Genomic DNA, 41,878 nt, shown 5'->3' with positions numbered 1-41,878 from the left:
ACGTAAGTCCAGAACTCATCAACCTCTAAGCGTTCATAGTAGCGCTTCTTAGGCGTAATCTTATATACGGATGAGCCTATAGTATTGAGCACTTTACCTATACTAACCTTGGCTATAACGGCTATGTCTCTAACGCCGCAACCATGAACCGTCATTAGCCGTATCTTGTCTTCTATTTGAGAATGGCAGCCCTTATAAGTTAAGGCATGGTCACCAATGAATTGACGTTTGCAGTCCTTACACTGGTAGTTTTGCTTACCATAGCTTTTTATGCCGTTTTTCTTTAAACTGGGACTGTGACAGTCGGGGCAACTGATATCTATTTGTGTCTTCATAACCTCAAATATATCATCTTGCTTTGGCTGTCACCCTCCTTTTATCTCCTCAGCATACTTTCTGATACACCACCCTAAAATGATTAGTATGGGTATGAAGCTTTCGACAGTAAATATTAAGTAAAGCGCAAACGGAAAGCTACCAATTATTAAAATAGAAGCAACTATAGTGACAATACGTATTAAACCAGATCGGGCATAAGAAAAATCTGTTTCATAAACCCAACCCTTTTCAACAGATTGTGTATGATTAGCAAACTGTATGGTCTCATACTCTCTTTTCTTTGAGTGTCTTGTAGTGTTTCCTTGAGAATGGTTCACGGCTTGTCTCTGGTTTTTATTATGACGCTTTTGACGCTTTTTTTGTTTATACTTTTTCATTATTCTTATTCTTTTTGGGTCGAATATTTTTAACTATATTAACTGTGACAGCTCCATCCACCATCTCTAGCTTCATCCTTTATTAGCATTCGGTTAGCAAACATGGAAATTCTCTATTGTCCTAGCTTGAGCTCAATGTACTTTACCCTTCCCCCGCCGACACTTCTCCGAACAATAAATCACCTGCTCCCAGTCTTTCTCCCACTTCTTGCGCCACGTAAACGGGCGTTGGCAGACGGGGCAGGTCTTTTGCGGTAAGTTTACTTTTTTATGTGCCATGAGCTTCCGTACGTCACTTTGTAGTATGAATTGCTGGGTTAAAAATCCGCCTACAACTTTTTCAAAATGGTGCGCGGGGCGCACCCTACCTTGTTGTCATATATCTTTAGTTAACTATTAACGCCTATTTATCTTCTTTTTGATGATCCACCAACCCTTCATACTTTTTCACACGGCGACATTGGTCGGAGCAATAGACCATGCTCTCCCAGTTTTTATCCAACTTTTTAGTCCAGCTAAACTCACGTTTGCAGACGGGACATTCTTTTTTGCGGACATTTTTCTTTTTATGCGCCATGATGTTCCTGTTATTTTATACAAATCGGTGCGCGGGGCGCACCCTACTCGCTTTACTTGTGCGCCATAGTTTTCTCAGTGGTTTATTTCATACATCGATAGTTTACCTCTATTACCAGCACCCTAGTCATAATCATCAAATATTTTATTCAGTCGATTGAGGCTATTGACGATCAGCTTACCTGATTGATCGGTACTGCTATCGATTGCCAGCTTTTCATCCATGCGCATATTGAGTGGCGTAAGTGCCTCTTTGAGCGCGTTTGCCATTAGCGTGGTTTGCTCAGTGATATCAGACACATCAATAGCTGGCGTTTGATTCTCATCATTCTTAAGCAGGCTTTGCGTTAAGCTATGAGACAAACTATCAGCCATCTTATGCGATAGCTGCTCGACGGCATCGACCAATTGCACCATCAGCGCTTTTTGCATCTCTTGGCTTTGCTTGAGCTGCTCACCTTCCGCCTTTTCAGCATTGTGATCATGCTTATAAATTTGCATCAGCTGATTCATACTTTTTTCAAAGCCATTGTCGATGCTGTCGCTAACCACTTTGGCGTTATCTACAAAACCCGTGATAAAGCTATCGGCGAGGATTTTTAGTGCCTTTGATTGAGCCTCTAGTTGCGCATCGATTTGCACTTGTTGTCCCGCTTCTCGCAAGCGCGCAATTTCCTCAGGGTTGTTTTGGGTGAGGTATTTATCAAACTGGCTACTAATAGCGTTAAAACCGCTAGCTAAATCCACTAACTGAGCGACGATACGCGCACCGACGTCGCCATCTTCTCCGCCCATGGCTTTGTTGCGTAAGAAGTCAGCTTTGATTTGCGCCCAACGCTGTGCTTCTTGCTCGGTCAGCGCCCCGCGCATCTCGCTAAGTTTGAGCAGGTTGCTTTCTGCGCCTGTGGTCAAGAGTTGCGACTCGCCCAAATAATGATCATCTATCAGCTGGTTAAGCTCGCTGTCATTCATAATCGCCGATAGTTTTTCGGTCATTTTGTTCATATTGCGGTAACTGCCTTGCAGCTTAAATATCGGTTCAACACGATATTTATCATCTTGCGAGGCAGAAGCAATATAGGCTTGGTTAACATCAAGAATGACTTTTTGCACGGTAAACATATGGCGCAAAATAGCCATAATCTCGTTAATCTCCGAGCTGCTATAGGGATAGGTTAGCTCGCTACTTTGTGCTTGGGCGAGGTTTGCATTATCCGCTTTCGCCATTTTAATGAGGCGATGCACATCTGCTAGGTCGCGATTGGCAAGTGGTGCTAATACGGCATTTGAGGTTAGCGAGTTTTCGATATAGCTGAGGGCGAATATCTCTTCCATGCCGCTCATAATATCGCCTAGGTTATAGATATCGGCACGGTTGGCGAGCATATCAGGCACTTTAAAGGCCTCACCGCTTTCGGTGTAAGGGTTACCTGCCATGACCACGCAGAATTTTTTGCCACGCATGTCATAGGTTTTGGTTTTATCTTGCCAAACGCCATCGATACGGCGTGTGCCATCGCCGAGTGAGATAAATTTTTGCAAAAACTCAGCATGGGTATGCTGAATATCATCGAGATAGAGCATGACGTTATTGCCCATCTCAAAGGCCAAGTTAATTTTATTGAGCTCTTCTCTTGCGGTGGCATTAGGCGCTTTTTCAGGGTCTAACGAGGTAACGTCATGACCGAGTGAAGGACAATTAATCTTCATAAAGATTAGCCCCAAACGGTTGGCGACGTATTCCATCAAGGTGGTTTTACCGTAACCTGGTGGCGATATCATCATCAGGATACCCATCAAGTCGGTACGCTTATCCTCGCCAACCGTACCCATTTGCTTAGCAAGGTTATCACCGATTAATGGCAGATAGCTCTCATTAATCAGACGGTTGCGCACAAATGATGACAATGGACGCGGCATAAACTCATCAAGTCGCAACGCCTCTTTTGCATCGCGCAAAATTTCTGAGCGCAGAGCCAGATAGCGTCGATAGGCAGGAATAACCTGCGTATCATGATGGTGCAAACGATTTAAGAAATCATCGACGGCAAAGGTTAGAGTTTGCTGCTGGATACGCTCATGCTCGCCCAACAGATGCTTGACTTGTATTTCAAGCGATACTTTACCCGTACTGCGCTCAAAGCTGGCGACTTGATTGAGTGGGTTATTGCTACTGGTTAATGCTGGGGTTGATGCAAATGATAATGGTGATGAGGTTGCATTTGCCGCTTTATTAAAGCTGGCGCCTGCATCAACCAAACGTTGTATTAACGCTTCACGCTGGCTGTCGTTTAATTGGGTAAGCAAGATAGCAATCGCTTCCGACACATAATGACGACCACTTTCTAGCTGTTGTTTGCGTAAAGTTTCTTTTTCTTTACGCTCAGCAAGCTGCTGTTCACTAAGCTCACCTTCTTCATTATTAGCTTGCTCACCAGCTATTTCGCTACTATCCTCAGCGTAAATCTTATCAAGTAAGGCGTGAAACCATGTTGCTAGTAGCTCATACGCAGATTTGGGCTGAAAGCCAAGCTTACCGATTGAAGACTGTAGTTGCTCAAAGCCTGCGCTATTTGGCGCGGTGCCTGATGAGCTATTCAAAGTTTGGCTCAATTGCTCGCATAACTGCTGCGCTTGTTGGCTGGTTTGCCATTCTATATCGCCATTGGGCGTATTGGCTTGACCCATGACGTTGACTAAATATTCACTGGCAAGCTGGACATAGCTTTGCTGAAAGATAGTATCGTTATTAACAACAGTCTCTTTATGAATATCACTATTGTCTAAATCTGACTTTGATTCTGCCTGCTTACTAGCACCGTTATCAACGCCAACGCTGTCGTCACTATAAGCGGCGACAAAATATTGCATCACTTGGGTGATATCATCAACCAGTAATGCTTTGGCGGTATCACTGCCCAAGCTACGGCGCAATTGCTCGGCGGTGATGGCTCTATCCATCCAGTTATCCACGCGCGTAAGCGTTGATTCATCCAGCCAAGCGTCATAGCCAAATTGATGCAAAACCTCTAAACCAAGCGCTTGTACTAGATTTAGCTGCCAATAAAACAACTGCGCCAATGCACGAACTTGCGGCGTGTATATCAGCAAACCCGCTTCACGCAGCGTGGGTAATATTTGCATCAATAACAACGTGGCATCATGGTCATGAATACCTTTGTCATAACCGAGCTGATAACGAGGAGTGGCGTACGCCTTAACCAGTTTAGCCAGCGCGCTATCATTATAAATATCACTGTTGCTATCAAGCGTGCTAGCACTAATAGTACTGGCGGTCTCGTCGTACGCTTGATATAGGCGCGCTTCGGTCAAACCATCTTGGCTGTTTTTGGCGCTCTCAATGATGCTATACGCCAAATATTCTGCGCGGTAGACAGTATCAGACTCGGAGGCGATATTCATATCCCAATATGGGCGTAAAGCACTCAGTTCAGCATTATTGAGCACTTCATAATAGTCGGTGCCTGTTAGGTGCAAATTGAGAATGCGCGCACCATCTGACTGTTGACGACTGAGCAAGGTTAAGTCTAACGGCTGGGTATTGACCGAAAAGCGGTGCTTGCCCAACTTGATAATCTGACCGCCATCTTCGAATAAGTCAGATTTATCTTTGAGACTCTTATAGCTTTCGATTTGGATGGCTTTTAGGCGCGCGTCGATGTCGTCTGCCTTGACGCTAAAGCCCATCGCTTGCAGTTCTTTGGCGATGTTACGAACTTTTTGTACCAAGCCATCTGAAGCAAAATAGGTGTTTAACGCTTCTTCTTCTTTAAAGCCGGTGACACCCGTACTTTGGGTACGTTTTTTGATACTCTCGAGCATCCGCAGCGCACCATCACCTAAATTTTGGGCTTTGCGATTACGCGTATCAAGCAGTTGCTGCTTATGGTTTTCAAAGGTTTCGTAAATCTCTTCACGTTTGCTAATAATGTCTGTTAAAAACTGATCGCCACCATTAGTCTCTGGGTCAGCAAACTGGCTTTCTAATTCTTCTAACTGCACCAGCAATTTTGCCATTTGCTCATCTGATTTCTCAGGTGTATTGGCAATGGACAAGGCATTGGCAATCGACTGACCAAACAGCTTAAACTGCGCGCCAAATTGCGCAACGGCTTCGGCTGAACCCAAGTTTTTGCGCTTATGGTTGAGCTTGGCTTTACTTTGATTGAGGCTCGAATAAATGGTCGATATATCATCGATAATTTGGGTACGTACGGTGGCATCGGCAACATCCAACGTGCCCAGCAGCTCGGTTAATAAATCTAAGCCTTGTGCGGTTTCATCGATTTTGTCTAGGACAGGCTTTAATTCAGCATTGGTTTCAGCGGTATTTAAACGCTCACTGACGTCGGCTAAAACTGCTTCGTAGCTCGAAAGCGCCTGGTCTTCGCTTAAAAATAATACGGTCTTTTCGGCGAGCTCGCTTTCTGCTTCTTCTAGTTGAGCCTGCAACGCTTCAAGCTTATCGCCATCTAAATAACGCAAATCCTCTAGGCTAACCAGACGACCCTTTTGTTGTCTTAACGCCGACAGCTGCTCCACGTAATCACTGGCAGACTCAAAAGTAGTGACGCGTATCTGCCGCAATATCTCACCTTGCTGAGCGTCGGCATCGCTCAAAGCGGTTTGGGTTTGCTTTTGAATACTTTGTACTTTGGCAAACTCATCAATGACCAACTCAGCGGTAGCCGTTACTTGTTTAATACTACCTGCAACCTCGTTCAGCTCAGGTTCAGACAGCCAATAATAACTATCAAAGAGACGACTGGTATTATCCGCCAACTCCTCGTAGAGCTTTTGTGAGACACTTTGGTTATCGATTAGGCGGGTGATGCTATAAAGGTCTGAGATACCGCGTACCAATTCTTTATTGCCGATTTTGCCGTAAAAACTGCTGCTTTCCGGCAGCTCACTAACATACTCAGGTGAGGCATAGGGCGTATGCCATATCTGCATCGGGTGAATGCGCGACGGCTCACTTTGGGCGCTAAACAGCACCAAGCGACCACTGTCCGCCAACGCCATACCGTTGCAATAAATAGGGTTTGCCAGTTGTTTTTTGATTAGATTATAAGGAAATAATCCTGTGACACCATAAGCGACATCATAGAATAAGAAGAGAACGTCTTCGCCGTTTGGTGAGACGATTTTGCGTTTGAACTGTAGGTTTGTAGCATCAACGTTTTGAGCATCAAATAACTTGTTTTCGCCCGTTTGCAGATAATAACCACCTGGAAATATAATGCCGTGATCTTCCGGCAGCTGGACACACGACTGACCAATGGCGTCTAGACGCAGCACCGTTTCGGTCAAGGTGTTATAAACAAAATAACGATAACTGTCCTCGCGATAAGGCAGTATCTTCAGCAGGATTAAACTACCCACTTTGGCATAAGCAATCTCGGCATCGGTCAGCGACTGAGTGCGATCACTCACAGGCTCGCTATAAATACCCTGCCCTGACTGCGTATTATCCTCAATCTTGATGGTTAAATCGCCGCCAATCGTTTCTACAAATATCGTATCTAAGATATTCATATGCGGGTACTTACCATTGATCATCTGATCACGCGTGGTTTCTACCCAGTCAAAATCATAGGCAGGAGGCAGTTCAATATCGCGCTCGCCTCTATTATCCACATAGGCGACTTGGGCAGATTCTGGGGTGCCTTGGCTAAAATCTAAGGCAAAACGAAAAACACGTATATCGGTGATACGCTCACCAATCTGAAACGCTAATAGCAGTTTACTGTCTTTAACGGTTAGCTGAATCAAGCGGGTCTGCTTGTAATAGCGATATAACTCGTTAAAATCTTGGACAAATGCCTCTTGATCTAAGAAGGTATTTGTTATATCCACTTCTTCAAGCTGATACTCTTGGTCAGTGCTGTCATTTTTGTGGTCTTTGTCATTTATTTCATCACTGCTATCATGACTATTATCATTACTACGACTTTTATCAGTCGGGTCTATCAGGCGATATAGTGATAGTACATCCTTAATATTACTCGCTCTTTTAAGCCCCATAAAAACATTGTAGCCAAATAACAGATAGTCGCCCACTTGCACCATATCTTGCGCCACGCAGTTATATTCAGTGCGAATACGTGTGCGGGCAACGATTTGCATTTGCGTACTACCAAACTCTTCCAAGCGAGCGTTATTGAGGTTCGCCGTTTGTGTTTCTAGGCGGCTGCCTTGCTCAGTCAGACGCTTTTTAATAAGCTCATAAGCATTGCCTGAGGCAACTGCTTGGTCAGTTTGATTATCGTTGTCGTTTTTATCAAAATTGGTTGGGTTTTGCGTGTCCGCCATCGTTGCTCGTCCATTTTTATTTTTAGGCAATAGGAAAAATAAGATAAAGCTAAATAGTTTGGTTTTTTATAAATTTTTTATTAAAGCAGCACTTGGCTACTCTAAAAAAACGAATGCTCATGACTCATTTTTTTAGAGTAGCCAGCTCATTGTTAGCGTTACACTTGAGTTGGCAAAAGCAAGTGGCGACCTAAACCACCACTGGCTTTAATAAAATTACTGATTGACGATTACCTTCAAAAATAAACCGTTAGCCAAAGATGAAGCGTTAGATTAAGCAGGTTTGTTATCAGACTCATCGTTCGCTTTATTGGTTTTATTCATTACTTGATTGGCCATCATGGTATTGATAATGCCGCCCAAAGTATCTGACTTGCCAGCGAGACCATCGATGGCTTTACCAATCGATAGCGACTTAGCAAAGTTATCAAAGAAGTGCGCTTCACCGCCAACGATATCGATTTTGGCTTTTTGTAGCGCGACCGCCAATACTTCAGCGTTTTCTTTGGCAATCTCTTTACCAGCATCAATCGACGCCATCGCTTCTTGCAAGGCAGTCTCAAGACCCATACGGAACTCTTCGTGCTCGCGAGCTTCTTTGCTCATGCTACCCATGGCATTGAACTTCTCGACCAGACCATCTGCTTCTGCTTGGAAATGCGCACGAGTCACTTCGGCTTTGGCCAGCCCAACTTCGCGCTCTGCCTTGGCGTTTGACTCACCGCGAGCGGCGATAACCTGAGCATCTGCCAGTCCGATATCATGCTCGGCTTTGGCATTAGATGCACCGCGAGCCGCGATAACTTCAGCATCAGCCATGCCTTTTTCACGCTCTGATTGCGCTTCGGCTTGACCTGTCGCTTTGATAATATTGGCTTTGGCCAGACCTTCTTTTTCTAAAGAGGCAGCTTTTACCTCTTGAATCGCGGCTTCAGCAAAGCCATGTGCGGACTCTTCGGCTTTGATACCTTCGGCCATTTTAATTTTGGCCTCTGAATCTTTGGCTGAGGCTTCAAGGTTGGCATTGGCAAGCGTGGTAATCTCGACTGCTTTGTGCTTGGCAGACAACTCTTCTGCTTCTGCTTTTTTGACTTGACGCACTTTGATTTCTTCAGCGTCAGCTTCGGCTGCCAGTACGCGTGTTTGCTTAGCTCGCTCAGCTTCGCTGACTTCGCGAACTTCTTTGATGCGCTCTTCTTCTTGAGCGACGGTTTTGTCTACCGCGATACGCTCACGAATGACGTTAGCAATTTCTTTTTTCTCAAGCTCAATCGCACGCTCGGCTTCGATACGTTGCAAGTCAACTTCACGCTCGCGCGAGACAATTTCTAAATCACGAGCTCGGGTGACCTTCTCTTCTTCAATAACCACCGCACGCAGACGATTTTGTCCCGCCACTTCAACTTCACGTTGTTGGTTTTCGCGCTGAATCGCTAAATCCTGCTCAACCATAATAATCGCGGTTTCAGACTTTTTACGTTCTTCTTCTTCAATCTTACGCGTCTCAGCCGTCTCACGGGCAATCACTGAGGATATTTCGCGTTTCTGTTTGGCTTCAGCATCTGCTTGTTGACGCTCAAGCTCAAGCATCGCTTCGACCGTTTCAACGTTTTTCTTTTTAACCGCCAACTCTTCATCACGCTCAAGCTCGTTGGTCATGACGTTTTGAAAGGCTGTTAATTGAGTAATCTTTTTGATACCCTCAGAATCTAAGATATTACTCGAATCCAAGGACACTTTCGGGGTTTGCTCTAAGTAATCAATCGCCACATCTTCTAAGACATAGCCGTTTAGATCATTGCCAATCTCTTTAACGATACTGTCACGAAACTCACTGCGATTCTCAAACAATTTGACGAAATCAATTTGCTTACCAACCGTTTTTAAGGCTTCCGAGAACTTAGCATTAAACAGCTCATTAACGGCCACTTTGTCTGAGGCTCTCTCAGCGCCAAGAGATTTAGCAACCTTAAGCACGTCTTCTTCAGTCTCATTGACCCGCAAATAAAACGCCACCGTGATATCAGCACGCATGTTATCCGCACAAATCAGTCCTTCTTTACCGCGTCTATCCACCTCTAGGGTGATTAGCGAGATTCTCATTAACTCCTTTTTGTTAATGACTGGCCACACAAAACCGCCATCGAAACGTACGGCGATTTTGTTGACCCCGTTAATGATCAACGCCTTACCCTGCTCTACCTTAAAGTAGAAGGCTTTTAGCATCAAAAGCGCAGCCATAATGAAAACAAACGCCAGCACCACAACCACGCCGACGATAATGAGTATGTCCATATTCCTTCCTTTAATTAAAACATTCCAACCAAATTTAAAACCGTTAATATCTTTCTTATCAATAGCTGATCTTTCTTCTACACTTACTCAGCCGCTATCGATTAACTGCGATTACCTATTTATTTTTAACTCTTAATCCAATCTATCGCTAAAGCCTATAACCAAAGCCCTATTGGTTAAATCATTGACGATGGTTCTTTATCTTTGGCCAGAGCGACTCGGTAGGCATTAATCTCATCCAAATACTCTACCAATACCACTTTGTCACCTTGCTTGAGCAGATGATCATTATCGTTGATATCGGGACGAATTCTAAGTATCAATCCGGCACCGCCATCACTTAATTCCGCCTCGCCGTGTTTGTCGGTCACACTAAGCGTGCGCACAATTGCCGTTTTTCCGAGATTACTCGAGGCATTACGCTTTGGAATTTTGGTGATATTTTTGCGAATAGGTGAAATGATAATACCGGTCAGCCACATGGAGACCACCAATACAAAAATCAGAGCCCCAGTACCAAATAGATAGTATAAAAGTCCAGAGTCAAAATATTGATGTAAGAAGCTGCTATATAAATAGCTTAATAACCACCCGATTAAGCTAATTAAGCTGAGTATGATGATTAAAGGCACACCGTAAAGCCCAAATTTGAGCATAAGACCCGTAAAAAACCCTGCTGATGATAAGTTGGAAGCATCTACATCGCCGCCTGAATCACCTAAATCTACGCTATCCATATCTGCCATACCGAGTAAAGAGACCACCCAATACAAAGTAACGAACATCACAAGCCCCGTAAAAATAAACGTGGGGTATAAACTGATTTTAGTGATAAATACTAAAAAAGATTCTTGCATTGCCCGTTTTCTCCTTTTAGCCACCCACTGTAATATCTTGATGGCTCGATTTAATACGATACGTTTTGATTTTATATAGCCAGGTCAATATAAAAGAGATACAGCGGGGCTGGGATACATTTTTTGTAGCCTCTGTCGGCGTAGGCACAGCAAGCAAGAAAAATTTGTACCAGTCACGCTGTATAGTGCTGTGTATCTATTTTATTCAGTATCGACTATATGTTGAATAACAAGGTCGGGCTACGATGACTTTGTTAGGTTTGAGGAAGTTAAGTGGATAATAAATAACCTCTAAAATCCAGACTTTTATAATCGACTTATGTTTCTTTATTGGTGATTATATAGACATCTCATTACTTAATATAGAGCTTTCACTATTAACGTCCCCAAATCGGTGAGCGTACCATGCCACCCTCTTTGTCATTAATGGCGTAGCTGGTATTACCCGACAATGAGTGTATGACCAGACCGCCTCCACTTTTACCATCGACTTGCCCGCCTAAATTTGAGTGACGCATTGGATAAATGGCATATTGCCCAGACGGTGATAATCGGGCAGGCTCATCAAGACCCGTCTCTGCCAGATTAATCACTTTTCCTGTGCCGAGTGTCATCACCGCCGCTTTGCGACCATTAAGGTATGCCAAGCGCTGACCATCTATACTAAGCTGTGGACTGGCGGCATAGCCTCCCGTCGATATCAATGCTGCGTGACCCGTGGCAAAATAATAACGATAAATACTTGGACGTCCAGCACGTACTTTATCACTGGTATAAACGAAGCTCTTGCCATCGCTTGCATAGCTTGGCTGTACCTCAGTACTCGGTAAAGTGGTGAGTTGTTTGATACTGCCATCGCTGAGGCGCATCTCATAGATATCAGCATTGCCACCGACAGTCGAGCTATAGAGGATTTTTTGCCCATCAGGTGAGAATGACGGTGATAAATTACTGCCCTCGGCGTTTACGACTAGATTTTTGCTATTACTCTTAACATTATAAATATAAATCTTCGGATGCTGGCGCGGCGCTTGTTTGCTATAAGCAAGCATTTGACCGTCCGTTGACCACACCGGCGCATAGATATAGCCATTTAGCTGGTCAATCATTTGGCGATTGCTGCCATCCGGCCTGATACGATATAGCGTAGAGACTTTAGCAACACCGACGCCTTGTTCTTCGACATAAGCAATATAGCCTTGCTGATCTATCGCTGGCATTTTTGCAGTGAGCGGATTACTCGTGTTCAGCTTCTTATTGATAATCATACTGGCAGGTGCTTTAGGCGCAGTATCTAGTATGGTTTGACACCCTGTTAGTACAGTGAGCATTGGGATAGCCAGTATGGGAAGCGCAGCCGTGCAGTTCATCTTGTACCTACTTATATTGCATCTATCAAAGGATTGTTTGGACACAGTAGCTTTTAACATAAGATATTGCCCTAATATGTTGATTTACTTTAAAACCGATACAAGTGTTACTGGAGTGAGTCTTTTGCAGCCTCTGTCACGCTGGCGAACAGCAAGCAAGAAAAAAATGTTCAACACACCCTATTTCGACACACTTTATATGGATATGAGAAATCTCCACGCCAGAACCAAGCGATAGAGCCAGTGTAACCTAGATTAGACACTTATTTTAGATCAAAAAAATGCCCCACTAATAAGTGAGGCACGTTTTAATCTACAGCGACAGTATATTTAAGCCAAATGAATAATCGGCTAAATCACTGGATTATTTAGAAATTGCTTTGAAGTGAGCAACTTGCTTATCATTGGTGATGGTCAAAATAGGGGTTTTATTGGCATTCTCATTGATGCTATATTTACCTTGTACAGTCGCCATAGTTGCTGTATCAAAGCTTGCTTGTGGCTCAGGGCAGGCCATCATAGTAGATAAAACGTTACCTAATACGACATTGCCATTCTCAACACTATAGTTAGCGCCCATGTTATTGCAGGTGTTCACAAATGTAACGCGGTCATTGCCATTATCTTTAAAGAATTTCAATGTTAATGGCTTAGCCGGATCGAAGAACAGCTGGCTTACTTTGTCGCCATTGGTACGCTTGGCATCAACAAGCTGCCAATCATACGCTTGTAAAGCCTTAGCCGTAATTGGTTGCGCAACTGGTGCGGTAACGCTAGGCGTGGTTTGGCAACCAGCAGCTAGTGTACCTACAGCCAAAGTAGCCGCCATCATCATTTTAGTCATGTTTTTCATATAAACTCCTATAAAATCAAATATAAATCAAGTATTGTTCATTATGTTAAGGTGCGCCCTCATTTTGAAAATATTGGGCACACACCCTAAGCATTTGTACTTGCTGTGATTAATTTATTGTTGTAATCATCAATCGTAGCAACGCGGCTATTATGCATAATCGTCACCCATTTGTCATGATAGATTAAGTGTATAATTACAACCATATTTGTTTACTCTATAGGGTTTTTGCTAACATACCTTGCTAAGCGACCTATTAGCTGTTAGCGCCTGCTCACTCTTTAAATCTAGCTTCTCTAAAGCTGTCCTCCCTAAAACCTCACGACCTAAACCTTCATTACCTGTGCTCATTTTTACCCATTTAGTTGCTTTTTAGTTGCTTTCATTCAGATTGATAGTTGCTTTCATTCAGATTGATAGTTGCTTTTTGATAGTTGCTTTCGTTCAGATCGACGACAGGCCCTAGTTTGTATTGGACATTTTCTGTTGCTGCACAGCGGCATACCCTGCCAACCGTTTGCGCTCCGCATCATTAAACAGTTGTTGCTCTATTTGATTGATTTGATTTTGAGCCTGTGCTTTATCGTTAGTTTGGCTCAAAAGGCGCTGCTTTTGCGCTTGATATTGATTAAATCGCTGATCAAAATTAGCGTCTTCTTGATCCAGTTGGGCAAGCCTTGCTGCTGCTGGCGCGCCGACTAACTCCCGACGCATACTATATAACTCTTCAACCGTTGCGCCTCTGTCTCTCATCTGTTCTGTGCGGCTCATCAACTCATTTAGGTTGGCTTGTTGAGTAAGATTGGCTTTGGTCGTGTTGTCTGGCATGCGGCTTATATAGTCTTGCTTTGCGGCTTGTTTTTGCGCATCAGATAGCTGTTGGTTTTGATTGATTTTCACCATCTCGATGCTGTAATCATCGTATTCATCTTCTGCTCCAAAGAACGCCGTGATTGTCGCCTTTTCAAAATGCTGCTGACGTAGTTTAGCCACATCTTGCTTTTGTTGTGCGACAACGTTTAAATCTAGCTCGCCGTTTTCTGTTGCTTGCAACTGCAAGTTTCCATAACGATTTTCTATATCAGGAATTGCTTTAAGATAAGCTACATACTGATCAAATATGGTCATAGCTTGGCTGGCAGCAGGTTCTGGCGTGTGATTGCGAATATAGCTTTGCACACGAGTATAGATAATGGCCTCGTCTTCCTCACCAAGTGCCGATAAAAAATAATCAAACAAGCGCCGTAAGCCTTCGGTGACTACCAGCTGTTTATTTTCGTCAATGATAATCTCACCATCGACATCGGTGCCTTGTAGTGAGCGCGGCAGATTCTCCAGTCCTGTTCTAAAACCAGCGTTATCTTGATTTGATGAAGTACTAACACTGTTGTTTGACCCAGCCATATTTGTCAAGTCAAGCTCACCGTCGTTACTGTTTGCGGTAGTAGTCATGGGTAAAGCGTCAACACCGCTATCATTAGGCTTAAACCATAAAATAACCGCTATTGTTATAGCGATAATCACAGCAATAATAACGATGGGCAACAACGGGAAATGGCGATTATTGGACATAACGAAAACATCTTATTTAATCAATCAGTTTATATATAGTCAGTTCGATGTAAAAAAAGATACCATGCGACTGGTATTATTTTTTGCAGCCTCTGTCAGCGTAGACACAGCAAGCAAGAAAAATTAATACCAGTCACGCGTCAAAAAAACTTATCTTAATTTAGCATCGACCATACATCTTTGATATAAAAAAACAGGGCCAACACTGTGGACCCTGTTTCTATACAATCTAGGCAGACTCAAGGTAATAATAAGCTTGTGCCAATTTTATCAACACCCTTTATAGACTGGCTTTTTTCAGGCGGTTCACTTGGTCGCGGTATAGGGTTTTAGGATCAGGCTGCCCCCATGCGGTCAGACCCAAGACTTGATTGGCGGAATCTAAATGATTCATCCGATAATCATCACGCACCACGTAACCGAGGCGGCTCGAACAAGCAGATACCAAGCCATCGTTTGGATCACCATTAAACGTCGACCCTGTCAGAGCCAGCATATAATCACTGGGGTCGAGGCCATTGGTTATCTGCCCAATGCCGCTGAATGAATAATACTTAATCCCATTAACTTCAGTATTGGCGGGCTGACCACAGTAGCTGGTCGGCATCGCTGCTGGAAACTTAGCGTTAAATTTGGCGGCGTAATCAGTAGATAGGGCTTGAACTGCATTCCAGCCATCTTGCTCTTGTAACTCCTTAAAGCTAATGCCGGCGCTGATATCCATAAAGCCACCGACGAACTTAAAGAAACCTAGGGCAATCTGTGAGCCAACATTAAACTCGCCTTCTCCATAGCCATCATTGGCACTGCCTTCAACAACTTGTTTGATGACCCAATCGCCCATTTTTGAGCCTTGCTCCGGACTTGAGATTGCGGTTACCGAAGCCACATACTCTGGTGCAACACCAGCGACATAACGAATATCGATACCGCCTTGACTGTGACCAAGTAAATTGACTTTGGGACTGCCTGAGATGGCGCTGATGGTTTTAACTTGTTGCAGTAATTGCTCACCGCGGAACTCACTATTATTCACTGATGATGTCTTGGTGGTATAGACCTGACTGCCTCCTTTCATAAGCGTTTCAGGAATACCATAAAAATAGTCAACCAATCCAAATGCCTTGGTAAACCCACCCAGACCATGCGCCATGACGACAGGATATTTGGTATCAGTGTGCTTTGATGTCCAATGTTTACTACTGACCAATTTACAACCCGTAGGATTGGCACAGTTATAGTACTGACCCGCTGCTTGGGCAGAGGTCGTTTGCAAGGTCAGCATTAGAACACCAGCGCCAATGGCACAGAGTGACGGCAAAAATGCGCTTGGCGTGAGAAAAACACGGGCACGCGGGGGAAGTTTCTGAGTCATAACAACATCCTTGTTATCGTTAAACTTGTTATCGTTAAAGTTTTGTAGTTTTTATAAAGAATCTTATCTATTGCATCCAGCGCAAAAGCGCTAAAAACCACTGCCAATCCATTTGGCAACTAAAATTACAATACTTCTATAATTTGTAATATTCAATTGATTTTTTAAATATATACAATATTTCGATGACTATACAGTCAAATTATGCCATATATTAACCACAAAACATCTAATCAATAGACAGAGCCATTGTTAAGGCTAGCAAAACCACCACTAATGCATTTATGCTATAATTTAAACACATAAACTCCATAACTATAAGTAAGACAATGATGACTAAAAAATCTCTTATCCAGTCCCCCGAAGCCATAGAAAAAATGCGCGTGGCCGGCAAGCTTGCTAGCGAATTATTGGTCATGCTCGATGAGCATGTCAAAGTTGGGGTCAGCACCGAAGCATTAAACCAAATTGCTCATGATTATATCGTTAATGTGCAGAAGGCTATTCCTGCTCCGCTTAACTATAACGGCTTTCCTAAATCCATCTGTACCTCGGTCAACCACGTGGTTTGTCACGGTATCCCTACCGAAAACAAACTGCTAAAAGATGGCGATATCATCAATATCGATGTGACCGTCATCAAGGATGGTTATTATGGTGATACCTCTAAAATGTGGATCATTGGCGATGGCTCCATCATGGCGCAGCGTATCTGCAAGGTGGCGCAAGATGCACTCTATGCTGGCATGAGCGTGGTCAAAGATGGCGTTCGTCTCGGTGATATCGGTGCCGCTATCCAAGAAGTGGTCGAGCCTGAGCGTTTCAGTATCGTGCGCGAGTTCTGTGGTCATGGCATTAGCGATGAATTCCACCATGAGCCGCAAGTGATGCACTATGGTAAAAAAGGCACCGGCTTTGAGCTAAAAACCGGCATGACCTTTACCATCGAGCCGATGATTAACCAAGGTACTTGGCAGACCAAAATTTTGCCAGACGAATGGACTGCCATTACCAAAGACCGTAAGCTATCCGCGCAGTGGGAGCACACCATGGTCGTGACTGATAATGGCTGTGAAGTATTCACCACTCGACCCGAAGAAGACTTAAGTTTTTTAACCCAATAACCCCATAAAAGATCGCCTAGGCGGTCTTTTTTTTGGATTATAATTAGGGCGTGTTCTCAATTCAATCGATGAACACCTAAGTGAACTAAAAATAACTCCGTTTTATTTGGTTTTAACACGCCTTAGCGCTTTATTTTTAAATTTTTAATTGGATAACACTCATGTTTAATTGTGATGTCGCCACCATTGATTTGACGCCGATGCCTATATTATCAAACAACCTCAAGACAGCCGCCTCCTTGCCAGCCGCCTCCTTGCTAGTCGATAACCAGCTAGTCAGTACCCTGCCAGCGAATAACGTCCAAACAAATAATGACATAACAGAAAAATCGCTATTCGGCATTCCTGAATGGTTACTCCAAATCAATGACGATATCAGCCGCGCACTGGAACGAGGCGTCAGTATCCGGCAACTGGTCGAGGCACGCGCCTGCGCTATCGATGGACTGCTCATCGCTTTGTTTGATTGGTTTGAGTTAGACAAGACGGATTTAGCATTATTTGCAATAGGCGGCTATGGTCGCGGTGAGCTGTCGCTGTATTCAGATGTCGATATTTTATTGCTCTCCCCCGACGAAATTGATACCGACACCAGCGGTAAAATCGACAATTTGGTCGCCCTGCTGTGGGATATTGGGCTTGAGCCTGCGCTATCAGTACGTAGCGTCGATGACGGGTTAGAAGCGGCACTCGATCATACCATTGCCAGTGCGCTGTTAGAGGCGCGGCTGCTCGTGGGTAACGAGGCTTTGCAAGAAGTGCCTCTGCAAATCGTCAATAAACAGTGGTCGCCGCGTGCGTTCTTTGAGGTGAAAATCAATGAAGCAAAAGCGCGCTACTTGCAGCACAATGCCACAGAATACAATCTTGAGCCCAATATCAAAACCGCCCCTGGTGGTTTACGTGATATCCATATTATCGGTTGGGTAAGCAAACGCTACTTTCGTGTTGGCAAACTTTATGACTTGGTACAACAAAACTTTTTAACAGAAAAAGAATTTGATGAGCTGAGCTTTGCGGAAAGCTATCTATGGCAAATACGTCACTATCTACATATATTAACCGGTCGCAACGAGAATAGGCTGTTGTTTGACTATCAGCGTGAAGTTGCGCAATTGATGGGCTATGAGACCCAGCCAGATGATCAGCCTAATGCCGCTGTTGAGCGTTTTATGCGCGATTATTATCGCTGCGCCATGCAGATATCGACGCTGTCTGAGATGCTGATCAATCATTATTATGAGACGATTATAGAGCCGCAGCTACCTGACAATGAACGTCCAAAAAAACAGCCAATTAACGCGCGCTTTAATAAAGTCGGCGAACAAATTGCCATGGCGCACCACAGGGTTTTTGCTCAGCATCCTGAAGCCATACTAGAGATGTTTTTACTCATGGGTCAGTACGGTATCAAAAACGTCCGCACTCATACGCTGCGTGCGCTAAAAATTGCCGCACGCGGTATCGATCAGGTTTATAGAGACAACCCCACTCACCAAGCGCTTTTTTTAGCCAATTTAAAAGAGCAGAACTATTTGTTTCATCGCCTGCGTGCCATGAATCGCTATGGGGTTTTGGGTAATTATATTCCTGCTTTTGCCCAAGTCACTGGTATGATGCAATACGACTTATTTCATCGCTATACCGTAGATGCGCATACTTTATTTTTGATTCGCATCTTGCACCGCTTTACCGATCCGCGTTTTTATGAAGACTTTCCACTGGTTAGCTCTATTTTTCAGCGTATCGAGCGCAAAGAGATCTTGGTACTGGCAGCGATGTTCCATGATATCGCCAAAGGACGCGGCGGCAACCATAGCGAGCTTGGGCAAACGGAATCGATTGAGTTTTGCCTAGCCCATGGCATGAGTGTGGCAGATGCCAACTTAGTCGGCTGGCTTACTCGCTATCATTTACTGATGTCGATGACTGCGCAGAAAAAGGACATCTCAGACCCAGAAATCGTCAGTATTTTTGCGGACTTAGTCGGCAATGTCACCCATCTCAATCATCTCTATGTGCTGACTGTCGCTGATATGAATGCGACCAATCCACAGTTATGGAATAGCTGGCGGGCCACGCTTATGAAGCAGCTATACTCACAAACACGGCGTATCCTGCGCGCTGATATCGATGCACCGACCAATCGGCAGGATATGATCACTGCCACGCGCAAGCAAGCGGCGGCCATGCTCGATAATGTCGATAATATGCACATGAATCATAATGAGGTATTGCGGCTATGGGATGACCTAGGGGATGAGTATTTCCTACGAGAAATCCCTGAAGATATCTTATGGCATACCGAAGCGATTTTGAGTCATCCGCCCATTGGTCGTGCCTCTGATACCGATAGTGCACCGTTGGTGGTGTTACGCGAACATCGTGAGCTGGCACTTGATGCAGTACAGGTGTTTATTTATACCCAAAATCAGACCAATTTATTTGCGGTCACCATGGCGGTGTTTGATCAGATGAATCTCGATGTTTTAGATGCGCGCATCATTACTGCCACCCGCGATTTTGCCTTGGACTCTTATGTATTGTTAGACCCTAGTGGCACGCTACTGGTCGACGATGACAGCCAGCAAGAGCTCAAGCAGCGACTGATTGCGGCCTTTAAAAACCCATCAGTACCAAAACTGACTCATAAACGTATCCCGCGCCAGCTCAGACACTTTGAAGTGACGACAAAAATTAATTTTGAGTTCAATGAGGCATCAGATCAGCATATTATGAGCCTAGAAACCTTAGATCAACCTGGGTTATTGGCACGAGTCGGACAGGTTTTTTTGCAACAGAAGATTGAAGTTCATGCGGCGCGCATTACCACCTTAGGTGAGCGTGCAGAAGACATGTTTTATATCAGTGATCAAAAAGATAAGCCGTTATCTACTGATAGATTACAAGCATTAAAAACCGCATTGATAGCCAGTTTTAATGTACAAAAAGACACCAATCTTGTCTAAAACGGGCGTGGTTGAGCAGGGTTTTACGATAATTGATAGCACCTTTTATAAGGTATTATCAATTATAAGGTGCTTTTACATATCATCTCACTAGCATGTTCATTGAGCTCATCATCAGCGAGCACGGGGGGCAAAACTTCTATATCTAGCTGCTGTTGGCTCAATATTAAACGACCAGCATCAACCTCTTTTTGTAATAAGCACTCTAAGCTTGCTAAATGGAACTCGCCGTCAAGATGATCGTATAACTCTCTCAAAGAGATAGGCGACTTGGCGTGTACATCGGGGTAAAGGCTGTCTTCTGCCAAAACAACCATCTCACTAAGTGCTTGTTCGCGTAACAACTCTTCTTGTTCAATGTTACGTTGCAAACGATTGCCCAGTCGACCTTTGGCAGCAAAGGTAACCAGAAAAATAACCGTTTGTAATATAAATAACGCTGCGTATTGCCATAAAGGTAATGATACATCCAACATATTGCTAAGCAACATTACTACGATAGCCACGACGACATAGCCAACCAACTGCCATAATAACCACATGATTAAGCTGTTTTCACCAAACCAAAATATTTTATTTTCTTTGTGCTCAATTAAGTGCTGACGCGTTTGCCACCAGCATTGTTCCCGCTCTTTTAGCAGCTCGTATACTTCAGTACTTTGCACACGGTTATCAAAATTTTCATTAGTGATATCTTTAGCATTGAAATCATTCGTTTTTGAAATACTAGACATATCAAGTTATCCTTACCATAAGCGCTCATTGAAGCTGGCAGTCATGTCCTGCATTGTTATAAGTTATAAAACCTAAAGAGAAGTGCTACACTGCTCTAATGTAATTTTTCTTTATAACTTTATTATTAATTGTCTATTATAGTTACTCTACTTATGAATCACAACTTGACATACCTGCATCCTTACCCTTTCGCAAAAATGGCAACATTGCTTGCTGATAGCTCTCCAGCCCTTCACTATAGTGAAATTAAGCTGGGTATTGGTGAACCAAAACATGCGCCACCAGCATTTGTTTTGGACGTTCTACGAGAAAACTTGGACACAATAAGCCGTTATCCAACCACCAATGGTCTATTTGAGCTGCGCCAAACCATCGCCCATTGGTTGGAAAAGCGATTTTTCCTCACTCATGTCGACCCAAATAAGCAAGTATTACCAGTCATGGGGACACGCGAGGCAATTTTTAGCTTGGTGCAAGCGGTTGTCGATCATAAACCCATCGATAAAGAAAGCCGGTCACTACCTGCATCTCATCAGCCCTCACCTGTTTCTGCTACTGTTGTTCCTATATCTGCTCTTTCTCCTATAGCTTTTTCTCCGATAATAGTCATGCCCAATCCGTTTTATCAGATATACGAAGGTGCGGCGATACTGGCACAAGCAGAGCCTTATTTTGTGCCTTGCTCATTGGATAATGACTTTAAGGGCAATTATCGCTCGGTCCCCAAAGATGTTTGGGCACGCACGCAGCTATTGTTCGTCTGTAACCCAAACAATCCAACCGGCTCGGTTATGACTATGGATGATTGGGAATACCTGATTCGGCTGTCCGATCAATACGGCTTTATCATTGCCAGTGACGAGTGTTATAGCGAGCTATATTTTGACACGGCACCAATTGGCTTGTTACAAGCCTGTGCTACCCTTGGTCGTCATGATTTTAAAAACTGTATCGTCTTTCATTCTTTATCCAAACGCTCAAACCTGCCGGGTCTGCGTTCAGGATTTGTCGCCGGTGATGCCAATATTTTGCAGAGCTATTTACAATACCGTACCTATCAAGGCTGTGCGATGCCGATACCGCATCAGCTCGCCTCTATCGCTGCTTGGCAAGATGAAAAACACGTGGCACACAATCGTGCTCTGTATCAAGAGAAGTTCGCCTTATGGATGTCTGAATTGGGTCATCTATTAGAGTTGCGGATGCCTGAAGCTGGATTTTACTTTTGGGTAAAAGTCCCTGAGCAGTTTAATGGTGATGACGAAGTATTCGTGAAAGCACTATACGAGCAAGCCAACATTCACGCCTTAGCAGGACGCTATCTGTCGCGTGAGGTCAATGGCAACAACCCTGGACAAGGTTATGTGCGTATCGCGCTCGTCGCTAGCGTTGAGGAAAGCCGTGAAGCGATTGAGCGCATTCGTCAGCTGCTAGCGGCATAACGCAAATCAAACGAAATCTCTAACAATGCTATAGTAAAGTTACTTTTATAATAAACTGTCTTTTCACAACCCTGTCTTTTCACAACGATGCCATCAAGGATGATGCCATGCCCCATCTTGATTTTACCCAGCCACCCTTTGATGTATTGAGTTTAGCTGAACGTCAAAGTATCAGAAAAAACACCCAAATCCGTTACCTTGCCAAAGATGAGTTTTTGTCTGCCGCAGAGCTACAGTGCCTTTATGTGGTCATAAAAGGCCAGATTGAGCAATTACTCGACGATGAGTTTGTCGCTTCTTATCTAGGTAGCAACCACTCTGACGACCTCAATAATAACGACTGGTTCGATAGCCGTCGCCTACCTGAATCTCACAATAACAAAAGCATACCAGACAGTGTTGAAGCTGGCTTGACCACACCCTACCAATACCAAGCTGTTGAGGATACCTTGCTGCTGCAAGTATCGGGTGCTACCCTCGATAAAATCAGCGCCCAAAACCATCTAGTCCGCCAAATGCTATCAGAAAAGCTGCCAGAACGATTAAAGGCGTTACAACAACGACGCAGCAAATCCATAAATACGACCAGCTATAATGACCAACAAGAAGTACAGCAAATTATGCTGCAACCAGTCATTGATGTCAGTTTATTGCCTGTCCATATCGTCGATGCCAGTAATAGCCTATATGACGCTGCCCATATTATGACCAAAGCTGGGCTAAAACACGTACTGGTACGACCATTAAATCACCTAGAGAACATTGAATACATTGAAAATGAGCAATATGGTACAGGTCATTTATTAGGGATTTTAACCGATACCGATATCTGCCGTGCTATCAGCGATCGGCAAGATCCTGCTACGACTACTTGCCAGCGTTATGCCAATTTTAATCTGCGCACCATCAAAGCCGACGATGAGATTGGTGATGCACTATTGACCATGACCCGCTATCGCATCCATCGGCTACCAGTGATTGACCAAAACCGCGACGTGGCAGGTATACTTGGGCAAAGCGACATGCTCGCGCATATTGGTCACCATTCACAGCTCATCAGTATGCAGATTGAGCAGGCAAAAGACTTATCCAGTCTCGATACGGCGGTTGAGCTTATCGGGCGCTATATTCGTGTGCAGCATCAAAATGGCGTCAAAATTGGTAATATCAGTCGCATGGTACAAACCCTCAACGCGCAAGTTTTTACCAAACTTTGGCAACTTATCGTGCCTGATGAGGTCGTGGCAAATACCTGTCTTATCGTCATGGGTTCAGAAGGACGCGGTGAGCAAATCATGCGTACCGACCAAGACAATGCACTCATTATGCGTGATGGCTATAACCATCCTGATTTGGCACAGTTCGCCGATACCTTTAACCATCATTTAGCAGACCTTGGTTATCCACTTTGCGATGGCAATATTATGATGACCAATCCTGTGTGGCGACAGCCATTAAAGCAATTTAACGCCCAGATTGGTTTGTGGTTTAAAAATACCGACCCGATGCATGGTATTTATTTGTCCGCTATACTCGATGGCGAATACGTCTGCGGTGATGAGTCGCTACTGACACAGGTACGTCAACACTTAAAGACAGCCCATCGCCAGTCAGATCCGATGTTTGTACGGCAGTTCGCACGCGCCGCACTACAGTTTGGTGATATCAATCAGTGGTGGCAAAAATATCTACCTTTACTGGGCGGTAAATCGTCCTCGCAAGATATCGACCTAAAAAAAGCGGGTATTTTCCCACTGGTCCATGGTATCCGTACCTTGGCATTAGAAAATGACATCTTGGCAGTACCTAGCAGCAAAGATCGCCTCAAGGCTTTGGTACAAGCCCAACACTTGACCCAAGAGCGCGCCGATACTTTATTAGAAGCTTTGGAGTTTTTTATGGCGCAGCGTTTGTCAGTTGCCCTCTCGACTGACGACAAGCATGCACGGCAAGTGAATCCGATCACTCTCACAGCGCTTGAGCGTGACCTACTTAAGGAATGTCTGGCAGTAGTCAAAAGCTTTAAAAATCAGCTGCGTCAGCACTATCAATTAGAAATATCATAGTCATATTGTTTTGCCAGATGCCAAACCTCCATCTAGTAGAGGCCTTAAAGGAAAAGATGCCAAAAACTATATATAAGGAACACAGGCTGATGAATAAAACACCTGAGTATTGCTTTTTTTGCTTACCTGACGACATTAATATAGATGATTATAGTGAAATATTACAATGGGGATATGATCATTCAGAAGCTGCTACTGTTTTATCTCTTACTCAAGAACAATTAGATTATTATCACAAAATAGGTCTATGGGATTTGATGTCAGATCATACAGACTATATGATAGGACCGTCTGATAGTAATGTTGTTTTTGTTGAAGAAATCCAAAACATACGCAACGCTATAGTAAAAGAAGTTGCATTAAAGGATATGAATATCATGAAAATGATTGAAATTTTGGACTATGCCATGCTACATGAAAAAACTGTGATAATGAATTTTGGATAATGAGTTTAGATACCGCTTTTTTTGCCTACCCAACGACATTAATATAGATGATTACGTTGAAACGATAGATTGGGGAAACAATAATCTACAAGCAAATACTGTCTTACCTCTCACAGTGAAAAATGTCGAATATTATCAAGAAATTAACTTATAGCATATAATTTCAGAGCAGACGAACAATTATCTCTTAGGGCCTAGTGAAGACGACTCTATACATGATATTGAAACGATTGAGAAGGTATATGATGCTTTTTTAAATATGGACATACCGAAGGATAAAAATATTGACAAGATGATTTATATCTTAAAATATGCAATTGACCATAATAGAGATCTATTTATACATATTTGATGCTTGCATACAGTTTGAAAAGCGCGGTAGCAAACATGAACTACTACTTAAACCAGTTGAGATGGATTATTTATGTAGACTCTGAGATAGTCAAAAAAACTTAGAACTATTATAGTGCTATTGGAATGAGTTTTTCGCAGCCTCTGCGTATGTGCAACACACCAGAAAATTTTATATCAGTAGCATACTAATACAGCTGTACTAATGCATGTCATCAACTATAACTATAAAATCAAAAATACAACAACATAAATGGATGAGCGACGGATATGAATTGGCTAAAACAGTTGTCCTCTAGCTTGCAAAAAAGGCAGCTACAGCGACCAGAGTTGGCAGCGATGTTTAGTAAACCTTTGGCTAAACAATGGGTAGCGATTGATTGTGAAATGACAGGGCTTAATCCCAAAAAGCATCATTTATTGTCTGTCGCCGCGATACATATCAATGACAATACCATCGATACAGGTAATGGCATGCATCTAGTATGCAAGCCGCCTGTGATGCCCGATCGCGATACCATTGTGATTCATGGTCTGCGTACTGCTGATGTGGAGCATGGCATGAGCTACGATGACATGCTGGCGCTGTTGCTGCCGTTTATAGGCAATCGACCAATCGTGGGCTTCTGCACCCAAATAGACACCGCGTTTTTGAATCCTTTGGTCAAGCGTTATATGGGCACGGCGCTGCCAAACGAAATCATAGATTTGCGCCATTTATACAGTCGGCGCATGAGTGGTCAAACCCAAGGGCTCTCCAGTCAAGCGCAGCATCTCACCAATATATTGGCGCATTATAATATCCCTGAGCTGGGCGCCCACGACGCTTATAACGATGCGCTGATGACAGCGATGGCGTTTTTGCATGTACGCTAATGTTGATTATTATTTATAAAATGACGTTTTTAAAACACCGCTTTCAATAACAAGCCATCTACGCGAAAACAGCAACTCATGTTACCATAGGCTGTTTTTACCACCTGATGAAAGATGCTCATGCGACCCACCTCAAAACACTGCAACCCTCCCGCCCTTACTGCCAAACTATCACCGCTTCGTAGCCATTTTCGACCCTTTAGTCAGTCTGGTAAATGCTTACCTATGCTGGCACTATTGGCAACCGTAATGGCATCACCGTTCCATGCGCAAGCAGCACTACCGCAAGCCATCGAAGCGGCCTTATCGCGCGCTGATTTAACCACCGCTGATATTAGTATTGTCATTACCCCTGTCGGTGATAAAAATGCCAGTCACTTGCCCGCGCCAATTCAGGTCGTTGATAGTAGCAGCTTAGACGGTGATTCTAATACGGACGGTAAGCACCAACAAACTACCCCTAATAATAACAATAACAATAACAGTGATAAAAAGCCCCTTACCAAACCAAGCGCACTGGTTACTATTGAACAGCAAACGATTAAAAAGCATGAGCAAGAGCTACATGCTTATACCGATGACCCTTACACCTACCAAAGCTTAGAAAGTATCCCCACGATACTGGATGATCATTCAAAACCGATAGTGGTGAATGGTGCAGGTGATAATAAAAATGGCAACGCCCGCACTGATAAATCCTCTATAAAAATCTCATTCTCACCATTACTCAATCATCAAGCTGATATCGCGCGCACACCTGCCAGTACCATGAAACTCGTTCCCAGCTTTATCGCTTTGGATACCATGGGTGCTGATTTTGTCTGGCACACTCGCGTCTATCACACGGGCATTATTATCGGCGACCGGCTGCACGGCGACTTGATTATTCAAGGCAGTGGCGACCCAAAGATGACCCATGAGCGATTGCAGCAATTACTCTATAAAGTGCAAGGATCAGGCATCCATCATATCGATGGTGATATTGTTGTGGATAGCTCGATTTTTAAAAATATCAGTAAAGACCCTGCCGCTTTTGACAACGCACCGTTACGCCCTTATAACGCCAGTCCCGATGGCTTTTTGGTGAATTTTAGTACCGTCGGTATCAAAAGCTATCCATTAGACAATGGTCAAGCCAGCCTAACCTATACACCGAAACTGGCGAATTATAACTTGCCTAATAAGATAGATATGCGTTCAGCGGCATGTGGACAAGCCCGTTATAGTCTTGCGCCGCAGTGGCAAGCTAAGCAGTTGGTATTGAATGCTGATTTGCCCAACAGCTGCCAAGAGCATGCTTTTTATGTTGCTTATCCTGATGCCAAAGACTTTGCCGCTCGTGTCGTCGCTGCAAAATGGCAAGCGCTAGGCAACACGCTGAGCGGCGATGTGATTAGCCAAGAAACGCCTTATGCTGCACAAAAATCTCTCAAAGCCAAACGCGGATTGGTGGCACTACCTATGTCCCCCTTACCGATTGTCAGCTATCCCTCTTTGAATTTAACCCAGCAGATTCACGATATTAACCATTTTTCAAATAATGTGATGACTGAGCAAGTGGCGCTATCGATCGGGGCTTATAACCAAGCTAATAATCAATCCAATAGCAAACCTAATAATAAGGCCGTCGATAAAACCGTCAATAAAGGCATTGATAAAAACATTAAAAGTCAAAATAGCTTATACCAATTTGGCAAACCGACTACGACGGACTATCCTGCAGCATTACAGACTATCGACCAGTGGTGGCAGACCAATCTAAGTACACCGCCACCACATTTAACCAATGGCTCAGGGCTTTGTCGTGACTGTACAATAACGGCAGCCAATCTAAGCGAGCTATTAACCTACGCTTATAGCCATCCAAGCTTCGATGCTTATGTCGACTCATTAGGGGTCGCTGGCGTCAGTGGCACCATTGCTGCTCATAGCAAACGCTTGCCTGAATCAACAGCCATCGGCCGCGCGTGGATAAAAACGGGTACTTTAAACAATGTCACCTCGATGGCAGGCTATGTCAAAGGGCTATCAGGACAAGATTATGTCGTGGTTGGCCTTATCAATAGTGACCAAGCGCTAAATGCTTATACTGCCCGCCCCGTGTTGGACGCGATGCTTGATTGGACCGCGCAGCATTGATTTTTAACAAAAATACTTTTTATTGAATCATGGATAAAGTATTCACTTTAATATTCTATTTTTTACCTTTATAAAGGTTCGCTTATGGCACGCAAAACCACCAACCTTAGCAAGCGTAATACTCGTTCAAACCGTCATGGGCTGCCGCAGGGTCATGAGTCAGTGCAACCTAAACTGGCACTCTATGTTGGTTTTTTTGCGATTGGTTATATTCTTGCCAGCGTGATATTTATGATGATTCAAACCAAGCTGGCTTTAAACTCACAGCTGGTCACCGTCATATCTATTTTTATCGGTACTTATATCGCAGTCAATAAATTCATCAAACATCAGCAGCGCGCTTTGAATAAATCTGAAATCAATCGCTTGATGTTTGGCGGTGTCGCTATCGTCTGGCTACTGACGGTCATTTATTTCTTAGCGATATGGTTCTTTTTATTTGATGAAGTGAGCCGTGAGGTTTTATCTGAGATGGCCATGCAGCAGCCGCTGCCACTACTGTCATCACTGGTTATGATTTTGGTGTTGACCTTGGTCAGTACTCGTATCAGTCTTTGGGCGCTCAACCACCTACTTAATCCCAAACAAAAAGCAAAGTGAGTTAGTCCTATTAAGGCAAGCCTCTACAAAGTTTATCTCCTATTAATACCTAAAATCCGTTAGGCTGACTTTAATAAGTCATGTTTTAACCATTGGCGGCATGGCATTTTTAATAGGAGCAATCATCATGGATATGGTTTTTTTTGACAATATAGACAAGCTTGGACGCATCGTCTTAACGACTGTTATGGTTTACCTATCAGTCGTACTGGTGACTAAAGCCTCTGGTAAACGCTCAACGTCACAGCTCAATAATTTTGATTGGATCGTCACTGTGATGATCGGTTCATTGGGTGCCAGCACTATTTTACTCAAAGACATTCCTTTTATAGAAGGAATTTCATCGATTTTGGCGCTCTACTTATTACAATTTTTGGTCACTAAATATGCCTCTGTCTCACCGCAATTTAGCAGTTTTATTCTATCCGAACCGCGTATCGTCTTTTATCAAGGGCAGTTTTTACCAGATACGATGCGTGCCGAGCGGTTGACTCGTCAGGAGATAGAGTGCGCGATGCGCTCCGAAGGGGTGAATAGCTTCGATGATGTTGAAGCCATTGTTTTTGAGTCTGATGCCAAGCTCACCATCATTCCAAAGCCTAGCCCAACTGAGGCTAGCGATAATAACCAAAGCTCAGAAGATACCGTGTCACAAACCATAAGGCCTTTGATGTGAGCCTTTGATATGAAAATAAAGTGACGTCAATCCAAGATAAGCGGCAGCAGTATTAGTGTCATTAAGCGCAAATAAACAGGGTAGCCAATTTGTATCAGCTACCCTGCCACTTTATATAATAATGATTATTAAATAGTTATTTTACCTAATAGCTATTTGATACGTTGCCAAGTCTGCGAGCGACCGAATACAGGTGAGCCTACATAACCACGTAGGTCTAAGCTTTGACCATTGTCGCTTAGGGTCAATTTACCAGAATAAGTTTTTCCCGATTCAGGGTCGACCAACTTGCCATGGCTCCATTTGTTGTTACCATCAGCCTTTAAACCTGATAAAATCTGTAAGCCTTCGACAGGCTGGTCTTTTAGACTACCTGGACATTTGGTACAGACAGCTTTAGCCTTTTCCTTATTAAGCACTTTGATAATTTTGCCTGAAACTTTGCCACTTTTTTCAGTTAACTGAATGACGGCCTTTTTTTCGCCTGTTTTATCATCAATGGTTTGCCATTGTGTGCCATCTAAAGAGGCAGCAAAGACAGAAGTAGAAAGCAAAACACCTGCAGTGAGAGTAAGTGCTTTTGAGATAGTACGATTCATGAACGACTCCTTTCATTAAAAAATACTTCAAGTTAATTTTTTGATTTATCATAAGACACGATACGGTTGCCTGTAATTTTCTCTTAAAGTGTTGACTTCCTCCGACTGCTTTTAAGTCGACATTTTTTATAAAATTATAAAAAGTTATAAAACAAGAAACTAAAGAACAACTGTTTGTCAAATAGTAGTAAACCATAAAAACCCCTGACGTAAAAGGATTGTTTGTTACATTAACTTAAGCGTAGAATTCTTTTGTTACGCTTTATCAATGATTAAAGTGGTATATATTATGAAGGTAAGAATTTTGACCGTTGGCAATAAGATGCCCAGCTGGGTACAGACAGGGTTTGATGAGTACTTTAAACGTATTCAGCCAATGCTGAGTACAGAAATCGTGGAGCTTGCCGCTGCAAAGCGGGCAAAAAACCCTTCTGATGCCAATTTAGCACAGTACCGTGAGCAAGAAGGGCAGGCGATATTGGCCGCACATAATGCCTCAGGTCGTGAGCAACTATGGGTACTCGATGTCAAAGGTAAAATGCTCTCGACAGAAGGGTTGGCACATAAGCTAGCAGATGGCATGCAACAAGGCGATGATATTGCCCTAGTGATTGGCGGTGCTGATGGGGTTTCGCCCGAGGTATTGGCAAAGGCCGATGTGAAATGGTCATTATCAGCGCTGACCTTACCGCATCCGCTGGTACGTGTGGTATTAATGGAACAGCTATATCGAGCGATGAGTATCAATAACAACCACCCTTACCATCGCGGCAATTAAATTAAAAAAAAGCTCTTTTACATAGCGCACCTTATTAAACATCATAAACCTAAATAATATAGGGGCTGTATAGAATTCATCTATTAGGACTGCTGATCGCTAAAATAATTCCAGACTAGGCGTAAATCGAAGGTAATGTCGAGACCTTAGCTAGATTTACAACAACGTCTGGGGCGATTTTAGCATCAGTCCGAAGGAACAGGACTATTTTTTGCCACTTCCTAGCCAAAACTATCGCGCTTAGAATAACTAAACTTACTATTTTTGGCGTCGAATTGCCTAAAAAATAGTCTCTGTCAGTTCCTTAGCTGAATTCTATACAGCCCCTAGTCGATCCAATTTAAAAACGATACAGTGCGACTGCTATCAATTTTTCGCAGCCTCTGTCACGCCTGCGAACAGCAAGCAAGAAAAAATTGATAGCAGTCGCACGTTAATATCAACGACTCTTTTTTATATAGACCCGACTATAGATGAAATGACGAATAACCAGATTGAGAAATAGATGGATTGAAAATTACGCGCGCGCCCTAATAAATGGCACATGAGATATCCTAAACCTGTGCTACCCGATGCCCAAAATACCAATCATCATCGCGATGACAAAAGCGATGATTTATCGCTGTCGTTATCGACGCCAATTACAGCGGCCGCTGCTTGGGCAGATGAACCTCAAATAGCCAGCGCTGCTAAACCGCCTAAACTACCGGCATTATTTATCTCGCATGGTGCCCCGACGTTGGCGATTGAACAATCTGCTACAACCAGCGCGCTGGCGCGTATCGGCCAAAACTTACCTAAGCCGCGTGCTATCATCATTATGTCAGCGCATTGGCAATCCGCCAAACTAGAAATCAGCAGTAATCCGCAGCCCAAGACGTGGCATGACTTTTCAGGCTTTGAGACAGAACTGTATGAGCTACAATATCCAGCAGCAGGTCAGCCAGCGCTTGCCGAAACACTGGCGCAGCAGCTCACTGCCCGCGGTATTAATTGTAGTTTGAATCCAATGCGTGCCAGTGATCATGGCGTCTGGGCGCCGCTTTTGCATCTTTATCCGCAGGCGGATATTCCTATCGTACAGATATCACTGCCTCAGCATTACGATAGTGCTGCCTGCTATCAATTGGGCGCGCAATTGGCGCAGCTGCGTCGTGAGCAAATACTCATCATTGGCTCGGGTAATATCACCCATAACTTACAAGCGCTACGCTGGCAAGCGGATAGTATCGACCAAACGGCAAAAGACTTTAAAGTCTGGTTACTACAGCAGCTAAAAACGGATATTCCCACTGCACTAGATTGGCAGCAATACCCCAACTATCAACACATCCATCCAAGTGATGAGCATTTGCTACCATTATTTTTTGCCTTAGGTGCTGGTCAACGCGTCTCTGTGGTGCATCAAAGCATGGCGCACCATAGCTTAGGCATGGATATCTACCGCTTTGATTGAAAACGTCTTATCAAAGCGATAAGCGCGTCTTGCAATTACTTCTCAAACGCCGCCTTAGTAAATAAACCCGCACGCTCCATCTCACCTGCCACACTGAATAAAGTCGTCTCATCATTCATGCGTCCAATCAGCTGCACCCCAATTGGTAGACCTTTTTTACTCATACCGACAGGCAACGACATAGCCGGTAATCCGGTCACATTACCCAATATGGTAAAGGCCATTTTGCCCAGCACTGGCGCACTCAGCTTCTCAATCATACCCGAGCTAAAGGCATACTTACCCATATCAACGCCTTTATTCAGCAAACCAGCGCTACGCATGAGCATCTCATCCATCTTACTTGGTGGTAGCACGCCGTGTTTAACAGCAGGCGTCGGTACGGTTGGAGATAGAATCATGTCGTAGGTTTCTAATAATAAACCAGTTTGATATTGGCTGTCATGCCAGCCGTGCTTGGCATGGGCCAAATCTACTGCTGATAGCGAACGTCCAAGCATCGCCATGTTATAAGTCTGCGGCTCTAGGTTTTGTATATGCTGCGCGCCATAACAGCGCTCGATATTATCGATGGTAAAGGCAGTGTGCGCGCAGACCACCACCAAAAAATCATGCCAAAACTGTTCGATATTGATATTAGGTTCCGCAGGCACCACTCGATGACCCATCGCTTCTAACTGCTTAGCAGTCTGTTCTAATACAGCAAGTACCTCTTTATCAACTACAGTGTTAGCAACTAACGGCTGTTGATGTAGCGCGATGGTTAATTGTTTTGGTGCACGCATAGCGGCTTGCAAAAATGTGCCATCGGGCGGTGCGATAACATAAGGCGCGCCGATTTCTACACCGCTGGTCGCATCCAGCATCGCGGCACTATCGCGCACGCTACGGGTAATTACATGATCCGCGACTGCTCCATCCCATCCTTCACCAAATGCTGGGCCCATTGGGTTACGCCCGCGACTGGGTTTGAGCCCAAACGCGCCGCACCATGCAGCAGGAAAGCGTATCGAGCCACCGCCATCCCCCGCGCCTGCCATCGGTACGATGCCACTTGATACTGCCGCTGCACTACCGCCAGACGACCCACCAGAGCTGTAGCCTTTCTTAAAGGGATTGTGCGTCACGCCATGTGCTTTAGGTTCGGTAGTGATAATCAAACCAAATTCTGGGGTATTGGTTTTACCAAAAGTGTTGACGCCAGTAGCTTTCATACGTTTTACAATTTCGCTATCGCTTTCTGAGACGATATTGACGCTACGACTGCCCATGGTGATAGGCTCGCCCCCAAAATGAAACGATAAGTCTTTGAGGAGATAAGGCACCCCGTTAAACGCCCCTGCTGGTAAGCCTTTTTGTGCTGCAGCATAAGCACGCTCATCAAAACGGTGGATAATCGCATTCAATTTAGGATTAATTTTGTTGGCTTGATGGACAGCAGCGTCTAGCAACTCTTTAGCACTGACTTCCCCTGCATTGACCAGTGCTGCCAATGCTAAACCATCGTATTGGGTATATTCTTTGAACATAATTAACCTTCCTTGGATAGTGATTGAATTAAGGTTTGTTTTTAAACTTTATGCTTATTTATCTTATAATCAACCACCAGTTTAGTATAAAAAATCACTACTTATAGCTGATAAACAAACTCATTGGTCATTTGAACACCATAGTTAAAACACGCTAAATTCCTGCGGGTATGATGTATCAATATTACCTTTCATTGACACTAGAGCCTGTCCTCAACCCAAACCATAATATCTAAATGGGCTAAAAATGAGGGTACGCCCTAGCTCAACGATATTTTTCAAATAAAAAAGCGAGCCACTCTTGTGACTCGCTTTTTATGATTAATCAAACTGACCATCGTCTACATCAATAGCTCGCGCTTACCGCTTTTACCCATCGAGCTGACCAGTCCCGCCTCTTCCATTGAATCAACAATGCGAGCCGCGCGATTATAGCCAATGCTGAATTTACGCTGGATACTAGAAGCTGAAACTTTACGCGTTTCCATGATAAAGGCCACTGCGTCATTATAAAGGTCATCATCCTCACCAGATGCATTGCCAGTGCTACCACCACCCGGACTAGATAATTCAAAGTTGCCAGCCATATTATCAATATAATCAGGTGCGCCGCGCTCACGCCATGCATCACAGACACGGTTGACTTCTTCGTCACTGACATAAGCACCATGCACACGATCTGGCTCAATTTGCCCTGGTCCTAAAAACAGCATATCACCATTGCCCAGCATATCTTCAGCGCCACCACTATCCAGAATCGTCCGTGAGTCGACTTTTGAGTTGACTCGCAATGCCGCCCGTACTGGAATATTGGCTTTAATTAGACCTGTAATGACATCGACTGACGGACGCTGGGTAGCAAGCATCAAATGAATTCCTGCCGCCCGTGATTTTTGTGCCAAACGGGTAATAAGTTCTTCTGCTTGCTTACCAACCTGCATAATCATATCGGCAAACTCATCGGCGACAATGACAATCATCGGCAAGGTTTTTAGCTTCGGCGCTTGGCTCACACTGACGCTATCATTGGGTCGCCATAATGGGTCTAGCATCGGATTACCCGATTGCTCAGCAGCGATGACTTTTTTATTAAATTCATTAAGCTTACGCACTTTGAGCAAACTCATCAGCTGATAGCGACGCTCCATTTCTGCCACACACCATGACAAGCTACTGGCCGCCTCAGTCATATCAGTGACTACAGGCGTCAGAAGGTGCGGAATATCGTTATAGTTGGCAAGTTCGAGCTGCTTTGGATCAATCAAAATAAGACGCAGCTCATTTGGCGTATATTTAAGTAGCATCGATAGCAGCATAGAGTTGACCAACACCGATTTACCAGAACCTGTGGTACCAGCGACCAGCATATGCGGGGCACGGGCAAGGTCAGTAATAATCGGATTACCGCCGATATCTTTACCCATCGCCATACTGATTTGTGCTTTGGGATCGCTGAATTTTTCGGTGTTTAGTAGCTCAATCAAGCGCACCATTTCGCGCTGCTTATTCGGCACTTCGATACCAATATAAGGCTTGCCTGGAATAACTTCGACCACACGCAAAGACGCCATCGACAGCGAGCGCGCCAAATCTCGTGAAATACCAGTTACCTTACTGGCTTTTACCCCAGCAGCAAGCTCCACTTCAAAACGGGTGACCACTGGGCCTGGAATGGCATTAGCCACAGAAGCCTTGACATTGAATTCTTGTAGCTTAATTTCTAGTAATTCGGACAGCTGCTCAAGCTCAGAAGCTGTATAGTTTGGCTTACGGTCAGGATCTGGTTTATCTAAAAGAGACAACTCTGGAATTGGGGTTAGGCTGCTACGATAAGCAGCCGTTTGCATCGAGCGTGATTTTTGACTGAACGCGGCATCATCACTAATATCAGGCATGACGGCTGCATCAATACGTTCAACACTGTCATCTTCTGGCATCATGTCAGTAATGTGATTACTGCTATCACCCTCTGGCACGGCAAAGCTTACCGTTGGTGTTGCCGCAGCCGGTGATTGGGTGCTGGCGGTAGGATTAGCGTTTGGCACGTTAGCCGTTGCCACTGTTGATGCTGCTTTTGACGTTGTTTTAGGCGCTACTTTAGGATTGGCAGGTGGTGTATTGGTTGGCGTCATATCCGCCACGTCTGTCACTGGTGCACTAACTTCTGCCGCTGGCGTAGCGACTTCTGCTACTGTCGGGGGCACCGATGTTTCAGGTGCAACTGCCGATGCAGCATGAGGCACTGGCTCAGCTTCATGATTAGACGGCTGAGCCAAAGATTGACTGGTTACGTCAGTAGAGGCGTCAGGAGAAAAATTAACAGACCAATTCGAAATATCCTCATTAGGCATAGCCGTTGTAGGCTCTACTGTCGGTTGCCCTACAGGCGGCTCAGCTATATGCTCTGTCTGAGGCACTGCTTCAGGTTTGGTAACCTCAAGTTGTTCCGCAGTTGATAACGAGCCAGAGCCAGCTGCATGCTCTGCCAGCCATGCATCTGCTAATGTATCAGTGTTCTGAATGGTGTCTTCGGACTCGGGTAGAGCAGATTCTGTACCCGCTCGATGAACCGTCTCGTTATTTGCTGATGTCTCGAGCGGTGGCTGGACGACTTCCTCTGTGTCATTCACCACTGTTTGAGCCACGGTTGTTTCTACCGGATTGGCTGACATAACTGGAGATACTGGGGTGGTTTCATCTAACGATTCGAGACCGGTATCATTGTTATCATTAGAAACAGGGTCAACAGCACTACTAGCGCTATAAGCCATTGGGTCGCTGGCTAATAAATCATCCACAGTATTGGCATCATTCCAAGCAAAACTCGGCTCAACTTTACGAACAGGAGTCATTGTAGGATTTGCAGACGTCGAGGTACTTGTCTGGCTAACCGTATTATTAGTCGTACCATTAGGCATCACAGCCGCTGTGTCTGCATACTCATAATGGCTCTGATTAGACATAGCGTTTTTATTGGACATGGCAGCCTGCGTGGCCGCTACCGACGCTTTTACACTATCAGCCAGTCCTGATGACGTCAAGAATTCTGACAGCACATTGCTGAACCGACCGCTATTCTCTGCTGCTAGGGCACTGTTAGCCTGATCATCTGATTGTAACTCTAGTGGCAACTGCTTGTGTTGTGGCATTTCTTGACTGGTTTTTTGATCTGCTATGTCGTTAGCATTTGGTTGTGTGGTGTTGCTTTTTTGAGTCGACTGCCCTTTATCCTGTGCTATACCTTTGTTTTTTATACCTGAGCCAAACCATGACAGCGCGGTAATTTTCTGATAAATCGCCAACCAATGAATATTAAAGGCAAAGGTAGCAGTAATAATGACAAACACTGTCAAGAACACCACACTCCCCCACTGCGATAGCAACTGTGCCAAACGCGCCTGCAGTTCAAGCCCAATGATACCGCCTGCGACACCTTCAAGCCCTGTCGTTACAGGATCGGCTACTTGCTGTACTAGAGCGACCAATTGCGCAAATAAAGCACTGGCACTTAATATTAAAAACACATAAGCGACCATCCGCATCAGCCAAAATGTTGGCTTATTGTCCCACCAAATAAGGATAGACTCATAAACCATAAACGCTAGCAGCCACCATGCTCCAAAACCAAAGAAGCTATAGAGCAAATCAGACAACCAAGCACCCGACGCGCCGCCCATATTATTAATCGTGGTCATATCACTACTGATGTGCGACCAGCTAGGATCATTACCGGTATAGGTTATCAAAATGACAAAAAGATAAACGGCCAGTACTAACCCAAGGAGGGTAAATATTCCCTTTTTTAAATACTCAATAAGCGGTGCTGATATCACGTAAAGTCTGCCTTGTTATTAATACTAATTGGTCGCCAACGCATGACTAAGCCTAATCATGCTGACATAAAGTGTTGATAAAGATAGAGAGTGCTGATATAAACGCACCTCGCGTAATATTTAATAAGGATACGTCTATAATGTATATAGTCTCTTTCGACAACGGTAAATAACCGTTATCGTTTAGCCCCTATCAAACTTGGCATAACTTCTTATAATAACAAATACATAGCCGCAGTGGCGACCGTCTTCTAAAGAAAGTGGGTAAGAAAGTAGGTCAATATGCTATTTAGACAAAAAACCATATTACACGCAAATCATAACGAACAGAATAAGGCTAACAATATTGCTTAAACCCTATAAAATACCAGCTGTTTCTAACCCTAATATTTCAAGGGAATATACTTTGATTCTAATGATACCGGTGTTTGTTTTAGCAAACTTGCACTTTGTACCACATACCCTTATGTTATTATCACACAGCAATTAGAAAAACCATATTATTAGGGCGTGTCCTCAATCTGAGCATGAAACTTTAAATGGGCTAAAAATGGCTAAATCTTTGATAAACTGCGTCAAATAGCTGGTTCATATCTCGATATTAACTGTACTATTTTCCTTGTTTATCTGCGATTTATCTCATTTTTATCACCATTTTCAAAGTGAGAATACGCCCTAGAAAATTTGAAAAATTAGCTTAAGAACTTATATTTTTAACACTTATATTTAGCAAGGAATACCTTATGGCAACTGATAATAACGCTCCACGTCACGAAAAACTCATTATCTTAGGCTCAGGCCCCGCGGGTTATGCGGCCGCCGTTTATGCGGCACGTGCCAACCTCAAGCCAGTTATGGTCACTGGTATGGAAGTAGGCGGGCAATTAACCACCACTACCGAAGTTGACAACTGGCCAGGTGATGCACATGATTTGACGGGTCCAGCATTGATGGATCGCATGAAAGCCCATGCCGAACGCTTCGGTACCGAATTGGTTTATGACCATATCAATGAAGTGAATCTAAATGAGCGCCCTTTTCAATTGACCGGTAATAACGGCAGTTATACTTGCGATGCTCTTATTATCTCAACGGGTGCATCAGCGCAGTATTTAGGGCTAGAATCCGAAACCAAATTCCGCGGCCTCGGCGTATCTGCTTGTGCTACGTGTGACGGTTTCTTTTATAAAGATCAAAAAGTCGCGGTGATTGGTGGCGGTAACACAGCCGTTGAAGAAGCCTTGTATCTATCAAATATCGCTTCTGAAGTGACCTTAGTGCATCGCCGCGACAGCTTACGCTCTGAAAAAATCTTACAGGACAAGCTGTTTGAAAAGGTCAAAAACGGTAATATCAAAATCGAATGGAACCATCAGGTCAAAGAAGTGGTCGGTGATGATATGGGGGTCAATGGTGTGATCATCGAATCTATGATTGATGGCAGCACCAAACAATTAGATACGATGGGTATGTTTGTCGCTATTGGTCATAAGCCTAATACTGACTTGTTTAAAGGTCAGCTAGACATGAAAGACGGCTATATTGTCGTCAATAGTGGTCTAAATGGTAATGCTACCCAATCCAGTATCGAAGGGGTTTTTGCCGCTGGTGACGTCGCCGACCATGTTTACCGTCAAGCGATTACCTCTGCTGGCACGGGCTGTATGGCTGCGCTTGATGCTGAAAAGTATTTGGATGCAATGGGCGAAACAATCGCTCGTGACCATACTTATGCCTCGACATTGACTGAAGATAAAGAAGCTTAAATGAGCGACTTTACCAATGACAATAATATGAATATCCATACTACACATATAACGCCTGAGACTTTAAAAAGTCTTGGGCGTTATGACTTCCCTGACCCTATTTCTATCGACCCTGATGGCATTGGTGTGGTCGCTATGGGTGGTGACTTGGCACCCGACACGCTGATTTCTGCTTACGCACAAGGATTGTTTCCTTGGTTTAATGAAGACGAACCTATCGCGTGGTGGTGCCCTGATCCACGCTGCGTGATGGTGCCGACTGACTATAAACCCAGTAAATCGCTACGCAAACAGGCTAACCGTGAACGTTGGCAATTAACCCTAAACCAAGCGTTTGATGACGTCATCCATGCCTGTAGTTTACCGCGCAGTGATGGCCTCAATAATAAACAGCCCGAGGGCGAGCATACTTGGATTCATAACGAGATGATTGAAGCTTATACTGAGCTGCACACTCAAGGCTTTGCGCACAGCATTGAAATATGGGATGATAAAAAACAGCTCATTGGTGGTCTCTACGGGCTAAAAATAGGGGGTATTTATTTTGGCGAATCGATGTTTCATACCGCCTCTAATGCCTCAAAACTGGCATTTTGGGGCTTGATGCGGTTGTGCGAGCAGAGTCAGGTAGCGCTTGTCGATTGTCAGCTGCCAAACGAGCATTTACTAAGTTTGGGCGCAACTATTTTACCTCGCGCTGACTTTCTCACTCAATTGGACACCCTTATAGGTACCCCTTCGACCTTATGGCAAAACGGCTCGCATAAACCTTTGCCAGTATCACTACTTGACACGCGGCATGCTTGGCCGCTTAAATTGTGAGGTGCATTTGACTAGGGCGTGTCCTCATTTTGAAAATGGTGATAAAAATGAGATAAATTGCTGTCAAACAAGGAAAATAGTACAGATAATATCAAGATATTAGCCAGCTATTTGACGCAGTTTGGCAAGATTTAGCCATTTTTAGCCCATTTATAGTTAAAATACTTTAAAAACGCTACGATACTGCTGGTATAGTTTTTTTGTAGCCTCTGTCTGCGTAGGCACAGCAAGCAAGAAAAAACGGTACCTGCAGTACGTGATGTAGCGATATTACTTCTCACTGACTATAGTTGATTTTGTTCAGATTGAGGACATGCCCTAAATACCTCAGCAGTCATACCTTTTATTAACTACTTTCTATTAATCACTACTTACTAGTCGTTACTTAACCATGAGGTTATTATGGCACCCGATACATCATTTTTGTTAATAGGCACACTGGCGACCAAAGCCAACACCACCAAGGACACCGTCCGTCACTATGATCAATTGGGTCTGCTAAAATCTCGTAAACGTCAAGCAGGCTCGCGTCTGTATACCGAATTTCATCCAGAATGTATTGAACGCATCGAGCTGATAAAAAGTGCTCAAGCCATTGGTTTTACGCTCACTGAGATTAGAGACAGCTTGAATGATTATTACGATGGTCAGCTAGATATTGATTTACAGCTCACACTCACCCAACAAAAACTGGCCCAAGTCAAAAAACAACAAGCTAATATCAATGTTATGGTGGATCTACTAAGCGAGCGTATCGGTGTTTTAGAGCAGATGAGAGCCGATAGTGGTTATACACCCGATATTGAAGTCTGTAAAAAAACCATACCTTCGCAGTAAGGGCGCACTCTATATAGTCAGCACTAAATGAATAAAATACATTATGTTTTGATACGCGATTGGGATAAGTTTTTCACATCAGACTGTCTATATTAAGTATAAATACGCTGCATGATAAGCGCGTCAACAGCTGGTTGATGTGATGATTGATAATAACCTTTGCGCTTGTGAATCACGGTGAAATCTTGCTTTTCATATAAGGCTATTGCCGGCGCATTATCTGCTCGCACTTCTAGTAGCAGACTCTTTACCTGATTGACTTGTAACGCTTCATTTAACCAAGAGAAAAGCTTTGAAGCAATGCCTTGACGTTGATAGTTAGGATGCGTACCGATTCGTAAAATTTCTGCTTGCTCAAAAACTCTTTGATATAAGCAGTAGCCCACCACTTCGTTTTTGGCAACAGTCATAACCACTATTAAATTAATACTATCCTGTCCAAGCAAATCGTTAATTGTTTGATAAGTCCATGGGGCTTGGAGCTGGACAACAGCCTCAATATCAGCCACAGTTTGAATAGCGGCTGTACAGTCATCTGCTGCGGTGGTTAGCATTGCTATATTAAACATACACCCTCTTCTATTGATACCAAACCCAAAAAGTACGATTAGCTGTGTCAAACTCGCTTAGTCTACAAGGCGCAGTACTTTCACTCGTTTCCCTTGCCACTCTAGTTTTTATGAATAGTATTATTTTTCAAATCGAGATTACTCTACATCCAAATATAATTAAAATACTTTAAAAACGGTACCTGCAGTACGTGATGTATCGATTTTACTTTTCACTGACTATATAGGGTTTCAATACTTCATATTAGCGACCAAGGCCAAAAAAAAGCCACCCTCTCTCGAGAATGGCTTTTTAGCTAACTATTTAACGTCTAA

The 41,878-nt window shown here is 43.9% G+C and carries 30 protein-coding genes and 1 pseudogene; 15 read left to right on the top strand and 16 right to left on the bottom strand.

Features of this window, described 5'->3' with window-relative positions; all coding sequences use genetic code 11:
* The 11 genes from EI161_RS04890 to EI161_RS04840 form a co-directional block, all read right to left on the bottom strand.
* The coding region (locus EI161_RS04890; RefSeq protein ID WP_192529114.1) for an IS1 family transposase at window positions 1-335 on the bottom strand (335 nt) is incomplete at its 3' end.
* A 30-nt stretch (window positions 336-365) separates the two neighbouring features.
* Entirely contained in the window at window positions 366-716 is a 351-nt protein-coding gene (locus EI161_RS04885; RefSeq protein ID WP_192529113.1) for a hypothetical protein, read from the bottom strand.
* A 132-nt stretch (window positions 717-848) separates the two neighbouring features.
* The gene (locus EI161_RS04880) at window positions 849-995 is read right to left on the bottom strand and encodes a DUF2256 domain-containing protein (RefSeq protein ID WP_192529112.1); all 147 of its coding nucleotides are present in this window, start codon (window positions 993-995) and stop codon (window positions 849-851) included.
* A 124-nt stretch (window positions 996-1,119) separates the two neighbouring features.
* Window positions 1,120-1,293, bottom strand: coding sequence for a DUF2256 domain-containing protein (locus tag EI161_RS04875; RefSeq protein ID WP_192529111.1), 174 nt, complete (start codon window positions 1,291-1,293; stop codon window positions 1,120-1,122).
* Between the two features lie 122 nt (window positions 1,294-1,415).
* Window positions 1,416-7,628 (bottom strand): DNA repair ATPase, encoded by a 6,213-nt coding sequence (locus EI161_RS04870; protein ID WP_192529110.1) that lies wholly within the window; start codon window positions 7,626-7,628, stop codon window positions 1,416-1,418.
* Between the two features lie 273 nt (window positions 7,629-7,901).
* Window positions 7,902-9,923 carry a hypothetical protein gene (locus tag EI161_RS04865; protein ID WP_192522900.1) on the bottom strand — a complete coding sequence of 674 codons (2,022 nt, stop codon included), beginning with the start codon at window positions 9,921-9,923 and terminating at the stop codon, window positions 7,902-7,904.
* Window positions 9,924-10,099: 176 nt separating this feature from the next.
* Complete coding sequence (locus EI161_RS04860) at window positions 10,100-10,780, bottom strand: OB-fold-containig protein (protein ID WP_192529109.1); 681 nt, start codon at window positions 10,778-10,780, stop codon at window positions 10,100-10,102.
* Window positions 10,781-11,157: 377 nt separating this feature from the next.
* On the bottom strand, window positions 11,158-12,150 hold the full coding sequence (locus EI161_RS04855) for a Xaa-Pro aminopeptidase (protein WP_225735227.1): 993 nt from the start codon (window positions 12,148-12,150) through the stop codon (window positions 11,158-11,160).
* A 364-nt stretch (window positions 12,151-12,514) separates the two neighbouring features.
* A complete protein-coding gene (locus EI161_RS04850; protein WP_192522903.1) occupies window positions 12,515-13,003 on the bottom strand; it encodes an META domain-containing protein in 489 nt (162 codons plus the stop codon).
* Between the two features lie 462 nt (window positions 13,004-13,465).
* Window positions 13,466-14,575 (bottom strand): lipase secretion chaperone, encoded by a 1,110-nt coding sequence (locus EI161_RS04845; protein ID WP_192529107.1) that lies wholly within the window; start codon window positions 14,573-14,575, stop codon window positions 13,466-13,468.
* 280 nt (window positions 14,576-14,855) lie between these two features.
* On the bottom strand, window positions 14,856-15,950 hold the full coding sequence (locus EI161_RS04840) for an esterase/lipase family protein (RefSeq protein WP_192522905.1): 1,095 nt from the start codon (window positions 15,948-15,950) through the stop codon (window positions 14,856-14,858).
* Window positions 15,951-16,282: 332 nt separating this feature from the next.
* On the opposite strand from EI161_RS04840, the gene map reads away from it, so the two are divergent.
* Both map and glnD read left to right on the top strand, forming a co-directional pair.
* Entirely contained in the window at window positions 16,283-17,074 is a 792-nt protein-coding gene (gene map, locus EI161_RS04835) for a type I methionyl aminopeptidase (RefSeq protein WP_413038367.1), read from the top strand.
* Between the two features lie 161 nt (window positions 17,075-17,235).
* Window positions 17,236-20,043: a [protein-PII] uridylyltransferase gene (glnD, locus tag EI161_RS04830; protein ID WP_192529106.1), complete on the top strand. Its 2,808-nt coding sequence runs from the start codon at window positions 17,236-17,238 to the stop codon at window positions 20,041-20,043.
* A gap of 62 nt (window positions 20,044-20,105) precedes the next feature.
* Here glnD and EI161_RS04825 read toward each other — a convergent pair whose 3' ends face one another.
* Window positions 20,106-20,777 carry a hypothetical protein gene (locus EI161_RS04825; protein WP_192529105.1) on the bottom strand — a complete coding sequence of 224 codons (672 nt, stop codon included), beginning with the start codon at window positions 20,775-20,777 and terminating at the stop codon, window positions 20,106-20,108.
* A 153-nt stretch (window positions 20,778-20,930) separates the two neighbouring features.
* On the opposite strand from EI161_RS04825, the gene dapC reads away from it, so the two are divergent.
* The 8 genes and pseudogenes from dapC to EI161_RS04780 all read left to right on the top strand — a co-directional run bounded on the left by dapC (window position 20,931) and on the right by EI161_RS04780 (window position 29,374).
* Window positions 20,931-22,220 carry a succinyldiaminopimelate transaminase gene (dapC, locus tag EI161_RS04820; RefSeq protein ID WP_192522909.1) on the top strand — a complete coding sequence of 430 codons (1,290 nt, stop codon included), beginning with the start codon at window positions 20,931-20,933 and terminating at the stop codon, window positions 22,218-22,220.
* A gap of 107 nt (window positions 22,221-22,327) precedes the next feature.
* On the top strand, window positions 22,328-24,286 hold the full coding sequence (locus EI161_RS04815; RefSeq protein ID WP_192529104.1) for a DUF294 nucleotidyltransferase-like domain-containing protein: 1,959 nt from the start codon (window positions 22,328-22,330) through the stop codon (window positions 24,284-24,286).
* An 89-nt stretch (window positions 24,287-24,375) separates the two neighbouring features.
* Window positions 24,376-24,732 (top strand): DMP12 family DNA mimic protein, encoded by a 357-nt coding sequence (locus EI161_RS04810; RefSeq protein ID WP_192529103.1) that lies wholly within the window; start codon window positions 24,376-24,378, stop codon window positions 24,730-24,732.
* Window positions 24,725-25,084 (top strand): annotated as a pseudogene (locus EI161_RS15085) (DMP12 family DNA mimic protein). The gene EI161_RS04810 and the pseudogene EI161_RS15085 overlap by 8 nt, the downstream one beginning before the upstream one ends.
* Window positions 25,085-25,353: 269 nt before the next feature.
* A complete protein-coding gene (locus tag EI161_RS04795; protein WP_192529102.1) occupies window positions 25,354-25,959 on the top strand; it encodes a 3'-5' exonuclease in 606 nt (201 codons plus the stop codon).
* A gap of 120 nt (window positions 25,960-26,079) precedes the next feature.
* Window positions 26,080-28,098: a D-alanyl-D-alanine carboxypeptidase/D-alanyl-D-alanine-endopeptidase gene (locus tag EI161_RS04790; protein ID WP_192524728.1), complete on the top strand. Its 2,019-nt coding sequence runs from the start codon at window positions 26,080-26,082 to the stop codon at window positions 28,096-28,098.
* Window positions 28,099-28,182: 84 nt separating this feature from the next.
* A complete protein-coding gene (locus EI161_RS04785) occupies window positions 28,183-28,698 on the top strand; it encodes an ABZJ_00895 family protein (RefSeq protein WP_192524729.1) in 516 nt (171 codons plus the stop codon).
* A gap of 127 nt (window positions 28,699-28,825) precedes the next feature.
* Entirely contained in the window at window positions 28,826-29,374 is a 549-nt protein-coding gene (locus EI161_RS04780) for a DUF421 domain-containing protein (RefSeq protein ID WP_192529101.1), read from the top strand.
* Window positions 29,375-29,526: 152 nt separating this feature from the next.
* On the opposite strand, the gene EI161_RS04775 is transcribed toward EI161_RS04780, so the two are convergent.
* Window positions 29,527-29,973: a DUF2147 domain-containing protein gene (locus EI161_RS04775; protein WP_192524731.1), complete on the bottom strand. Its 447-nt coding sequence runs from the start codon at window positions 29,971-29,973 to the stop codon at window positions 29,527-29,529.
* A 289-nt stretch (window positions 29,974-30,262) separates the two neighbouring features.
* Here EI161_RS04775 and rlmH point away from each other — a divergent pair, with 289 nt between their 5' ends.
* Together rlmH and EI161_RS04765 are read left to right on the top strand one after the other, a co-directional pair.
* The gene (gene rlmH / locus EI161_RS04770; protein WP_192524732.1) at window positions 30,263-30,751 is read left to right on the top strand and encodes a 23S rRNA (pseudouridine(1915)-N(3))-methyltransferase RlmH; all 489 of its coding nucleotides are present in this window, start codon (window positions 30,263-30,265) and stop codon (window positions 30,749-30,751) included.
* A 544-nt stretch (window positions 30,752-31,295) separates the two neighbouring features.
* Complete coding sequence (locus EI161_RS04765) at window positions 31,296-32,207, top strand: DODA-type extradiol aromatic ring-opening family dioxygenase (protein ID WP_192524533.1); 912 nt, start codon at window positions 31,296-31,298, stop codon at window positions 32,205-32,207.
* A 35-nt stretch (window positions 32,208-32,242) separates the two neighbouring features.
* Here EI161_RS04765 and EI161_RS04760 read toward each other — a convergent pair whose 3' ends face one another.
* Window positions 32,243-33,736 carry an amidase gene (locus EI161_RS04760; protein ID WP_192524534.1) on the bottom strand — a complete coding sequence of 498 codons (1,494 nt, stop codon included), beginning with the start codon at window positions 33,734-33,736 and terminating at the stop codon, window positions 32,243-32,245.
* A 341-nt stretch (window positions 33,737-34,077) separates the two neighbouring features.
* Window positions 34,078-37,569 (bottom strand): DNA translocase FtsK, encoded by a 3,492-nt coding sequence (locus EI161_RS04755; RefSeq protein WP_192524535.1) that lies wholly within the window; start codon window positions 37,567-37,569, stop codon window positions 34,078-34,080.
* Window positions 37,570-38,312: 743 nt separating this feature from the next.
* Between EI161_RS04755 and trxB the strand changes: the two genes are divergently transcribed.
* From trxB to EI161_RS04740, 3 genes are all read left to right on the top strand, one after another.
* Window positions 38,313-39,335: a thioredoxin-disulfide reductase gene (gene trxB / locus EI161_RS04750; protein WP_192524536.1), complete on the top strand. Its 1,023-nt coding sequence runs from the start codon at window positions 38,313-38,315 to the stop codon at window positions 39,333-39,335.
* Complete coding sequence (aat, locus tag EI161_RS04745) at window positions 39,336-40,157, top strand: leucyl/phenylalanyl-tRNA--protein transferase (RefSeq protein ID WP_413038392.1); 822 nt, start codon at window positions 39,336-39,338, stop codon at window positions 40,155-40,157.
* A 402-nt stretch (window positions 40,158-40,559) separates the two neighbouring features.
* Entirely contained in the window at window positions 40,560-40,994 is a 435-nt protein-coding gene (locus tag EI161_RS04740) for a MerR family transcriptional regulator (protein ID WP_192524537.1), read from the top strand.
* 92 nt (window positions 40,995-41,086) lie between these two features.
* On the opposite strand, the gene rimI is transcribed toward EI161_RS04740, so the two are convergent.
* On the bottom strand, window positions 41,087-41,563 hold the full coding sequence (gene rimI, locus EI161_RS04735) for a ribosomal protein S18-alanine N-acetyltransferase (RefSeq protein ID WP_192524538.1): 477 nt from the start codon (window positions 41,561-41,563) through the stop codon (window positions 41,087-41,089).
* Window positions 41,564-41,878: the final 315 nt, after the last annotated feature.

This window comes from Psychrobacter sp. FME5 (genome assembly GCF_014861375.1).
Lineage (GTDB): Bacteria > Pseudomonadota > Gammaproteobacteria > Pseudomonadales > Moraxellaceae > Psychrobacter.
The sequence above is the reverse complement of the archived record's forward strand: the minus strand, read 5'-3'. Positions and strand labels throughout refer to the sequence as shown.

Coding starts and splice junctions, on each gene's coding strand:
- EI161_RS04885 (WP_192529113.1), bottom strand. CDS start 716: ATGAAAAAGTATAAACAAAAAAAGCGTCAAAAGCGTCATAATAAAAAC.
- EI161_RS04880 (WP_192529112.1), bottom strand. CDS start 995: ATGGCACATAAAAAAGTAAACTTACCGCAAAAGACCTGCCCCGTCTGC.
- EI161_RS04875 (WP_192529111.1), bottom strand. CDS start 1,293: ATGGCGCATAAAAAGAAAAATGTCCGCAAAAAAGAATGTCCCGTCTGC.
- EI161_RS04870 (WP_192529110.1), bottom strand. CDS start 7,628: ATGGCGGACACGCAAAACCCAACCAATTTTGATAAAAACGACAACGAT.
- EI161_RS04865 (WP_192522900.1), bottom strand. CDS start 9,923: ATGGACATACTCATTATCGTCGGCGTGGTTGTGGTGCTGGCGTTTGTT.
- EI161_RS04860 (WP_192529109.1), bottom strand. CDS start 10,780: ATGCAAGAATCTTTTTTAGTATTTATCACTAAAATCAGTTTATACCCC.
- EI161_RS04855 (WP_225735227.1), bottom strand. CDS start 12,150: ATGAACTGCACGGCTGCGCTTCCCATACTGGCTATCCCAATGCTCACT.
- EI161_RS04850 (WP_192522903.1), bottom strand. CDS start 13,003: ATGAAAAACATGACTAAAATGATGATGGCGGCTACTTTGGCTGTAGGT.
- EI161_RS04845 (WP_192529107.1), bottom strand. CDS start 14,575: ATGTCCAATAATCGCCATTTCCCGTTGTTGCCCATCGTTATTATTGCT.
- EI161_RS04840 (WP_192522905.1), bottom strand. CDS start 15,950: ATGACTCAGAAACTTCCCCCGCGTGCCCGTGTTTTTCTCACGCCAAGC.
- map (WP_413038367.1), top strand. CDS start 16,283: ATGACTAAAAAATCTCTTATCCAGTCCCCCGAAGCCATAGAAAAAATG.
- glnD (WP_192529106.1), top strand. CDS start 17,236: ATGTTTAATTGTGATGTCGCCACCATTGATTTGACGCCGATGCCTATA.
- EI161_RS04825 (WP_192529105.1), bottom strand. CDS start 20,777: ATGTCTAGTATTTCAAAAACGAATGATTTCAATGCTAAAGATATCACT.
- dapC (WP_192522909.1), top strand. CDS start 20,931: ATGAATCACAACTTGACATACCTGCATCCTTACCCTTTCGCAAAAATG.
- EI161_RS04815 (WP_192529104.1), top strand. CDS start 22,328: ATGCCCCATCTTGATTTTACCCAGCCACCCTTTGATGTATTGAGTTTA.
- EI161_RS04810 (WP_192529103.1), top strand. CDS start 24,376: ATGAATAAAACACCTGAGTATTGCTTTTTTTGCTTACCTGACGACATT.
- EI161_RS04795 (WP_192529102.1), top strand. CDS start 25,354: ATGAATTGGCTAAAACAGTTGTCCTCTAGCTTGCAAAAAAGGCAGCTA.
- EI161_RS04790 (WP_192524728.1), top strand. CDS start 26,080: ATGCGACCCACCTCAAAACACTGCAACCCTCCCGCCCTTACTGCCAAA.
- EI161_RS04785 (WP_192524729.1), top strand. CDS start 28,183: ATGGCACGCAAAACCACCAACCTTAGCAAGCGTAATACTCGTTCAAAC.
- EI161_RS04780 (WP_192529101.1), top strand. CDS start 28,826: ATGGATATGGTTTTTTTTGACAATATAGACAAGCTTGGACGCATCGTC.
- EI161_RS04775 (WP_192524731.1), bottom strand. CDS start 29,973: ATGAATCGTACTATCTCAAAAGCACTTACTCTCACTGCAGGTGTTTTG.
- rlmH (WP_192524732.1), top strand. CDS start 30,263: ATGAAGGTAAGAATTTTGACCGTTGGCAATAAGATGCCCAGCTGGGTA.
- EI161_RS04765 (WP_192524533.1), top strand. CDS start 31,296: ATGAGATATCCTAAACCTGTGCTACCCGATGCCCAAAATACCAATCAT.
- EI161_RS04760 (WP_192524534.1), bottom strand. CDS start 33,736: ATGTTCAAAGAATATACCCAATACGATGGTTTAGCATTGGCAGCACTG.
- trxB (WP_192524536.1), top strand. CDS start 38,313: ATGGCAACTGATAATAACGCTCCACGTCACGAAAAACTCATTATCTTA.
- aat (WP_413038392.1), top strand. CDS start 39,336: ATGAGCGACTTTACCAATGACAATAATATGAATATCCATACTACACAT.
- EI161_RS04740 (WP_192524537.1), top strand. CDS start 40,560: ATGGCACCCGATACATCATTTTTGTTAATAGGCACACTGGCGACCAAA.
- rimI (WP_192524538.1), bottom strand. CDS start 41,563: ATGTTTAATATAGCAATGCTAACCACCGCAGCAGATGACTGTACAGCC.